This is a genomic window from Pseudomonas persica (assembly GCF_900291015.1).
GTDB lineage: Bacteria > Pseudomonadota > Gammaproteobacteria > Pseudomonadales > Pseudomonadaceae > Aquipseudomonas.
Map to the genome: position 1 here is coordinate 112510 of NZ_OLKL01000011.1, position 54452 is coordinate 166961.

The 54452-nt window shown below is 61.6% G+C and carries 57 protein-coding genes and 2 pseudogenes (1 of these 59 running past the window's edge); 25 read left to right on the top strand and 34 right to left on the bottom strand.

Annotation, left to right across the window (positions count from 1 at the left end):
- Both FQ664_RS06120 and grxD read left to right on the top strand, forming a co-directional pair.
- Positions 1–164, top strand: partial view of a molybdopterin-dependent oxidoreductase gene (locus FQ664_RS06120; protein ID WP_144170847.1) — the end only. It extends 1945 nt beyond the left edge of the window; the window shows 164 of its 2109 coding nt (coding positions 1946–2109); the start codon falls outside the window, past its left edge; its stop codon occupies positions 162–164.
- Between the two features lie 91 nt (positions 165–255).
- Positions 256–591 (top strand): Grx4 family monothiol glutaredoxin, encoded by a 336-nt coding sequence (grxD, locus tag FQ664_RS06125; protein ID WP_144170848.1) that lies wholly within the window; start codon positions 256–258, stop codon positions 589–591.
- Between the two features lie 57 nt (positions 592–648).
- Here grxD and bfr read toward each other — a convergent pair whose 3' ends face one another.
- Together bfr and FQ664_RS06135 are read right to left on the bottom strand one after the other, a co-directional pair.
- Positions 649–1122: a bacterioferritin gene (bfr, locus tag FQ664_RS06130; protein ID WP_003258014.1), complete on the bottom strand. Its 474-nt coding sequence runs from the start codon at positions 1120–1122 to the stop codon at positions 649–651.
- Positions 1123–1322: 200 nt separating this feature from the next.
- Positions 1323–1541 (bottom strand): bacterioferritin-associated ferredoxin, encoded by a 219-nt coding sequence (locus FQ664_RS06135; RefSeq protein ID WP_144170849.1) that lies wholly within the window; start codon positions 1539–1541, stop codon positions 1323–1325.
- Between the two features lie 224 nt (positions 1542–1765).
- On the opposite strand from FQ664_RS06135, the gene FQ664_RS06145 reads away from it, so the two are divergent.
- On the top strand, positions 1766–2368 hold the full coding sequence (locus FQ664_RS06145) for a peroxiredoxin (protein ID WP_003254945.1): 603 nt from the start codon (positions 1766–1768) through the stop codon (positions 2366–2368).
- 183 nt (positions 2369–2551) lie between these two features.
- Here the strand turns inward: FQ664_RS06145 and rnt are convergent, their stop codons facing one another.
- Together rnt and pyrC are read right to left on the bottom strand one after the other, a co-directional pair.
- Positions 2552–3163 carry a ribonuclease T gene (gene rnt, locus FQ664_RS06150; RefSeq protein WP_243434194.1) on the bottom strand — a complete coding sequence of 204 codons (612 nt, stop codon included), beginning with the start codon at positions 3161–3163 and terminating at the stop codon, positions 2552–2554.
- A 59-nt stretch (positions 3164–3222) separates the two neighbouring features.
- Positions 3223–4269: a dihydroorotase gene (gene pyrC / locus FQ664_RS06155; RefSeq protein WP_144170852.1), complete on the bottom strand. Its 1047-nt coding sequence runs from the start codon at positions 4267–4269 to the stop codon at positions 3223–3225.
- Between the two features lie 130 nt (positions 4270–4399).
- Here pyrC and FQ664_RS06160 point away from each other — a divergent pair, with 130 nt between their 5' ends.
- Both FQ664_RS06160 and FQ664_RS06165 read left to right on the top strand, forming a co-directional pair.
- Positions 4400–5356, top strand: a complete 957-nt coding sequence (locus tag FQ664_RS06160) for a flagellar protein MotY (RefSeq protein WP_144170853.1) — start codon at positions 4400–4402, stop codon at positions 5354–5356.
- 272 nt (positions 5357–5628) lie between these two features.
- On the top strand, positions 5629–6846 hold the full coding sequence (locus FQ664_RS06165; protein WP_013973956.1) for an argininosuccinate synthase: 1218 nt from the start codon (positions 5629–5631) through the stop codon (positions 6844–6846).
- A 72-nt stretch (positions 6847–6918) separates the two neighbouring features.
- Here the strand turns inward: FQ664_RS06165 and FQ664_RS06170 are convergent, their stop codons facing one another.
- Positions 6919–7401 carry a hypothetical protein gene (locus FQ664_RS06170; protein WP_144170854.1) on the bottom strand — a complete coding sequence of 161 codons (483 nt, stop codon included), beginning with the start codon at positions 7399–7401 and terminating at the stop codon, positions 6919–6921.
- Between the two features lie 367 nt (positions 7402–7768).
- Here FQ664_RS06170 and FQ664_RS06175 point away from each other — a divergent pair, with 367 nt between their 5' ends.
- Complete coding sequence (locus tag FQ664_RS06175) at positions 7769–8392, top strand: response regulator transcription factor (RefSeq protein WP_144170855.1); 624 nt, start codon at positions 7769–7771, stop codon at positions 8390–8392.
- Between the two features lie 54 nt (positions 8393–8446).
- Here FQ664_RS06175 and FQ664_RS27190 read toward each other — a convergent pair whose 3' ends face one another.
- The 7 genes from FQ664_RS27190 to metG all read right to left on the bottom strand — a co-directional run bounded on the left by FQ664_RS27190 (position 8447) and on the right by metG (position 14154).
- On the bottom strand, positions 8447–8623 hold the full coding sequence (locus FQ664_RS27190; RefSeq protein ID WP_178090952.1) for a PA3496 family putative envelope integrity protein: 177 nt from the start codon (positions 8621–8623) through the stop codon (positions 8447–8449).
- 104 nt (positions 8624–8727) lie between these two features.
- Positions 8728–9366 carry an endonuclease III gene (nth, locus tag FQ664_RS06180; RefSeq protein ID WP_025340388.1) on the bottom strand — a complete coding sequence of 213 codons (639 nt, stop codon included), beginning with the start codon at positions 9364–9366 and terminating at the stop codon, positions 8728–8730.
- Between the two features lie 4 nt (positions 9367–9370).
- Complete coding sequence (locus tag FQ664_RS06185) at positions 9371–9895, bottom strand: Rnf-Nqr domain containing protein (protein ID WP_144170856.1); 525 nt, start codon at positions 9893–9895, stop codon at positions 9371–9373.
- A complete protein-coding gene (locus FQ664_RS06190) occupies positions 9888–10490 on the bottom strand; it encodes an RnfABCDGE type electron transport complex subunit G (protein WP_144170857.1) in 603 nt (200 codons plus the stop codon). Before FQ664_RS06190 ends, FQ664_RS06185 begins: the two co-directional genes overlap by 8 nt.
- Positions 10487–11461 (bottom strand): RnfABCDGE type electron transport complex subunit D, encoded by a 975-nt coding sequence (locus FQ664_RS06195; RefSeq protein ID WP_144170858.1) that lies wholly within the window; start codon positions 11459–11461, stop codon positions 10487–10489. The genes FQ664_RS06190 and FQ664_RS06195 overlap by 4 nt, the downstream gene beginning before the upstream one ends.
- The gene (locus tag FQ664_RS06200; RefSeq protein WP_144170859.1) at positions 11458–12006 is read right to left on the bottom strand and encodes an Rnf-Nqr domain containing protein; all 549 of its coding nucleotides are present in this window, start codon (positions 12004–12006) and stop codon (positions 11458–11460) included. Before FQ664_RS06200 ends, FQ664_RS06195 begins: the two co-directional genes overlap by 4 nt.
- A 108-nt stretch (positions 12007–12114) precedes the next feature.
- A complete protein-coding gene (metG, locus tag FQ664_RS06205) occupies positions 12115–14154 on the bottom strand; it encodes a methionine--tRNA ligase (RefSeq protein ID WP_144170861.1) in 2040 nt (679 codons plus the stop codon).
- A 158-nt stretch (positions 14155–14312) separates the two neighbouring features.
- Between metG and apbC the strand changes: the two genes are divergently transcribed.
- Complete coding sequence (gene apbC / locus FQ664_RS06210) at positions 14313–15407, top strand: iron-sulfur cluster carrier protein ApbC (RefSeq protein ID WP_144170863.1); 1095 nt, start codon at positions 14313–14315, stop codon at positions 15405–15407.
- Between the two features lie 170 nt (positions 15408–15577).
- Here apbC and FQ664_RS06215 read toward each other — a convergent pair whose 3' ends face one another.
- Positions 15578–15787 (bottom strand): cold-shock protein, encoded by a 210-nt coding sequence (locus FQ664_RS06215; protein ID WP_056802159.1) that lies wholly within the window; start codon positions 15785–15787, stop codon positions 15578–15580.
- A gap of 328 nt (positions 15788–16115) precedes the next feature.
- On the opposite strand from FQ664_RS06215, the gene dcd reads away from it, so the two are divergent.
- Positions 16116–16682 (top strand): dCTP deaminase, encoded by a 567-nt coding sequence (dcd, locus tag FQ664_RS06220; protein ID WP_003254920.1) that lies wholly within the window; start codon positions 16116–16118, stop codon positions 16680–16682.
- A 95-nt stretch (positions 16683–16777) separates the two neighbouring features.
- Complete coding sequence (locus tag FQ664_RS06225; RefSeq protein ID WP_063913128.1) at positions 16778–17005, top strand: hypothetical protein; 228 nt, start codon at positions 16778–16780, stop codon at positions 17003–17005.
- 24 nt (positions 17006–17029) lie between these two features.
- Here FQ664_RS06225 and FQ664_RS06230 read toward each other — a convergent pair whose 3' ends face one another.
- The 4 genes from FQ664_RS06230 to FQ664_RS06245 form a co-directional block, all read right to left on the bottom strand.
- Complete coding sequence (locus FQ664_RS06230) at positions 17030–18145, bottom strand: succinylglutamate desuccinylase/aspartoacylase family protein (RefSeq protein WP_144170865.1); 1116 nt, start codon at positions 18143–18145, stop codon at positions 17030–17032.
- A gap of 246 nt (positions 18146–18391) precedes the next feature.
- The gene (locus tag FQ664_RS06235) at positions 18392–18730 is read right to left on the bottom strand and encodes a hypothetical protein (protein WP_144170867.1); all 339 of its coding nucleotides are present in this window, start codon (positions 18728–18730) and stop codon (positions 18392–18394) included.
- Between the two features lie 108 nt (positions 18731–18838).
- Complete coding sequence (locus tag FQ664_RS06240) at positions 18839–21280, bottom strand: penicillin acylase family protein (RefSeq protein WP_144170869.1); 2442 nt, start codon at positions 21278–21280, stop codon at positions 18839–18841.
- 103 nt (positions 21281–21383) lie between these two features.
- The gene (locus FQ664_RS06245) at positions 21384–22724 is read right to left on the bottom strand and encodes an aminotransferase-like domain-containing protein (protein WP_144170871.1); all 1341 of its coding nucleotides are present in this window, start codon (positions 22722–22724) and stop codon (positions 21384–21386) included.
- A 155-nt stretch (positions 22725–22879) separates the two neighbouring features.
- On the opposite strand from FQ664_RS06245, the gene FQ664_RS06250 reads away from it, so the two are divergent.
- Positions 22880–24076 carry an MFS transporter gene (locus FQ664_RS06250; RefSeq protein ID WP_144170873.1) on the top strand — a complete coding sequence of 399 codons (1197 nt, stop codon included), beginning with the start codon at positions 22880–22882 and terminating at the stop codon, positions 24074–24076.
- Positions 24077–24138: 62 nt separating this feature from the next.
- On the opposite strand, the gene FQ664_RS06255 is transcribed toward FQ664_RS06250, so the two are convergent.
- Both FQ664_RS06255 and FQ664_RS06260 read right to left on the bottom strand, forming a co-directional pair.
- Positions 24139–24342, bottom strand: coding sequence for an SEC-C metal-binding domain-containing protein (locus tag FQ664_RS06255; RefSeq protein WP_144170875.1), 204 nt, complete (start codon positions 24340–24342; stop codon positions 24139–24141).
- 7 nt (positions 24343–24349) lie between these two features.
- A complete protein-coding gene (locus FQ664_RS06260) occupies positions 24350–24835 on the bottom strand; it encodes an LEA/WHy family protein (RefSeq protein ID WP_144170877.1) in 486 nt (161 codons plus the stop codon).
- Between the two features lie 247 nt (positions 24836–25082).
- On the opposite strand from FQ664_RS06260, the gene FQ664_RS06265 reads away from it, so the two are divergent.
- On the top strand, positions 25083–26117 hold the full coding sequence (locus tag FQ664_RS06265) for a hypothetical protein (RefSeq protein ID WP_144170879.1): 1035 nt from the start codon (positions 25083–25085) through the stop codon (positions 26115–26117).
- Positions 26118–26298: 181 nt separating this feature from the next.
- Positions 26299–26493, top strand: a complete 195-nt coding sequence (locus FQ664_RS06270) for a hypothetical protein (RefSeq protein WP_144170881.1) — start codon at positions 26299–26301, stop codon at positions 26491–26493.
- Between the two features lie 278 nt (positions 26494–26771).
- On the opposite strand, the gene FQ664_RS06275 is transcribed toward FQ664_RS06270, so the two are convergent.
- Positions 26772–27776: a RelA/SpoT domain-containing protein gene (locus tag FQ664_RS06275; protein WP_144170951.1), complete on the bottom strand. Its 1005-nt coding sequence runs from the start codon at positions 27774–27776 to the stop codon at positions 26772–26774.
- A gap of 238 nt (positions 27777–28014) precedes the next feature.
- Between FQ664_RS06275 and FQ664_RS06280 the strand changes: the two are divergent.
- Positions 28015–28868 (top strand): annotated as a pseudogene (locus FQ664_RS06280) (IS3 family transposase); the annotation flags it as partial.
- Here the strand turns inward: FQ664_RS06280 and FQ664_RS06285 are convergent.
- Positions 28869–30245, bottom strand: a complete 1377-nt coding sequence (locus FQ664_RS06285; RefSeq protein ID WP_144170883.1) for an IS30 family transposase — start codon at positions 30243–30245, stop codon at positions 28869–28871.
- Positions 30246–30300: 55 nt separating this feature from the next.
- Between FQ664_RS06285 and FQ664_RS06290 the strand changes: the two are divergent.
- Positions 30301–30597 (top strand): annotated as a pseudogene (locus FQ664_RS06290) (IS3 family transposase); the annotation flags it as partial.
- Here FQ664_RS06290 and FQ664_RS06295 read toward each other — a convergent pair.
- The 3 genes from FQ664_RS06295 to FQ664_RS06305 are packed head-to-tail and all read right to left on the bottom strand — an operon-like array spanning position 30594 to position 32634.
- Entirely contained in the window at positions 30594–31640 is a 1047-nt protein-coding gene (locus FQ664_RS06295; protein ID WP_256675882.1) for a recombinase family protein, read from the bottom strand. The pseudogene FQ664_RS06290 and the gene FQ664_RS06295 sit on opposite strands and share 4 nt — an antisense overlap.
- 17 nt (positions 31641–31657) lie before the next feature.
- On the bottom strand, positions 31658–32137 hold the full coding sequence (locus tag FQ664_RS06300) for a YchJ family protein (protein ID WP_144170885.1): 480 nt from the start codon (positions 32135–32137) through the stop codon (positions 31658–31660).
- Between the two features lie 2 nt (positions 32138–32139).
- A complete protein-coding gene (locus tag FQ664_RS06305) occupies positions 32140–32634 on the bottom strand; it encodes a DUF6231 family protein (protein ID WP_144170887.1) in 495 nt (164 codons plus the stop codon).
- 159 nt (positions 32635–32793) lie between these two features.
- Here FQ664_RS06305 and FQ664_RS06310 point away from each other — a divergent pair, with 159 nt between their 5' ends.
- The 4 genes from FQ664_RS06310 to FQ664_RS06325 all read left to right on the top strand — a co-directional run bounded on the left by FQ664_RS06310 (position 32794) and on the right by FQ664_RS06325 (position 35420).
- On the top strand, positions 32794–33486 hold the full coding sequence (locus tag FQ664_RS06310) for a PA1041 family peptidoglycan-binding anchor lipoprotein (protein WP_144170889.1): 693 nt from the start codon (positions 32794–32796) through the stop codon (positions 33484–33486).
- Between the two features lie 89 nt (positions 33487–33575).
- Positions 33576–34295 carry a PA1041 family peptidoglycan-binding anchor lipoprotein gene (locus tag FQ664_RS06315; protein ID WP_144170891.1) on the top strand — a complete coding sequence of 240 codons (720 nt, stop codon included), beginning with the start codon at positions 33576–33578 and terminating at the stop codon, positions 34293–34295.
- Positions 34296–34393: 98 nt separating this feature from the next.
- Positions 34394–34669, top strand: coding sequence for a DUF1145 domain-containing protein (locus FQ664_RS06320; protein WP_144170893.1), 276 nt, complete (start codon positions 34394–34396; stop codon positions 34667–34669).
- On the top strand, positions 34662–35420 hold the full coding sequence (locus FQ664_RS06325) for a collagen-like protein (RefSeq protein ID WP_144170895.1): 759 nt from the start codon (positions 34662–34664) through the stop codon (positions 35418–35420). The genes FQ664_RS06320 and FQ664_RS06325 overlap by 8 nt, the downstream gene beginning before the upstream one ends.
- A 118-nt stretch (positions 35421–35538) precedes the next feature.
- On the opposite strand, the gene FQ664_RS06330 is transcribed toward FQ664_RS06325, so the two are convergent.
- Positions 35539–36003, bottom strand: a complete 465-nt coding sequence (locus FQ664_RS06330; RefSeq protein ID WP_144170897.1) for a CopD family protein — start codon at positions 36001–36003, stop codon at positions 35539–35541.
- Positions 36004–36101: 98 nt separating this feature from the next.
- Between FQ664_RS06330 and dinG the strand changes: the two genes are divergently transcribed.
- From dinG to pdxH, 5 genes are all read left to right on the top strand, one after another.
- Positions 36102–38246 (top strand): ATP-dependent DNA helicase DinG, encoded by a 2145-nt coding sequence (gene dinG / locus FQ664_RS06335; RefSeq protein ID WP_144170899.1) that lies wholly within the window; start codon positions 36102–36104, stop codon positions 38244–38246.
- Between the two features lie 79 nt (positions 38247–38325).
- The gene (locus FQ664_RS06340) at positions 38326–40560 is read left to right on the top strand and encodes a beta-galactosidase (RefSeq protein ID WP_144170901.1); all 2235 of its coding nucleotides are present in this window, start codon (positions 38326–38328) and stop codon (positions 40558–40560) included.
- 216 nt (positions 40561–40776) lie between these two features.
- The gene (locus FQ664_RS06345; protein ID WP_144170903.1) at positions 40777–41922 is read left to right on the top strand and encodes a serine hydrolase domain-containing protein; all 1146 of its coding nucleotides are present in this window, start codon (positions 40777–40779) and stop codon (positions 41920–41922) included.
- A gap of 99 nt (positions 41923–42021) precedes the next feature.
- On the top strand, positions 42022–42999 hold the full coding sequence (locus FQ664_RS06350) for an OmpA family protein (protein ID WP_144170905.1): 978 nt from the start codon (positions 42022–42024) through the stop codon (positions 42997–42999).
- A gap of 18 nt (positions 43000–43017) precedes the next feature.
- Complete coding sequence (pdxH, locus tag FQ664_RS06355) at positions 43018–43665, top strand: pyridoxamine 5'-phosphate oxidase (RefSeq protein ID WP_144170906.1); 648 nt, start codon at positions 43018–43020, stop codon at positions 43663–43665.
- Positions 43666–43704: 39 nt separating this feature from the next.
- On the opposite strand, the gene FQ664_RS06360 is transcribed toward pdxH, so the two are convergent.
- Positions 43705–43938 (bottom strand): hypothetical protein, encoded by a 234-nt coding sequence (locus FQ664_RS06360; RefSeq protein WP_144170908.1) that lies wholly within the window; start codon positions 43936–43938, stop codon positions 43705–43707.
- A 147-nt stretch (positions 43939–44085) separates the two neighbouring features.
- On the opposite strand from FQ664_RS06360, the gene FQ664_RS06365 reads away from it, so the two are divergent.
- Entirely contained in the window at positions 44086–44550 is a 465-nt protein-coding gene (locus FQ664_RS06365) for an outer membrane lipoprotein (RefSeq protein WP_144170910.1), read from the top strand.
- 69 nt (positions 44551–44619) lie between these two features.
- Here the strand turns inward: FQ664_RS06365 and nhaA are convergent, their stop codons facing one another.
- From nhaA to FQ664_RS06405, 8 genes are all read right to left on the bottom strand, one after another.
- Positions 44620–45795: a Na+/H+ antiporter NhaA gene (nhaA, locus tag FQ664_RS06370; RefSeq protein ID WP_144170912.1), complete on the bottom strand. Its 1176-nt coding sequence runs from the start codon at positions 45793–45795 to the stop codon at positions 44620–44622.
- Between the two features lie 315 nt (positions 45796–46110).
- Positions 46111–47718 carry an NAD(P)/FAD-dependent oxidoreductase gene (locus FQ664_RS06375; protein WP_046614721.1) on the bottom strand — a complete coding sequence of 536 codons (1608 nt, stop codon included), beginning with the start codon at positions 47716–47718 and terminating at the stop codon, positions 46111–46113.
- 103 nt (positions 47719–47821) lie between these two features.
- Positions 47822–48496: a COG3650 family protein gene (locus tag FQ664_RS06380; protein WP_144170914.1), complete on the bottom strand. Its 675-nt coding sequence runs from the start codon at positions 48494–48496 to the stop codon at positions 47822–47824.
- Positions 48497–48730: 234 nt separating this feature from the next.
- Complete coding sequence (locus FQ664_RS06385; protein ID WP_144170916.1) at positions 48731–49432, bottom strand: ABC transporter ATP-binding protein; 702 nt, start codon at positions 49430–49432, stop codon at positions 48731–48733.
- A complete protein-coding gene (livG, locus tag FQ664_RS06390) occupies positions 49433–50200 on the bottom strand; it encodes a high-affinity branched-chain amino acid ABC transporter ATP-binding protein LivG (RefSeq protein WP_008097486.1) in 768 nt (255 codons plus the stop codon).
- Positions 50197–51453, bottom strand: coding sequence for a high-affinity branched-chain amino acid ABC transporter permease LivM (locus FQ664_RS06395; protein ID WP_144170918.1), 1257 nt, complete (start codon positions 51451–51453; stop codon positions 50197–50199). The genes livG and FQ664_RS06395 overlap by 4 nt, the downstream gene beginning before the upstream one ends.
- A complete protein-coding gene (gene livH / locus FQ664_RS06400) occupies positions 51450–52373 on the bottom strand; it encodes a high-affinity branched-chain amino acid ABC transporter permease LivH (RefSeq protein ID WP_025340356.1) in 924 nt (307 codons plus the stop codon). The genes FQ664_RS06395 and livH overlap by 4 nt, the downstream gene beginning before the upstream one ends.
- 186 nt (positions 52374–52559) lie before the next feature.
- The gene (locus FQ664_RS06405; RefSeq protein ID WP_144170920.1) at positions 52560–53675 is read right to left on the bottom strand and encodes a branched-chain amino acid ABC transporter substrate-binding protein; all 1116 of its coding nucleotides are present in this window, start codon (positions 53673–53675) and stop codon (positions 52560–52562) included.
- Positions 53676–54033: 358 nt separating this feature from the next.
- On the opposite strand from FQ664_RS06405, the gene FQ664_RS06415 reads away from it, so the two are divergent.
- On the top strand, positions 54034–54345 hold the full coding sequence (locus FQ664_RS06415) for a DUF2288 domain-containing protein (protein ID WP_144170922.1): 312 nt from the start codon (positions 54034–54036) through the stop codon (positions 54343–54345).
- The last annotated feature ends 107 nt before the right edge of the window (positions 54346–54452 follow it).

Consider the following 54452-nt stretch of genomic DNA (forward strand, 5'->3'; position numbering starts at 1 on the left):
GCCTGCCCCATGGCTTCGGTCATTCTCGTCAGGGCGTGCGTATGCAGATCGCCCAGGCGCAACCAGGCGTGAGCGCCAACGACCTCACCGATGAGCGCCTGCTTGACCGGGTTTCCGGCAATGCCGCCCTCAATGGCGTACCCGTGCAGGTAGAGGCCGCGTAAGGAACGGTAAGGCCGAGCATGCTGCTCGGCTTTCCGTTACAATGCGTCACCGTGCCGACGACCGTGTCGGAAAGTTCAGCCGAGGTGCTACATGGATATCATCGAAACGATCAAAGAGCAGATTGCCAACAACACCATTCTGCTTTACATGAAAGGCTCGCCGAATGCCCCGCAGTGTGGCTTCTCTGCGCGTGCATCGCAGGCCGTGATGGGTTGTGGCGAGAAATTCGCCTACGTCGACATCCTGCAGAACCCGGAAATCCGCGCGAACCTGCCAAAATACGCCAACTGGCCGACCTTCCCGCAGCTGTGGGTAGCCGGTGAGCTGGTCGGTGGCAGCGACATCATGCTGGAAATGTTCGAGAAGGGCGAGTTGCAAACCCTGATCAAGGAAGCGGCTGCCAAGGCCAAGGCTGCCGAGGCCTGATTTTCCGGCAAGTATAAAAAAACCCGCTGATCGCGGGTTTTTTTACGGGGCAAATATCTATTCTTCGCCCATCTGCGACTGCAGGTAGTTCTCGATACCGATCTTGTCGATCAGCCCCAGCTGGGTTTCCAGCCAGTCGATGTGTTCTTCCTCGGACTCGAGGATATCTTCGAGCATGTCGCGCGAGCCGAAGTCGCCAGCGGTTTCGCAATGGGCGATGGCTGCTTTCAGGTCGACCAGGCCCTTCTGTTCGATCTTCAGGTCGCATTCGAGCATCTCTTTGGTGTGCTCGCCAATCAGCAGCTTGCCCAGGTCCTGGACGTTGGGGATGCCTTCGAGGAAGAGAATACGCTTGATCAGTTTGTCAGCGTGCTTCATCTCGTCGATGGATTCCTTGTACTCGTGCTTGCCGAGTTTGTTCAGGCCCCAATCTTCGTACATGCGTGCGTGCAGGAAGTACTGGTTGATTGCGACCAGCTCGTTTCCGAGGATCTTGTTGAGATGCTGGATGACGCTTACGTCGCCTTTCATGCCGGGTTCCTGCCCTGTAGAAGTGTGCCAATGCAGGGAAGTTTGAGCCCGATACTTAGGTGTGTCAAACCTAAGTTCTTGAATAATAAGTGAAAATTAATGGAAATAAGAATGTTTGTGAACCGCGTTGGAGCGCTAACTTATTGAATTGCGGGCATAAAAAAACCGGACGCAAGGTCCGGTTCTTCGAATTCTGGGTTTCAGGCTGCGGTAAATTCCACAGGGTAGGGCAGGGCTGCCTGGCTGACCTGAAGCTCGGTCAGGGTCTCGCGGACCACCTGCTTGGCCACGCAGGCACATTTGCCACACTGGCTGGCGACGTTGGTCGCGGCTCGCACTTCCTTGTAGCTGCAGCATCCTTCATAGATCGCATCGCGGATCTGTCCGTCGGTAATGCCGACACAAAGACACACATACATAAAGGCTGACCATCGTTGGTGGGCTCGATGGGTTGGAGCTTAATGGTAATGAGAATGCTTGTCAAAGGGGTTTCTGGAAGGGCCGTGCTTGAGCGACCGGCGGTTGCTTTGTCGTTGGAGTCGGCCTGTCATCAGAAGCCGTGTATGATGGTCGGCCTTTGTTGGTTGTCGGGCAAGCCCGTCTGGCCCGGCAAACGGTTTTTCACCCTCATCAGGAGATTACAATGAGCGTACTCGTTGGTAAGAAAGCCCCCGATTTCACCGTTCCGGCCGTGCTGGGCAATGGCGAGATCGTCGACAGCTTCAACCTGGCTTCGGCCATCAAGGGCAAGTACGGCCTGGTGTTCTTCTACCCGCTGGACTTCACCTTCGTCTGCCCGTCCGAGCTGATCGCCCTGGACAACCGCATTCCTGACTTCCAGGCGCGCAACGTGGAAGTGATCGGCGTGTCGATCGACTCGCACTTCACCCACAACGCCTGGCGTAACACCCCGGTCAACAACGGCGGTATCGGCCAGGTCAAGTACACCCTGGCTGCCGACATGACCCACGAAATCTGCAAGGCCTACGACGTCGAGTCCGAAGGCGGCGTGGCCTTCCGTGGCGCCTTCCTGATCGACACCAACGGTGTTGTCCGTTCGCAGATCGTCAACGACCTGCCACTGGGCCGCAACATGGACGAGCTGCTGCGCCTGGTCGACGCCCTGCAGTTCCACGAAGAGCACGGTGAAGTCTGCCCTGCCAACTGGAAAAAAGGCGACAAAGGCATGAACGCTTCGCCAGAAGGTGTTGCTGCCTACCTGAGCGAGAACGCCGGCAAGCTGTAATTGCTGCGTGCACAAAAAAACCGGCCCTGGTGGCCGGTTTTTTTGTGCCTGGCTTCTGGGAGCGCTTCGCGCTCCTTTCGCGACACAAGGCCGCTCCCACAGGTACAGCGCCGCCCGTGAATGGGGCGCTGTGGGAGCGGCCTTGTGTCGCGAAAGGGCCGCGAAGCGGCCCCAGACTTCAACTCAGTCGTTGAAATCGCGCCAGCCGCCCATCTCTTTCCAGCGGTTGACGATGCCGCAGAACAGCTCGGCCGTCTTCTCGGTGTCGTAACGCGCCGAGTGCGCCTCACGCCCGTCGAAGTCGATGTCGGCGCTCTGGCAGGCCCGCGCCAGCACGGTCTGGCCATAGGCCAGGCCCGCCAGGGTCGCGGTGTCGAAGCTGGAGAACGGGTGGAACGGGTTGCGCTTCAGGTCATTGCGCGTCACTGCCGCATTGAGGAAGCCCAGGTCGAAGCTGCTGTTGTGGCCGACCAGGATCGCCCGCTTGCAGCCATTGGCCTTGAGCGCCTTGCGTACGCCACGGAAGATGTCGGTCAGCGCGCTTTCCTCGCTTACCGCCATGCGCAGTGGGTGATCCAGCTTGATCCCGGTGAACTCCAGCGCGGCCGGCTCGATGTTGGCGCCTTCGAACGGCTCCACCCGGTGGAAGTACGTGTGCTCGGGGAACAGGAAGCCCTTTTCGTCCATGCCGATGGTGACCGCGGCAATTTCCAGCAGGGCATCGGTGGCGCTGTTGAAACCACCGGTCTCGACATCCACCACCACCGGCAGGTAGCCGCGGAAGCGCTCGGCCATCGGGTGGCGCGAGCTGCCGCTGCCCTGGGGGGCGAGGTCGTCTTCGTAGAGGTCTTCGCTCACGCGTTTTCCTCCAGCAGGCGCCAGCGCAGTTTTTCGCCGGCGCGCAGCGGGACCACGGTCTGCTCGCCAAACGGCAGGCTGTCCGGGGCGGTCCATTCTTCGCGGACCAGGGTAATGGTGTCGGTGTTCGCCGGCAGGCCATAGAAGGCCGGGCCGTGCAGGCTGGCGAAGCCTTCCAGCTTGTCCAGCGCGTTACGCTGTTCGAATGCTTCGGCGTACATCTCGATGGCCGCGTAGGCGGTGTAGCAACCGGCGCAACCGCAGGCAGCTTCCTTGGCGTGACGGGCGTGAGGGGCGGAGTCGGTACCCAGGAAGAACTTCGGGTTGCCGCTGGTGGCCGCGTCCAGCAGCGCCACCTGGTGGGTATTGCGCTTGAGGATCGGCAGGCAGTAGAAGTGCGGGCGAATGCCGCCAACCAGCATGTGGTTGCGGTTGTACAGCAGGTGCTGGGCAGTGATAGTCGCGCCAACGTTGAGCGGGGCCTCGCTGACGAACTGCGCGGCATCGCTGGTGGTGATGTGCTCGAACACCACTTTCAGCGTCGGGAAGCGCTCGACCACACGGCGCATGTGCTCGTCGATGAAGCGTTTCTCGCGGTCGAACACGTCGATCTCGCTGCGGGTGACTTCGCCATGCACCAGTAGCGGCATGCCAACTTCCGCCAGCGCTTCGATGGCCGGGAAGATGTTGTCGATGCTGGTCACGCCCGAGTCGGAGTTGGTAGTGGCACCGGCCGGGTACAGCTTGGCGGCGTACACGACGCCGCTGGCCTTGGCCGCGTGGATGTCCTCGGGGCTGGTGCGGTCGGTGAGGTAAAGCACCATCAGCGGCTCGAAGCGGCTGCCGACCGGGCGGGCTGCCAGGATGCGTTCACGGTAGGCGCCAGCCTCGTCGGCATTGCGCACCGGTGGAACCAGGTTGGGCATGATGATGGCACGGGCGAAAGTACGCGCCACGTCGCCAACGGTGTGGGGCAGGACGGCACCATCGCGCAGATGGATGTGCCAGTCGTCGGGACGCAGGAGGGTCAGGCGATCGGACATTGGGGATTCCAGGCGGGTCGAACTCAAGCCCCAATGCTACCGGAAAACCCTGGGTGGAGCACGGCTATCAAGTTTTCCGACAGGCGTCCGATAGCTTGCAGGTAAGCCGTCAGAATTTGTGGAGCCGCCCGTGCGCCAGCGTTACCTAGCCCTGTTGACCCTGTTCGCCAGCCTGCCGGTCGACGCACTGACTTTCCAGACGCGCATGGAGAACATCGCCTGGAAGGTCGAGGGGGATCAGTTCGAATGCCGGCTGATCCAGCCGGTCGACGGTTTCGGCAGTGGTGAGTTCGTACGCCGCGCCGGCGAGCAGCCGGTGTTCCAGCTGCGCTCGGACAGCAACGTACTGGGTGCGGGCACGGCTACCTTGCTGGCAGCCGCTGCGCCGTGGCAACCCGGGCGCAGCGACATCAACCTGGGCAGCGTGCGCATGGCCCGCACCGGGGTGTTGTTCAGTTCGTCCCAGGGCCAGGCCAGCCGCCTGATCAACGGCCTGCTCGACGGGCGCAGCACGGTGGTGCGCAATTACGCCGGCGAGGCGGGCAGGCCGATGGAAGTGCGTGTGCTGCCGGTCAGTTTCGCCAAGGCCTACAGCGACTACCAGGCCTGTGCTGGCAAGCTGCTGCCGATGAACTACGACCAGGTGCGCCAGACCCAGGTGGGCTTCCCCGGTGGGGGTATCGAGCTGGATGGCGCGGCCAAGGCACGGCTGGACGTGATCCTCGACTACATGAAGGCCGACCCGACGGTAAATCATGTCGAGCTCAACGGCCACTCCGACAACAGCGGCAACCGCCTGACCAATCGCGACATGTCGCGCCGCCGGGCACTGGCGGTGGCCGACTACTTCAAGGCTCATGGCGTGCCGGAAGAACAGATTACCGTGCGCTTCCATGGTGAGCGTTATCCGTTGGCGAAGAACAACAGTGCTGCCAACCGGGCGCGTAATCGCCGGGTGAATATCGAACTGGACCGGGTGGCGGTGGTTGATAAGGTGGAGAAGCCGGTTGAGCAGGCAGCGCCTGCTGCTCCGACGCCAGCGCCAGCCAGTCCGGCTGCTGCCGCGCCGGGGGCGAAGGCGCCCTGAGATCATCGGGGCGCCTGGTGCATGGCAAGGGATTGCATCAGGGCCTACAGGTGTCCGCCACAACATTTTCGGCGCATGTGAGACCGAGCGCCGCCCGATCTCATAGGCGCTGAACAGGTCAAGGCATGCACCTTGGGGCCCTGATACTATTCTCCCGTCGCCCTTCCGAAAGTTCTTGTCGCTTTGTCGTCAGAAGCTGTCGCCCCACTGTAAATTTTCCCGCAACGTCGTTAGAATCGAACCCTTTCCGTACAACCCCGTGGAGTGATGGCATGGCGGACGTAAAAAAGGTCGTACTGGCGTATTCCGGCGGCCTTGATACTTCGGTGATTCTCAAGTGGCTGCAGGATACCTACAACTGCGAAGTGGTGACGTTCACCGCTGACCTGGGTCAGGGCGAAGAGGTCGAGCCGGCCCGCGCCAAGGCCCAGGCAATGGGCGTTAAAGAGATCTACATCGACGACCTGCGCGAAGAATTCGTACGTGATTTCGTGTTCCCGATGTTCCGCGCCAACACCGTCTACGAGGGCGAGTACCTGCTGGGTACTTCCATCGCCCGTCCGCTGATCGCCAAGCGCCTGATCGAAATCGCCAATGAAACCGGCGCTGACGCCATTTCCCATGGCGCCACCGGCAAAGGTAACGACCAGGTGCGTTTCGAACTGGGGGCCTACGCCCTTAAACCAGGCGTCAAGGTCATCGCCCCATGGCGTGAGTGGGACCTGCTGTCCCGCGAGAAGCTGATGGACTACGCCGAGAAGCACGGCATCCCGATCGAGCGCCACGGCAAGAAGAAGTCGCCGTACTCGATGGATGCCAACCTGCTGCACATCTCCTACGAAGGCGGTGTCCTGGAAGATACCTGGACCGAGCACGAAGAAGACATGTGGCGCTGGAGCGTCTCGCCCGAGAACGCCCCGGACCAGGCCACCTACATCGAACTGACCTACCGCAACGGTGACATCGTTGCCATCGACGGCGTCGAGAAGACCCCGGCCACCGTCCTGGCCGACCTGAACCGTATCGGTGGCGCCAACGGCATCGGCCGTCTGGACATCGTCGAGAACCGTTACGTCGGCATGAAGTCGCGTGGCTGCTACGAGACCCCTGGTGGCACCATCATGCTCAAGGCCCACCGTGCCATCGAGTCGATCACCCTGGACCGCGAAGTCGCTCACCTGAAGGATGAGCTGATGCCGAAGTACGCCAGCCTGATCTACACCGGCTACTGGTGGAGCCCGGAGCGTCTGATGTTGCAGCAGATGATCGACGCTTCGCAGGTCAACGTGAACGGCGTGGTACGCCTGAAGCTGTACAAGGGCAACGTCACCGTGGTCGGCCGCAAGTCGGACGACTCTCTGTTCGACGCCAACATCGCTACCTTCGAGGAAGATGGCGGCGCTTACAATCAGGCGGACGCTGCCGGCTTCATCAAGCTCAACGCTCTGCGTATGCGCATTGCTGCCAACAAGGGCCGCTCGCTGCTCTGATCGCTGGCATGTGCACTAAAAACCCCGGCCCAGGCCGGGGTTTTTTTTTATGCCTGTGGAAAGCCTGCTGCATCAATGGTCGTCGTTCGCCATCTGCCCCTCAAACAGGCTGATCGACAGTTGTGCGCATTGGCGTTTATCCAGGTTGCAAAAGCGCCAGGTGCGCGCCGGTGAAGGCGGTTGGGCAAGGGCTAGCAGCAGTTGTTGCTCCATCATGCGATAGGCATCGGGGCCGGAAAACATGAACGTGACAGGCTCGCCCTGTAGCGCTGCGCCGGCATCACTGGGCATTGCAGGTTTGGCCAGACCGTTCAGTGCTGATGTGTTGTCGTTTGCTGTTCTGTTTGGCGACGGGTTGTAGAAGGACTTGTAATTGAAGTTGAGCGTGAGGAAGAACAGTGCCGTCAGGAAGAACGGGAAGCCCACCAGGAACCAGGTATAGAGATTTTGGCTGGACTCGCTGAGAAACGGCAGTGTGGCAAGGGCAGAGGCTTCGATAATCCCCGCGAAGATTGCAATGATCGTCAGCGGGGCGACAGGTTGTGCTTGGGGCATATGGGCCGTCTCCAGCGATTTTGCCCATCATTACCTTACAGTGATACTCAACTAAAGCCTGGATTGTTTCCCCGGTGAGGAATAATCGCCGGAAATCCCGGCAGCCTTGTTTGTTCAGCGTGTTTGAATTGGATAATTCCTCAGGTAATAGTCGTTTTTCAACTGGTGCACCTTTGCAGGCGGGTGATACCGTTCATTCCCGCAACAAGGAATTTGATTGTTACAACTACAGTAGTTGCGTGTAGGAAATTTCTGTAAGTGTTGTAGGTTTTATCTGCTCATGTATTTCGCCGGTAAATCACCGCGCCAGCAAGCGTTCTGTCGGTTATCTTGACGGGCCAAAGCAAAAACAATGAATGGATATCGCATGAATAAAGTGCTTATTGTGGATGATCATCCGGTCATACGCCTGGCCGTACGCATGCTGATGGAGCGGCATGGGTATGACGTCGTGGCCGAGACCGACAACGGGGTGGCTGCGCTGCAGCTGACACGGCAACACCTGCCGGATATCGTGGTGCTCGATATCGGTATCCCCAAACTGGATGGCCTGGAAGTGATCGCCCGCATGGCGGCCTTCAACCCGGGCAGCAAGGTGCTGGTGCTGACATCGCAGCCCCCTGGCAACTTCTCGATGCGTTGCATGCAGGCGGGGGCGGCGGGGTATGTATGCAAGCAACAGGAGCTCACCGAACTGCTGAGCGCCATCAAGGCCGTATTGTCGGGCTACAGCTACTTCCCCAACCAGGCCCTGCATCTGTCACGCAGCAGGGGCGGTGGGAGCGAGACGGATATGGTCAACCGCCTCTCGGCGCGCGAGATGACGGTGTTGCAACAGCTGGCGCGAGGGCGTTCGAACAAAGAAATTGCCGACAGCATGTTCCTCAGCAACAAGACGGTCAGTACCTACAAGTCGCGCCTGTTGCTCAAGCTCAACGCGCGGTCGCTGGTCGACCTGATCGAGCTGGCACAACGGCAAGGGTTGAACTGACCGCCAAGGCCGTAGAGCCTCCTGCCAGGAGGCTTTGCCAGTGCAGGTCGCGGGCTACAGATCGTAGTCGAAGTCGGCCAACTGCTTCTGCAGGCGCCTTTCTTCCAGCATATTGTCGATGGTGCGGCGTTTGCTCAGGTTGGTCTTTGCGGTTTCCACCTGGGGTTCCACTTCATCCTCTGCGGTAACAAAATCATCTTCGATCGACAGGTCGTCTTTATCGCTACTCATGAGTCGCTCCAAGCCAAGGGGCCATTGGCCGTCCTTATAACCAGAAAGCAGACGCTGGTAAAAAAGATTTTTTCAATCGTCGCAGGTGGTTTTTAGCTATCGACTCAATCGTCGGAGGTCTTGTGCTTGTACTCGCACAAATCTTCGATTCGGCAACTGCCGCACCGTGGCTTGCGTGCCTGGCACACATAGCGCCCGTGCAGGATCAGCCAGTGGTGGGCGTCGAGCAGGTAGTCTTTTGGTACGAACTTGATCAGCTTTTTCTCCACTTCCAGCACCGTCTTGCCTGGCGCAATGCCTGTGCGGTTGCTAACCCGGAAGATATGGGTATCCACCGCCATGGTCGGCTGGCGGAACGCCGTGTTGAGTACTACGTTGGCGGTCTTGCGGCCTACGCCGGGCAGCGCTTCCAGGGCTTCGCGGGTTTGCGGTACCTGGCTGCCATGGCGCTCGATCAGCAGCCGGCAGGCTTCGATGACATTCTTGGCCTTGCTGTTGTACAAGCCAATGGTCTTGATGTACTCGCTCAGTCCTTCGACGCCCAAGGCATAGATGGCCTCGGGGGTGTTGGCCACCGGGAACAGGCGGGCGGTGGCCTTGTTGACGCCGACATCGGTGGACTGCGCGGACAGTGTCACGGCGACCAGCAGTTCGAACGGGGTGGTGTAGGCCAGTTCGGTCTTCGGGTCGGGGTTGTCTTCGTGCAGCCTGCGAAAGATCTCCAGGCGTTTGGCGGCATTCATGAAATCAGAGCTTTCCTTGACGACGTGGTTGGGCGGGGCCCGGACGCAGCCGATTGTACAAGGCCAACAGTAGTCCGAGCAGTAGCAAGGCACCGGGGGCCAGGCTGGCCAGGTGCAGACCGGCACCGTGGGTCAGCCATTGGCGGCTGGCACTGAGCAGCAGGCAGGTGGCAAGCAGTGTGCAAAGGTGGCTGGCGAACAGGCGCCAGCGCCCTTGATCGGGCAGCAAGTGGTCAGTGACCAGGCATTGCAGGCACAGCAGTGCGGGATAGTGGCCGAGCGAGAGAGCCAGTGGCAGCAGCCAGGCTCGCAGGGCCAGTTGCAGGCTACTGGCCAGGGCCGCCAGCAGCAGCAGGCTGGCCAGCACATAGGTCCAGGCGGCGAGCCGCTGGCGCAGGGGGGCCAGCAACAGTTGGTGAACGCTGCTCATCAGCACCGCGCACACGCCGATGGTGGCGCCTTCGCTCAGTGTCCGGGTGGCGCCCAGCAGGGGCACAAGGCTAGCACTCAGCAGGTAGAACCTATTCATGCGTGGTGCCCTCCAGCAGCACGCTGCGCTGCTCATCGAAATAGCTCAGCGCCTCCTGCAGCGCACCGATCACTGCCCGTGAGGTTACGGTTGCGCCGGCCAACTGGTCAAAGTCGCCCTGGTCGCGCTTCAGCGCCCAGTGATCGCCCAACTGGCGGTTGGAAAATTGCCCCAACCAGTTCACCTGCGGATCACCCAGGCGCGCGCCCAGCCCGGGGCTTTCCTGTTGCTCGACCACCTGGCTGCCGATCAGCCGGCCGTCCGCGGCGATGGCCACGCTCAGTACGATCGGCCCGGCATAGCCCTGGGCCTGGGTGACCAGGAGAATAGCGGTCGGTTTACCCGCCAGCGTGGCCCGGTAAGCTGCCAGGACACGGCTGTTTGGCCGCTGTGCGGCGGGCCTGGGCAGTGGGTTGTCCAGTGGCTGGTTGTCGTAACTGCCTTCTGGCAGTACCGCCAGCCGTTGGCGGCTGTTCAGTTGTTTCTCGGCGTCGGCGATGGCCGTGCTGGTCCAGTGCCGCCAGACCAGGGTGGCCGACAGCGCTAGTGCTCCGGTCAGCAGCAGCAGGCCCACCTCACGCACCAGGCGCTTCATCGGGCAACCTGCTGGCGCTGCAAGGCCAGGCGTTCGAGGCTCGGCGCCATGAGGTTCATCAGCAGGATGGCGAACGCCGTACCGTCCGGGTAGCTGCCCCAGGTGCGGATCAGGTAGATCAGCAGGCCCGCGCCCAGGCCAAACCCCAGCTTCGCCCACTCCTGCCGGGGGCCGGACACCGGTTCGGTGGCAATGAAGAATGCCGCCATCATGGTCGAGCCGGAGAACAGGTGTAGCAGGGGGGAACCGTTGGAGTCCGAACCCGAGCCATTCCAGCCCAGCAGGCTGAACAGGAACAACCCTGCCAGCAAACCAACCGGCGCATGCCAGCTGATCACCTTGCGCTGCAGCAGGAACAGGCCGCCCAGCAGGAACGCCAGGTTGACCCATTCGCTGCCTCGCCCACCGATGCTGCCGAAGCCCGGGTGGCTGGCAAACAGTTCATCGAGGGTCTGGCTGCGGTTGTGGCGCAGGCCGTCGAGCAGTGTCGGCCGGGCCCAGGCATCGATCTGCTCGCTACCGGCGAACACCTGCTGCAGGCTGTCGAGCAGGCCAGGTGCCGGCCCTGGCCAATGGTTCATCTGCAGCGGGAAGCTCAGCAGCACGAAGGCGTAGCCGACCATGGCCGGGTTGAACAGGTTGCGCCCGACCCCGCCAAAGGCCTGCTTGCCGAGGCCGATGGCAACACTGGCAGCGACCACCGGCAACCACCACGGTGCCAGGGTGGGCAGGGCGGCGGTCAGTAACACGGCAGTCACCAGTGCGCTGCCGTCGTTCAGCGCCGTGCGCAGCGGTTGTGCGCGCCAGGTGAGCAACAACGCCTCGCACAGCAGCGCGGCACTGGCGCACAGCAACAGGTTCAGTAGCAAACTCCAGCCATGCAACCAGAACAGCGTCAGCAGGCCAGGCACGCAGGCCAGCAACACCAGGCCCATGCTGGTGCGTAGTCGTGGGTCGGGCTTGGCGGTCATTGGGCGAACAGCCCGTTGAAGCCGGAAAACGCCATGGCCATGACCCCGACACCGAGCAGTTCGATGGGCAGGCCACGCAGTGCCTCGGGTACCTCGCCATGAGCGCTGCGCTGGCGCAGGTCGGCGAACAGGGCCAGCGCCAGCCAGAAGCCACCACCGGCCAGCAGGGCTTGCAGCAGCGTAGCGAGCCATGTGCTGTCGTCGTTTGCCTGTTGCAGGGTCAGCCCCAATCCTGCCGCGTTGCTCAACAGCAGCGCGGGCAGCTCCGTCACCGGCCAGGTCGGGTGCCACCTTGTCAGCAGCCATGGCACGCCCCAGGCGAGCACGGCCAGCCAAGGCAACAACAAGAACAGCGCAAGGTCCTGGGCCTGGAATGGGGCAAGCACCACGTGCAACAGTAGCTGTGCGCCAATCATGCCCAAGGCAATGCACAGTGTGCAGGCAAGGCCGTGCACGTGCAGGTGCAGCCTGGGGAGTGGCTGTTGTTGCAGGCACAGGTGATTGACCAGCGCGGCGCTGATCAGGACCAGGATGTAGTCGCTCATGAGATGACGATAGCCGGGAATCGGGGTGATTGTCCGGGTTTGGCATCAAGGTGCGGGAGTCATTGTGGGAGCGGGCGTGCCCGCTCCCACAAGGTCCGGCAGGTTTTGTTACTTGATGCGCTGGCCTGGCTTGGCACCGCTGTCCGGGCTCAGCAGGTAAATCTCTTCACCGCCAGGGCCGGCCGCCATGACCATGCCTTCGGACACGCCAAAGCGCATCTTCCGTGGCTTGAGGTTGGCTACCATCATGGTCAGGCGGCCTTCCAGCAGGGACGGGTCGGGGTAGGCCGACTTGATGCCGGAGAACACGTTGCGGCGCTCGTCACCGATGTCCAGGGTCAGTTGCAGCAGCTTGTCGGCACCCGGTACGGCTTCGGCCTTGACGATCAGTGCCACGCGCAGGTCGACGGCAGCGAAGGTGTCGAACTCGATTTCCGCTGACAGCGGGTCCTTGGCCAGTTCGCCATTGCCGGCCGGGGCCTTGGCTTCGGCGGCCAGCAGGTCTTCCTTGCTGGCGGCGACCATGGCTTCGACCTTGGCCGGCTCGATGCGGCTCATCAGCGCCTTGAACGGGTTCAGCTGGTGGTTTTCCAGGCGCGACAGGTGGTCGTTCCAGGTCAACGGGGCCACGTTGAGGAAGGCTTCGGCGTCGGCAGCCAGCACTGGCAGCACCGGCTTGAGGAAGATCACCAGCTGGCGGAACAGGTTGATGCCCTGGGCGCAGATGGCCTGCACTTCATCCTGCTTGCCGTCCTGCTTTGCCAGCGACCACGGGGCCTTGTCGGCGATCCAGGCGTTGGCGCGGTCGGCCAGCGCCATGATTTCGCGCATGGCACGGCCGAAGTCGCGGCCTTCATAGGCGTCGGCGATCGACGGGGCGGCCGCCAGGAAGGCTTCGGTCAGCTCCGGTGCGGCATCGCCAGCCACCATCACGCCTTCGTTGCCCTTGTGGATGAAACCGGCACAGCGGCTGGCGATGTTGACCACCTTGCCGACCAGATCGGAGTTGACCTTCTGCACGAAGTCTTCCAGGTTCAGGTCCAGGTCATCGACGCCACGACCCAGCTTGGCCGCGTAGTAGTAACGCAGGTATTCCGGCTGCAGGTGGTCGAGGTAGGTGCGGGCCTTGATGAAGGTGCCGCGCGACTTGGACATCTTGGCGCCGTTCACGGTCAGGTAGCCGTGCACGTTGACCGCGCTCGGCTTGCGGAAGCCGGCGCCTTCGAGCATGGCTGGCCAGAACAGGGCGTGGAAGTTGACGATGTCCTTGCCGATGAAGTGGTACAGCTCGGCCTTGGAGCCTTCGTTCCAGAATGCGTCGAAGTCCAGCTCCGGACGGCGTGCGCAGAGGTTCTTGAAGCTGGCCATGTAGCCGATCGGCGCATCCAGCCACACGTAGAAGTACTTGCCTGGCTCACCCGGGATCTCGAAGCCGAAGTACGGCGCGTCGCGGGAGATGTCCCATTCCTGCAGGCCCGAGTCCAGCCACTCGGCCAGCTTGTTGGCGACCGCGTCCTGCAGCGTGCCGCTACGGGTCCACTGTTGCAGCATGGCCTGGAAGTCGGGCAGCTTGAAGAAGAAGTGCTGGGAGTCACGCAGAACCGGGGTGGCACCGGAGATGGCCGACTTGGGGTTCTTCAGCTCGGTGGGCGCGTAGGTGGCGCCGCATTTTTCGCAGTTGTCGCCGTACTGGTCTTCGGCCGCGCACTTGGGGCAGGTACCCTTGATGAAGCGGTCGGCGAGGAACATGCCCTTTTCCGGGTCGAAGTACTGGGTCACCGAACGGGTGGCGATGTGCCCGGCTTCACGCAGGCGCGTGTAGATCAGGCCCGACAGCTCGCGGTTCTCTTCGCTGTGGGTGGAGTGGAAGTTGTCGAAATCCACCAGGAAGTCGGCGAAGTCGCTGCTGTGCTCGGCCTGGACATTGGCGATCAGCTGTTCCGGGGTGATGCCTTCCTTCTCGGCACGCAGCATGATGGCCGAACCGTGGGCGTCGTCGGCACAGACGTAGATGCACTGGTTGCCGCGCAGCTTCTGGAAGCGGACCCACATGTCTGTCTGGATGTACTCGAGCATATGGCCAAGGTGGATCGATCCATTGGCATAGGGCAAGGCGCTGGTGACGAGAATCTGACGTGGCTCGGACATGGTGGCTCGGCTACTTATCTGGCGACGGGGTAAAAATGAGGTTGATCGGCCACTATAAAGGGCTGGCGAAGATATTTCACCCCGCATGCGCATCTGCTGACGATTGACGGGTTAGGATAGGCGTCTGTTTTACATTCAGTTTGCCAATGGGAGTCTCCATGAGTGCCGTCACCCGTGCCGCCGTCGAAGGCGTGCTTCGCCAGTACACCGACCCCTACCTGAACCAGGACCCGGTCAGCGCCGGTTGCGTGCGCGCCATCGATATCCAGGGCGGGCAGGTCAGCGTGCAGTTGCAGCTGGGTTATGCCGCAGGGCTGTTCAAGAACGGCTGGGCCCAGGTGCTGCAGACCGCCATCGGCAACATCGAGGGCGTCAGCAGTGCCCAGGTATCGATCGACTGCGTGGTGGCCGCGCACAAGGCCCAGACCCAGGTGCCGGCCATGGCCAACGTCAAGAACATCATCGCCGTAGCCTCGGGCAAGGGTGGTGTGGGCAAGTCGACCACCGCGGCCAACCTGGCCCTGGCGCTGGCCCGCGAGGGTGCGCGGGTGGGTATTCTCGATGCCGACATCTATGGCCCCAGCCAGGGCGTGATGTTCGGTATCGCCGAAGGCACGCGCCCGCAGATCCGCGAGCAGAAGTGGTTCGTGCCGATCAAGGCGCATGGCGTGGAAGTCATGTCCATGGCGTTTCTCACCGACGACAACACGCCGATGGTCTGGCGTGGCCCGATGGTCTCCGGTGCGCTGCTGCAACTGGTGACCCAGACCGCCTGGGACGATCTGGATTACCTGGTGATCGACATGCCGCCGGGCACCGGTGACATCCAGCTGACCCTGGCACAGAAAGTACCGGTGGCCGGCTCGGTGATCGTCACCACCCCGCAGGACCTGGCCCTGCTGGATGCCAAGAAGGGCGTGGAGATGTTCCGCAAGGTCAACATCCCGGTGCTCGGCGTGGTGGAAAACATGGCCGTGCACATCTGCTCGAACTGCGGCCATGCCGAGCACCTGTTCGGCGAAGGCGGTGGCGAAAAGCTGGCGAGCCAGTATGGCGTCGACCTGCTGGCGTCGTTGCCGCTGTCGATGCTCATCCGCGAGCAGGCCGACAATGGCAAGCCGACCGCGATCGCCGAACCGGAAAGCCAGATCGCCATGATCTACCAGGAGCTGGCGCGCCAGGTGGGCGCGCGGATCGTGCTGCAGGAAGCGGCAGCACCGGCGATGCCGAGCATTACCATCAGCGAAGATTGATCTGTCAGACCGAGTCGCCCGCTCCCACAGGTATAGCGCAGCCTTCAAATACCGCGCGGCCCCTGTGGGAGCGGGTTTACCCGCGAAGAGGCTGGCTCGGTCTTTCAGCCAGGCATAAAAAAACCCGCCAGAAGGCGGGTTTTTTTGAAAGCTAGGAAGCTTCGATCGACTTAGGCGATCTGAACTTCTTCAGCCTGCATGCCTTTCTGGCCGCGGGTAGCGACGAAAGTAACAGCCTGGCCTTCTTTCAGGGTTTTGAAGCCGTCAGCTTGGATGGCTTTGAAGTGCACGAACAGGTCGTCGCCCGACTGAGGGGTGATGAAGCCGTAGCCTTTCTCATCGTTGAACCACTTAACAACGCCTTGTTGACGATTGGACATTTTTCTGTCTCCTTGGACAATTTGATAACGGTCAGGAAAAACCCTGGCCGGGACTGAGCGCAAAGAGAGCAGAAAATTCAGCGATGGGCCGATCAGGATCGTGCATCAAACTAGATATTCTCGGTGTCACGTGCAGCACAGTGGCAACACCTTACCCCACTTTCCGCAACCTGCCAATGGTCAGAAGCCGCTTTATGCAAATTCGGATCGACGGCGGCTGCAGCCCCCGCTCGGCGCGGGATGAGGCATGGAACTTTAACCTGGGCGCCGGGACCGGTAAGATGCGCGTCTCGAATTTTCACCTCGCAACTCTTCAGGACACCCCGCCATGAGCATCAAATCGGACAAGTGGATTCGCCGCATGGCGCAGGAACACGGCATGATCGAACCGTTCGTCGAGCGCCAGGTGCGCGGCGAGCAGGACAACCGGGTGATTTCCTTCGGCGTCTCCAGCTACGGTTACGACGTGCGCTGCGCCGACGAATTCAAGGTGTTCACCAACATCAACTCGGCCACCGTCGACCCGAAGAACTTCGATGCCGGTAGTTTCGTCGACATCAAGAGCGACGTGTGCATTATCCCGCCGAACTCCTTCGCCCTGGCGCGCACCGTCGAGTATTTTCGCATTCCGCGCGACGTGCTGACCATCTGCCTGGGCAAGAGCACCTACGCCCGCTGCGGCATCATCGTCAACGTCACCCCGCTCGAGCCAGAGTGGGAAGGCCACGTGACGCTGGAGTTCTCCAACACCACCACGCTGCCGGCGAAGATCTACGCCAACGAAGGTGTGGCACAGATGCTGTTCCTGCAGTCCGACGAAGAATGCGAAGTGTCGTACAAGGACCGTGGCGGCAAGTACCAAGGCCAGCGCGGCGTCACCCTGCCGCGCACCTGAACCGACGAGCGCGGGGAATTTCCCCGCGCCTTTGGCACTCCAAAGGGTAACGCCGGTGCGCATTGATGCGCAGCGGCTCTCGTCAGGAGCTGCCAATGAAACTCCACCCCGCAATCAGTGCCAAGCTTGCTGGCCTACAGCCCAATCACGTCGGTTTGCTGCCATGGTCACTGCTGGCGTACCCGCTGCCTATGCAGGCGGGGGGCGTACCTCACCAGCCAGATCCGGATGACCCGCAACCACCGGACCCCGGTGAGAAACCACCCATGGAGCCGGGCGAGCCGACCCTGCCTGACGAGCCGCCACCCGCGCCTGTGGCCTGAGCAACACTGCAACGGTTTGCCTGATCAGTTGCCCAGCAAGTAGCCGCTGCGGCAAATCTGTTCGCCAGCGACATGGGCGATGACCATGCCGGCAGTTGCCATGCGCCGCACGCTGCGGGCATACAGCAGGCCGGGCTGGCTGTTGTGCACGGCGGTCACCCGGTCGCTGAGCGGGTCGATGACTTCGGCAATCAACTGGCCGGCCTCAAGGTGCTGCCCCGGTTTCGCGTGGTACACCAGCAGCCCGCCCAAGGGCGCTATCACTGGTTCGACGGCGGCCAGCGGCGTGGCCGGGCAGCGCAAGGCGGGCAGGGCGGTTGTGGCACCTTCGATCACCCCCGCGTGGGTCAGGAAGTCGAGGATCGCCTGGCAGTCCTTGCTGGCCAGGTCGTGGCTGACATCTGCCTGGCCACGCAGCTCGACGGTGACCGAGCAGCAGCCCAGCGGGATCGGGAAACGTTTGCCGAAGCGTTGCTGCAACTGCCACCAGACCAGGCTGAAGCATTCATCGAATGACTGCCCACCCGAGTCGGTGGCCAGCAGGCTGGCCTGGGCCCCCAGGTAGCGGGCCAGCGGTTCGATCTGCGGCCAGGCGTCTGGGGTGGTGTACAGGTGCTCGACTGCCTCGAAGTCGCAGTGCAGGTCCAGCACCATGTCGGCATCGCAGGCCAGGCGTTGCAGGATCAGGCGCTGGGCCTGCAGCGGGGTGCGCGCGGGGTGTGCGTCCAGCCCTCGGCGCAGGTATTCGCGGATCAGCGCAAGGTTGTGTGCCGGATCCTCGGTCAGGTGCTGTTCGATCTGGTCGCCGATGTTGTCTGACAGATCGACGAAATTGCGGTTGAAATTCTCTCCGCTTTGCAGCTCGAAACGCCCCAGTGGCGCGTCCAGCAGCACCTGTTCCAGGCCGACCGGGTTGGCCACCGGGACCAGGATGATCTCGCGCTGCAGGCGGCCTTGCTGTTCCAGTTCGCCCAAGCGCCGCTTGAGGTGCCAGGCCACCAGCATGCCGGGCAGCTCGTCGGCATGCAGCGAGGCCTGGATATAGACCTTGCCACCACCGCGGGGGCCGAAGTGGAAACTGTGCAGTTGGCGCGTGACGCCCGGAACGGGGGAAAGCAGGTCGTGGGTCGAATGGTGCATTGGTGGTCCTGGCTGCGTGGCGAAAACGGTCTGCGACACGGGTCGGCACACAGATAGAAGCATAGATTTGCCGGGTCTGCCTCATTCCGGATGTGTTCGGGATCGTGTTCGGCCGGTACAGGCAACTTGGCTATTGCAGGCGTGCGATGCCTGTAAGGTCGTCAGGTCATCTGCTTCTTGCACCGGCTTGTACAGCGGCCATCGCAGCAAGGGGAGTGGCGATGGCCGCTACTAGTCAGTCACTGTTCAGCGCAAAGACATTTTCCAGCCGGATGCCAAGGCCTTGGCCACGCTGATCTTTTCTGCGTAGGCAATATTCTTGATCGACCCTCCTTGCACCAGCCTGGGGGATGTGTGGAAGTAGTCCCAGCTGGTGGCACCGTCTTCAATTTGCAGTTCCTGTACATTGACGGGCACTTCAAAGGTGACCGGCGAGGTAACTGCCGGTTTGCAAATTTCAACGTCGATCATGCTGTAGCTTGCATTTTCATTACCGGCCCACAGCTGTAATTCAATGGTGCTGCCATCTGGAATTGCTTGCGATTCTGGCCAGGAGACTTCGATCTTCAGGGTTTCAGTGGTCATGACGAACATCCTCTAAATGAATGGAAACCGCGTGTTTCGATACAGCACACGCGGTCCAGAGGGATGTTAAAAACCTGGATGGAGGATAAGGAGTTGGAACCTTAACCCTTAGCGAACCGGTACTAGCGTCAGCCGCTGGTTGCCATACGCCCGCCCGAAGTTCTGCTGCTGCAGCGGCAGGCTCATGAAGCGCCCGTTGAACCAGGCCTCCAGCCCGTCGCTGTAATGCGTGCTGGCCGGGTTGCCGGACTGCCCGCTGCTGGTCAGCACCTGCAACGGCTCGGCCTGGCCGAAGTCGACGATCATCCGTGCCGAGGCCGGCAGGCGGGTGTCGAAGTCGCTGCCCCAGGCGTATGGCGTCAGGGCCAGGGTGGTGAAGTCGCCACCGGCAGCCAGCGGCGAGCGGCTGCTGGCGTTGCCCAAGCCATGGTAGGCCGGTGCTGGCCAGCGGTACTGGTGCAGCTTGCCCCACTGCCAGGCGCGGCGGTCGGCACCCAGTTGCGCGGTGCCGGCATCCACCGCACCAGCCAGGCTGCGAGCGAGGATGGCCGGCTTGTCTTCTTTCTGCGGGGTGCTGCGGTCATCCCAGAAGGGGCTGTCGTCACGGCCCAGCAGGTGGTCGGCCTGCGCCGAGAACGACAACCGCGCATTGCTGACGAAGGCCTGCCAGGCCGGGCCGGATTCCGGGCCCAGGTCGTCGAGGAAGGTTTGCCGGGCCACTTCCTGGAGGAACAGTTCATACAGCGCGGCATCGCTCGACACCGGGCTCAGGCGGCTATCGAAGGCCTTGAGCCGGGCCAGTGCGTCGCGAGCCTTGTCGCGCTGTGCGGCGGGCAGGGCGTCGATCGCCTGCTTGAGCGGCTGGACCATGCCGGGGGCGTCGAACATCTGCTTGAGCTTGTCGGCCAGCAGGGTGGTCTGGTCGTTCTGCAGGGCCATCAGGCTGCGGCTGTCGTGGCGGCCATTGCCGGCCAGCTGGGCCAGGCGTTCGGCGCGTTCGGGGTAGTACCAGGTGCTCGACAGCTGCATGCCATAGCCTCGCGGCAGGCTGCGCTGGTTGGCGTGGCCGATCCAGCCGGCGGGCGGGTCCTGGTCGTAAGGGTGCAGCATCGGGTCGGCATAGCCGTCCCAGTCGTAGCGCCCGTCCCAGCCCGGCGAGGGCAGCAGGCCCTGGCCTTCGCGGCGGTTGGGGTAGCGGCCACTGACTTGCCAGCCGATGTGCTCGGGCTCGGCGAAGACGAAGTTGAGGGCGGCGGCGGTCACTTCACGGGTGCTGTCGAAGGCACGCTCCACGCTCTTGGCCCGGGTCAGGTCGAACAGCGCATCCAGGCTGCGATCACCTTTGAACTGTGGCAGGTTCAGCGCCAGGCCCAGGCTGGCATTGCCTGGCTGGGCCAGCAGGGTGCCGTGGCGGGTGTCGTACATCACCTCGCGCAGCGGGCGCTGGCCGCGGACGAAGAAGGTTTCGCTACGGGCACGGGCCGGCAGCCATTTGCCGTCGGCCAGGTAGCTCAGCTGGCTGCCCTGGTGGCGCAGTTGCTCCAGGTACAGGTCCTGGTTGTCGGCCATGACCGCGCTGCTGCTCCAGGCCAGCTTGCCGTTGTAGCCGGCCAGCACGATCGGCAGGCCGGGTAACGACAGGCCGGCGACCTGGTACTTGCCGGTGTGGATCTGCACCGGGCTCAGGGCCCAGGCGGCTCGGCTGTCGCTGGCCAGCAGGCTCTTGCCGCTGCGGCTGCGCTGCGGCGCCAGGGCCAGGTTGGCGGAGCCCGGGCTGCCCAGAAGGTCAAGATCGGCCAGCTTCTGGCTGGCAGCTGCCAGGGCCGCGAGCCCCGGCAACTGGCTGGTCAGGTTCAGGCCCTTGAGCTTGTCCACTTCGGCTTCGGCCAACGGCTCGTCCGGGGCTCCGGGCAGTAGCCAGGCCAGCTTGTCGCTGCCGGCTTTCTGCGCCAGGGCCAGGGCGCTCAGTTCTTCCTGCAGGTTCACCGACTGGCTGAAGGCGTACAGGCTGAAGATCAGCGCCGAGTCTTCGGGCTTCCAGTATTCGGGGCGATAGCCACTGCTGGCCAGGCCGGCGGGCAGCTTGTCGCGGTAGCGGAACAGGTAGGCGTTGACCCCGCGTGCGTACACTTCGAAGAAGCGCTTGAGCCGTGGCGAGGCGTCGGCGTACTGCTGGGCGGCGCTCTGCTTGAGGTTGGCCGCGCGCATCAGGCGGTCGATGTCCAGCGCGTCGCTGCCGGCCAGTTCGGCCAGGCGGCCCTGGGCCAGCAGGCGCATGGCGACCATCTGCTCGATGCGGTCGCCGGCGTGCACGTAGCCCAGGCTGAACAGGGCGTCATGGAAGCTGCTGCTTTCGATCAGTGGCGCGCCCATGGCATTGCGCCGTACCGAGACGTTCTGCGCCAGGCCCTTGAGCGGCTGCACGCCGCTGGTCGGTGGCACGCTGTCCTGGTAGCCGCCCGTCTGGCAGCCGGCCAGCCCGAGCATGCCGAGCAGCGTGGCAGCGGTTGCGAACCGCGGGCGGAAGGGAGGAAAGGCGGGGGCGGCCATGACAAGGGCTCCTGCAAGGCGTGGCGGGTTTGGAAAGGCGCTAAGGTAGTTAGCGCGCAGGCGCCGTGCAAGGTCCCTGGGCGCTTTATTTGCCAGCGCCGACTCAAACCTTGAAATGCTCGGCCACGGCGTCGGAAAAGTGCGTGCAATTGATGCGCGCATGGCATTGATAGTCACGGCTGACGGCGAAGGCCGAACCGGGCATCAGTAGCACCTTGTGCTGTTCCAGGCGATGCATGAAGGGCTGCAGGTCGGCCAGTTCGGGGTGCTGGACCCACAGGAACATGCCGCCTTGCGGTGTTATATCGAACTGCCAGCCACGCGCCCGCAATAACCGCTGGGTCTGCGCCTGCTGGCGGATCAGGCGCTGCTGCAGGTCTTGCATGTGCCGGGCATAGGTGCCGTCGGACAGGATGGTGTTGACGAAGCGTTCGCAAAACGCCGGCACCGCCACGCAGGTCAGCAGTTTCAGGCGTATCAGCGACTCTATCAGGTCGATCGAGCAGGCGATGTAGCCCACGCGCAATGAAGCGGAGAGGCATTTCGAAAAGCTGCCGATGTAGATGACCCGCTCAAGGTTGTCCAGTTCGGCAAAGGTCTGGCGCACGCCCGGACTGAAGTCACCGTAAACATCGTCCTCGACCACGAAGAAGTCATGTTCCAGCGCCAGGCGCAGGACGCTGAAGGCATTGTGCGGGCTGATGTTACCGCCGGTCGGGTTGTGGAAGGTGCTGTTGCAGAAGAACGCCTTGACCTTGTGCCTGGCCAGGTGGTCCTTCATGTCTTCCACGTTCGGTCCGTCCTGGGTTCGCCGCACCCCGACCACATGGCCACCGGCCAACTGGATCAGCTTGATCAGGTTGCCATTGCCGGGCTCGTCGACGAACACGTGATCGCCTGGCCTGATCAACAACCGCGCCACCAGGTCCAATGCTTGTGTGGCGCCCAATGTGGTCAGCAACTGGCCTGGCTGGGCATCGACACGGGTCAGGCGTTTCAGGTGCACGCACAACTGTTTGCGCATGGGCAGGTAGCCCTGGATGTCGCCATATTCCGCCAGCGAACTTTGCTCCAGCCGCGCCGTGCGCCGAATCGCCTTGGCCAGCAGCTCGGTGTCACGCCAGGCGGGCGGCAGCCAGCCGCTGCCCAGTTTGGTGTAGTGCTGGCCCCCCTGCAGCAGTTTGAACAATGGGTCGCCGGCCATGCCTGCGGGCGCATCCACCGTGCCGGTTTGCCGTGTATGGCTGGCGACGAAGTAGCCGCGGCCAGGAATGGCAGTCAACACACCTTCGCTGACCAGCCGGGCATAGCTGGAGACGACATCGTGGTAACTGCAGTTGCCTGCCGCTGTCAGCTTGCGGATGGACGGCATGCGCTGGCCGGGCAGCCATTCGCCGGCTTCGAGGCGCTGTTTCAACTGGTCATGAAGGCTGTGCGGGCGCATGGCAGGTCCAGCAGCTGTTAGAAAAAACAGCCTAACAGTTAACCGGAAAGCGCGTCGACTGTTCGCATCCATGGGCGCGGCAGATGCCAACATGCACCTGTCGGCACTTTTCCCAATGCCGAAATCGCCCCGTCCACCTACCGTGAGCACACGCTATGTCGAGCACACTTCCGCGGCGCACGTATCTGTATTTCACCGCGCAATCGATCAACCTGACCACTGCGGTCATGTCCGTGACCATGGCGGCCATCGTCGGAGCGGCGTTGGCGCCGGCCGCCACGTGGTCCACTGTGCCCTATGGTTTTCAGTTTCTCTGCCTGATGCTGGCCACCTATCCAGTCTCCAGGCTGATGAGCCGTATTGGCCGCAAGCGCGCCTTCATGTTGGGCTCGATCCCTTTGGCGGTGTCTGGCATCAGTGGTTACCTGGCTGTGCAATACCAGCACTTCCCGACCTTGGTGATCAGCCATTCGGCATTGGGCATCTACATTGCGTTTGCCAACTTCAATCGCTTCGCCGCCACCGACAATCTGGCCCAGCACCTGAAGCCCAAAGCGCTTTCCCTGGTCGTGGCCGGTGGGGTAATCGCTGCCGTGGTCGGGCCGGCGCTCACCGAGTGGCTAAGGGACATTGGCGGGTATCCGCTGTTTTCGCTGTGTTACGCCGCGTTTGTCGGCCTGGCTGTGCTGTCCGTGCTGATAGCGGCCTGCCTGCCCGGCGATACCGGTATCGTCAGTAACGACCGTGCAGCGAAACCGGCTGGCACAGCCGCTGAGCCGCTGAGCCCGGTGGTTGCCGTGGCCATGGCAGTGGCCGCGCTGGGCTACGGGATCATGAATTTGCTGATGATTCAGGCGTCGATACACATGAAACACATGCATGAGGACTTTTCCGACGTTCGCCTGGCAATTCAATGGCATGTGATTGCCATGTTTGCCCCGTCGTTCTTCACCGGCGCCATCATCCACCGGCTCGGGATCAGGGCCACCATCTGTCTTGGCCTGGGCCTGTTGATCGCTTGCACGGCCATGAACATGTGGTCGCACAGCTACGCAATGATGACCTTGTCGCTGATCGCCCTCGGTCTGGGTTGGAACCTGACCTACGTGGGCGGTGGAGCGCTGTTGGCACAAACGCTGCAAAACAGCCCGGCAGCGATGCAGATGCAGGGGAAGAACGATCTGGCCATTGCGGTGTTCGCGACCGTTGGCGCATTCAGCCCGTCGCTGTTGCTGGGCACGATCGGCTGGGACGGCACCAATGCCATTTGCATGGCCCTGTGCATCGTGTTGCTCATGGCCACCGCCGGGATGTTGCAGCGCAAGGTAGCAGGGCCTGCAAGGGCCAGCTAGGCAAGAAGGCCCCGACTACCCACGGCGCGGCCCGCAGCAAGGGCGCGCAAGTGCGGTTCAGGTCAGGCGCCGTGGCACTTCTTGAACTTTTTCTGGCTACCGCACGGGCACGGGTCGTTACGGCCAACGTCCTTCAGGGCGTTGCGTACCGGCTCCTGGTGGCCGTGGTTGCAGTGTGGGCCGTGTACATGGCCATGATCGTGGTGGTGATCATGATCATGATCGTGGTTGCAGTCAGGGTCATGAACGTGGGGTTGTTGGGACATTGCAGGGTTACTCCGGGTTGTAATCGCCGGGGATTATCTCACCACTGCGCGACAAGTGCAGGTCCCGATGGATGAGCAACCCGGTCGCCAGCTCGCCCTGCAGGCGGTAATGCAGCGGTTGCCCGCTTTTCAGCAGCTTGGCCAGTGGTTTCAGGTGCTGCCACAGGTTGGTCCGCGCGGTGATCTTGAAGGTACGCCGGGCATGTCCGCCGACACTGCGCCACACGCTGGTTTCATCCTGCACCAGCAACAGGTCGTTGAGGCGTATGGCATACGACAGATTGCGGATGAACAGGCGGCTGTCATTGGGGTTGTCGACCCGCAGGTGCAGCACGAACTCCTGCTCCAGCAACCTGGCCTTGACCGTCTCCACCTTGACCAGGTGCACCTCGGGTTCGCGCCATTCGTTACCGCCCCAGCTGGCGCAGCCCGCCAGCAGTGCCAGGCATGCCATCAGGGTGGCGAGCAGCAGCGGGCGGGCACGGGCGATCATGTTCAGCTACCCACGTAACTGGCGCAGCACTTCTTGAAGTTTTGCAACAAAACACTACTAGGTTGGTACGTCATTTTTCGCTTCATCCTGTGCAAGCACTCTGCCATGGTCGCTTTGCCGGAGTGTAGCCTAATCGGTCTGGGAGCCCCTGAAGAGGTGTCTGCCCCTGAAAGAAGTTACCAAACCTTCGACTATAGTTTCACTGGTACGACTTTGATTTTAATAACGTGAATCTATGGGGTGAGTCGTGGCGCATTTAGGGAAGAGTTGGGCGGGTAGGGCATTCGGTACTAATACAGGAAACCTTGCAATCTCTTTCACTAAAGATGAGGAGGAGCTTGAAGGTGTTGTTCGGTTTCAAGATGAACAGTACGGAATCGTCGTATACAATGTGGCTGGGACGTTTAAAGACGGAATTCATCTAACAGGGACAACCAAAACTGTTATTGAGGATGTGGTTTTTGGTGATTTGACTGTTGATGCTACCCTTACTACAGAGGGAAGCTTAAAAGGTGAATGGTCAACCACTCTTGGTTCAGGTGGACCATTTATCGCACATCCACACGGTGGGACCAAAACCTTGAACACCCCTACCTCTGATGTGGAAATTGAGCAGTTTTACACGCGAACACACGTTCTTGGTGCTTTGAACTTAGATAGAGCTGCTGTGCAATCGCTTATCGAAATGGTGAAGCGAGATTTCAATGCAGGTGGGCGCCTTATAATAACGTACCGCAATGGAGGTGCAGAGGTTACAAAGTTTGGGTCTGACTTTGAAGCTGCAATTGATGGATTGGGAGAGTTGAGTTATCTGAAACTTTTCATACAAGAGCCAGATGAGTTTGGCGTTAATAAGATGGTGATGGTTGAGCTGGTTGAGCATGGCTTAAACAAGATTGTCGTTCAAGGTGTGCGAGAGGTATGGGTTGAAGGTAAGGCAAGGGTGTTGCTGGACGAGCTTGATAAGAGAAAACGGAATCTAGTTACTAACTTTAAGAAGCATGGTGTAACCATAACTCAGTTAGCGTTCTTCGCCATGTTGGTTGTGATTGTTGATATTCAATCATTCTGGAGTAGAGCTGGTTTTATTATGGTGTTTCTTATCACTGTCAAGGTTATTGATTGGCTTCACTTGTCATATATACCTAATGCCACAATCAGGATGAGTCAGGGAGAGCAGTCTCTCATTTCAAAGTATGGTGTGTCAGTTGTCTCGTGGTTTGCAACTGTTCTCGGGGCTTTAATAAACAGTTACCTTGCATACCTGCTGATTCCTTCTTGATTAACAGGAGAACGTTTCCATCCGAAATTCCAGTCCCCGCGCCGCGAGCACCCTACACCTTGGTGCATGTCCGTGATTTCTGGCTGGAATATAATGGAAAGGCGAGCGACCTTCGGTAAAGTGGGTTGGTGCTCAGGTTGCACAGTCAACCGCCCACTACCTAGCTGAAAAAGGATGTCAGATGCCTACCATCTTCAATGAAGTCATTCGTCATAAAGCCCGGAAGCTGGCTAAGGCTCACATTAAGCGGGCTTTGGACGACTTGAAGGGCGGCGGGCAGTTCAATTTCGAGGACTACCAACGAGAAATCCGTAACAATTACTGGCAGCGGAAAAGCGTCAATTCGGTGTTCGATAGGGCATATGATGGCCTTTGATCGGTGTTGGGTGGTCAGGATGCCATCAAGGGATGCAGGAGGTTTGACGTTCCGGTGTACCTACAAGGCTGGAGAAGCCAGATATTGGCTCTGGCTTACAATGGGTGGGTGAACCCGCGAGTTCGTGGCTTGCAGCCGGACTTGATACCCTCGCCTTGTTATTAAAGCTAGTGCGCTGCAGGGGTGTCGGTAGTTTCTCATAGAGTGCGAAGGAAATATAAATTTTCGATATACTAAAATGTATGGAAATTTGCATGCGCCTCTAGCTCTTATGCCTGTCAATCAAGTTTTTGCTGCCCTTCAGTTAGGAGCTTGATGAAGTCCTTCGCATCGGAGAAGTAGTTTTTGAACGCCATTCGAATTTCTTCGTTCGTGTCCGCCTTAACTAGAACAACATCGAGTGATGGATGCTCTCTCTCCAATCTAAATAGTTCCCTCAAAGCGTCAGGTGCCTCCTTGAAGTTCTTTACTTCGAGACTGCCATCTTCTTTGAAGATCAAAATAGTGTTTCGGCTATCCGTATATACCGTCTCTGAAGAGTTCAGACCGGTAAGGGTTCTGACAATGTGAATGTCCCGATCAATCTGATCAAAACGCTCTAGAACCTCGGCATTGGTCAATTCAGGAAATGGGCCAGTCTTCCCCTCGTGGGCTCGACTGAGAATTTCACTAGCAAGGGCCATGCCTTCTTCATAACGTTTGTCGCCCTGCTGGAACTTTGGCTGGCTTTCAGTGATGAAGCCAATAACTTCCACTGCTGTCGCCCATGCATGTTGAACTAGTGTTCGGTATTGGATTTCGAGAAGCAACCCACGATACTGATCACCGTTTTTTGATCGCACATCATATGAGTAGACATCGTGGATGCCTCTGTAGCCTGTTTGCTTCGGTCGTTTGATGTAGTCGTATTTATCGGTTTCATTTTTTCGCTTGTGATTGAAGCGCGCTTTATGAAAGCTCTCACGAAATTCATATAGCTCTTCAATCGTGCGAAATATGAGGCGACATCCCGCCACATCATCCATGCGGGACAATTCCATTTTTGGAAGTCGCATCAATTTATTGAAGATCGTGTTTTTGCGTTTGTGCCGTTGAGCAACAACGATTTTCTTGCCCCGCGTGCGACTTCTCAAGCTGGCTTGAAAGGTGTTGAGCACAATACGGTGGGCGGCTCTCCACTCGTCAATGACTTGTATGTCTTCAGCGCTTGCACGCTGGTCACGGATGCTATAACCAGCAGCGTTGACACGTGACTTTGAGCCACCCGGAAAACCCTTGATCATGTCGTTCACTAGATTTCGTCCCTGCTGGCAAGCACTACGATGGATTCCGTAGGAGGGTATGAGAGAGAGAACGAAAAAGCTAGCCCTTTGCCACCCGGAGCTTGAGTCCTTTTTCTAGCAATTTCCTATCCCGCCGGAAATTTACGGATGCACTTCGAGAATGAATTGGGGTTTCTGAATCGCCCTTGGTTTCGTAGACACCTCCAAGCCTCATAATGAGGTCCAAATAGGAGGTGCCATGAGTCGTCAGCGTTACCCCGAAGAATTCAAGATCGAAGCGGTCAAGCAAGTGACCGAGAAAGGCAAGCCTGTCGCCGATGTCGCCCAGCGCCTGGGCATGTCCGTGCACAGCCTCTACGCCTGGATCAAGGTCTACAGCAAGCCCCAAGAGCAGCGTCAGCCAGATGACGATCAGCAGGCCGAACTGCGCAAGCTACGCGCCGAACTCAAGCGCGTGACTGAAGAGCGAGACATCTTAAAGAAGGCCGCCGCGTACTTTGCCAAGGAGTCCGGCTGAAGTACGCCTTCATCAAGAAGCACTCGACTGATTACCTGGTGCGTCGCCTTTGCCAAACCCTCAACGTGCACCCCAGCGGCTACTACGCTTGGTTGGCCAAGCCTCAATCTGCCCGAGCAAAAGAAGATCAACGTCTGCTTGGCTTGATCAAGCAGGCCTGGTTAGAAAGCGGAGGGGTGTATGGCTATCGCAAGATTCACGATGACCTGAGAGAGCTGGGAGAGATCTGTGGGCGAAATCGAGTCGGACGCTTGATGCAGGCAGAGGGGCTGCGTTCGCAAACGGGTTATCGACGTCGCCCAGGATTTTATGGCGGAAAGCCAACCGTCGCCTCGCCTAACCACCTTGCGCGGCAGTTCAAGGTCAGTGAGCCGAACAAGGTCTGGGTGACAGACATCACTTACATCCGCACCTATGAAGGATGGCTGTACCTGGCGGTAGTGCTGGATCTGTTTTCCCGCCAAGTGATTGGCTGGTCAATGAAGCCCAGGATGTGCAGCGACCTGGCGATCGACGCGATGTTGATGGCCGTGTGGCGCCGCAAGCCACAGCAGCAAGTGATGATTCAGGCGGACTCAACCGGTCGTCGCAACACTGGATTGTTGTACAGACTTTAGATACTCATTCAGTGCTTCGGCAGGTGTTTTCCAGCCGAGTGTTTTTCGAGGTCTAGTGTTAAGTACGTGAGCTACCGCCTGTATTTCTTGGGCACTCCAACGAGAGAGGTCAGTGCCTTTCGGGAAATATTGCCGTAGAAGGCCGTTCGTATTTTCGTTTGTGCCGCGCTGCCATGGACTATGTGGATCAGCAAAGAAAACCTTTACTCCGGACTCGATGGTAAATCGAGCGTGATCCGACAGCTCCTTTCCACGATCCCAGGTCAAAGACCGCCACAGCTCGATGGGAAGATCTGTCACCGTCTTCTTCAATGCGTTGGCCATACTAACAGCCCCATACCCAGCCAGCGCCGGGCCGTTCTTCGTGCGGGGAATTAGCCCATAACCTTTCTCGCGAGGCAGATGGACGAGTATGGTAAATCGAGTTGAGCGCTCGACCAGAGTTCCAATCGCAGACCGGTTCAGACCGATGATCAGGTCGCCCTCCCAATGCCCGGGTACAGCCCGATCTTCTACCTCAGCAGGGCGACTGGAGATCATGACGTCCTCGCTGACGTGTGCCCACACTTTGGCCTGCGCTCTGGCTCTCGGCACGCGCAATGCTCGTCCTGAGCGCAGGCAGCTCACCAGTTCGCGCTTGAGAGCTCCTCGACCCTGAATATAGAGCGCCTGATATATGGCTTCATGAGAGATGCGCATGGATTCATCATCCGGAAAATCGATCTGGAGCCTGTTGGCAATCTGTTCAGGCGACCAGCCATTGACCCATTTACGGTCACTGCGATGCGGTTTATTTCGGCCTTTGAAGGGCGCTTGCCGAGGCCCAGAAATCTCACGACCATCGGCGTCTTGAACCTTGCCCTCAAGGCGGTCGCGTACGTACTGGTGCAGTCGCGGGTTAGTAACCAGTTTCGCTGGTTTCGGCCTCTTGGCCACCAGTTCTGCCTTCCATTGCGCTACTGACGCTCGATATTCAAGCCGACCGCAACGGGTAGCAGCATTTCGTGTCAGTTCCCGTGAAATTGTGGATGGGCTTCGTCCAAGGCGACGGGCGATCTCACGAACGCCAACACTTTGCGCTCGAAGCAGCCCAATCTCTTCTCGCTCTGCAAACGATAAGTATCGCCCTGATATGTGATTCGACATGAATAATGGCATCCCGCCTCGATGACGGAACCAGCGTGTACCTACCGCTGTTGATACGCCAACGGCATGTGCTGCCTTTTCGCTTGTGATGCCTGTTGCAATCTGCACCCAAAATAGCCGCTCGATCTCATTACGAAGTGAGGGTGCACCTGGAGAACGCATCGCTCCCCGGCCCGTCAATTTTTGCATCCATCCTGCGGGTCGTCCCATAAACACCTCGATCAAGGTGTTGCGACGACCGGTTGAATCCGCCCAATTCAGTAGCTCAGATTGGCAAAGTTTCTTGAAGGCCAACAACGTGATTAGCAGTATGAGTCGGCGAGGAAACTGCCATGACAACGCCGTAGCCGAGAGCTTTTTCCAGCTTTTGAAGCGGGAGCGAATCCGACGAAAGATCTACGGAACGCGTGACGAAGCCCGAAGTGATATTTTCGATTACATCGAGATGTTCTATAACCCTAAACGCCGACACAGCAGTGCTATGCAGCTGTCACCAGTAGAGTATGAGAAACGCTATTTTCTGAGCTTGGAGAGTGTCTAGGAAACCAAGGGCGATTCACACAGTCCTCTGGTTGTCTTGGAGCATTTGTAATACTTACGGCCACGCTGTCCTTGGAGGTGCATGGCTGACTCGCACTTGTAACAATTGAGGATGCCCGCCAGCACATTGAAATTGGTGGTGGCCTTCGTGACGCTGTGTGTCTTGCGAGACGTTCGGGCAGCTTGGGCTAGGTAGAATTCATCCTCCGTCACTACGGAGGGGAAGTAGCCCTTGATCGGGTCGCCATCAGGCGTTCGCTTGCCATCAATGAATATGTGAGGCTGATACTCCCCGAGGGTCGTCCGGCTGTCGAGGATGTGACGCACTGTTGAGAAACCCCACAAACCAGAGAAGTTCTTTCTTCCTGCACTGAATGCAGGTATGCCTTCTTGATTCAATGTGGCTGCGATGATGCGGGAACCGTGACCCTTGGTGGAAAGGTCGAAGATGCGGCGAACAACGGCAGCTTTGTCAGGGTTGAGCACATAGCCATTTGGTGTCACATCTAGCCAGAGAGGACGGAGCTTGCCCAAGGGCTTGCCAATGGTGCGAGCTTCCTTCTGTTTCGCACGCCATGCAGAGGATACCCGGCCACCCTTGGTTGCCGACTCCTCATGGGCACGTGACATTGAGATGATTGAAATGATCAGGTCGAGTTCGTTGTAGTCCTTCGTGTACAGGCGTTTGTCCACACTGGTGTAGACGTTGATGCCCTTGGCCAGCAGGTCGAGAAACCTAGGAAGGGCGTCACGCACTCGTTCACGGGAAAGACGATCCAGTGATTCCACAACCAGATAACTACCGGGTGGAATCGTGCCGTCCTCAACGTAACTCAGGAATCGAGCAAGCTCGCCAGTATCGTCAAGGTGCTTGCCCTTGAACGCTGAGCGGCCTGCATCGAAGAACAGGTATTCCCTCGGATCGGCCATTTCTAGGCCGTTCTCATCACAGAATGCCTTGGCGGCTTTGACCTGCCTCGCGTAGCTGTCGCCTGCTGACTGCTTTGCACTACTGAATCTGATATAGCTGAAAACCTTGCTCATGGTGCGGCTTGCCTACCTCAACTCGTTGGTAGGTAATTGTTACAGCACTTCTTGAACTTCTGGCCGCTGGCGCAAGGGCAGGGGTCGTTGCGCCCGGCCTTGAGCCCGACCGTAGGGTCGATGAAGTACCAGCGCCCGGCATGCTGGACGAATGCCGAGCGCTCGCGGTGCTGATGGTCGCCCTCCTGATCGTGCCAGCGTGCGGTGAAGGTGACAAAACCATGCTCCGGCTGGCCGCCCAGCACTTCTGCGCTTTCCACCTCCAGGCCCAGCCAGGTGCTCTGGGCACTCCAGGCGGCCATGGCGGCGCGGTCCAGGCCGGCTTGCTGAGCCGGCAGGGTGGTGGCCACCAGGTAGTCGATCAGGCCCAGCACGTAGGCACTGTAGCGTGAGCGCATCAGTGCCTGGGCATCCGGTGCCGGGGTGCCGGCATGGTAATGCCCGCAGCAGGCGTCGAGCAGGTTGCCACTGCCACAAGGGCAGACCGAGACACTCATCATCACCACCAGTACTTGCCGAAGTTTTCAGGGTTGGCCCAGAACTTGGCGTTGAGCCAGTCCGGTACCTGTTTGTAGTCATGTAGATCATAGGTGAACAGGCTCAATACCTGCTGGTCACGGCGGAATTTCTCGCTGGCCGCCAGGGCCAGGGCAAAGAAATCGGTGTCTTGCCAGCCGCAGGCGGCCAGGTCGGCCAGCACCGCGACACGGCTGGCATTGAGGTTGCGAATGCCACCGAGCAATTCCAGGCCGGTGCGTTTGGGCAGGTGCTCCAGGCAGTCCACCAGTACTGCCAGGTCAAAGCGCTGGGCTGCCAGTTCGGCCGGTAGCGGGCCTGGGGCGGCAGTGGCGATGGTTACCTGTGGGTGCGCCTGGGCGAAAGCGTCCAGTGCCGGGAAGCGCGTGCCGACCAGCAGCAGGCGTTGCGGGGTGAAGCGCTCCAGCAGGGCCGCCAGGGCCTGCTGCGGGGTGCGCTGGGAAAAACCGTCGGTCATTGGCAATCCTCGTTGAAGTCGTCCAAGACTAGCGGGCCGCAGCGTGCGGGCAAAGAGGCATGTGACTGTGTCGTGGCTTATTGGTGGCAGGGATCAAATGCTCGGTCTTTACTCCCAGAGATCGGCCTTATGCCGATTCCCCCTAGGAGAAGCAATGAAATGAGCATAGTACGCACAGCGATACCCCTGGTCCTGCTCACCAGTGTGTTGACTGGTTGTGCAGGTTTGCAAAAGACCGACTGGCCGAAATGTGCCGCCGTCGGGGGTGTAGGTGGCGCTGCCTTGGGCGCCATCGAGAGTTCCAGCTGGGCTGGCTGGGGCGCGTTGCTGGGCGGTGGCCTGGCGGCGGGCTATTGCTGGGCCCATGGCGATGGCGACGAGGATGGCGACGGCGTGCCGGACAGCCGTGACAAGTGCCCAGGCACCCCGCGCGGTGTGCAGGTCGATGCCAACGGTTGCCCGCCGGAGCCGGCTGCGGTGGTCGAGGAAGTGGTAGTGCAGAAGGAAGAAGTCATCGTCATCCGCGATGTGCACTTCGAGTTCGACTCTGCGCGCCTGACCGCCAGCGACAAGGAGCGCCTCAACACTATTGCCACGCGCCTGAAACAGGAAGCACCATCCGCCCGCCTGAGTGTCAGCGGCCATACCGACAGCGTCGGCTCCGACAGCTACAACCAGAAACTGTCCGAGCGCCGTGCCCACTCGGTGACCGATTACCTGGTCCAGAGCGGTGTGCCGCGCAGCAGCTTCGTGTCGGTGGTCGGTGCCGGTGAAACTCAGCCGGTGGCAGACAACGCCACGGCCGACGGGCGTGCCATGAACCGCCGTACCGAGATCAAGATCCAGCGCTAGAACGGCGTACGCCCGTGCCCTGAGCAGTGGCACGGGCGTGTCGGCACGGCGGTCAGCCGTTCGTGGCCAATGACACAGGAGCATTCAGCATGAGTGTGACGTCGAAGGCGGCGTTGCCGCTGTTAGTGGCTGCCAGCCTGCTCGCCGGCTGCGCCACCCACAGCGATGGCAGCGCGCCCCTCAACCAAAGGACCTGGCCCATCTGCAGCCTGCTCGGTGGCCTGGTCGGTGGCGGCCTGGGCGCCATCGAAAGTTCGAGCTGGGCGGCTGGCGGCGGTGCCCTTGGTGCCATTGCCGGGGGCCTGATCTGTTACGCCCAGGATGGTGACGAAGATGGCGACGGCATTTTCGACCGCCGCGATCGTTGCCCCGATACCCCCGCCAACACTGCGGTCGACCACATGGGTTGCCCGTTGAAGCTGTACCCTGCATCGCCGCCTGCCACTGAACCTGAACCCTCGCCAGAGGTAATCATCCTGGATGACAACGGCGCAGTGATGTTCGCCTTCGATTCCGCCGAGCTGACCCCGGCGGCTCAACAGCGCCTGCTAGGCCTGGTGGCGAAACTCGATTCACCGACGGTGGCCAGGGTCAGCGTGATCGGGCATACCGACAACGTCGGCTCCGACAGCTATAACCAGACACTTTCCGAACGCCGTGCCGGCAGCGTGGCCAAGTACTTGATCGGCCAAGGGCTGGCGCCGGGCAAGGTCACCAGCCAGGGGCGCGGCGAGAGTGAACCGCTCACCGACAACGAAAGCGAGGAGGGCCGCGCCCGCAACCGACGGGTGGAACTGCACCTCAACTGAGCGGTGCTGGCGCCTGCCTTGGCATTGCAGTTAATGTTGGTCGCATGGCCCGCTCGAACGGGCTGTCTCGACATAACAACAATCTATGGGGGCGGGGTATGAAGTTCATCCTGGGCCTGGGCAAGGCCCTGACAGTCGCTTTCTGGGGAGTGGTGTTGTTCAATCAGTTGATGCCACAACCCTTGCCCTTCAATTTGCTGATCAACGCCGCGGGCATCGCCTTGCTGGGCCTGCACCTGCTCGAAATGCTGTTCTTCAATGGCAGCCTGCGCGGGCGCAGCCACCGCTGGTTCGATCGTTTGCAAATCCTGTTGACGGGTATCTTCCATGTCATGTCCATTCCCCGAGCGCAGGAGGCGCCGCGAAATGCGTAATCTGATGTTGCTGGCCATGTTGGCCGCTCCCCTGGCCCAGGCCGAAAGCCTGGAGGTCGCTGCCAATTCCATGCTGCGCCTGCCCGACAAGTCGGCCAGCGTGCACCTTGCCTACCTGCGTGTTGCCGACGCCGCAACCCTGCTGCTGCCTGCCTCGCTCGCGGAATTGAAGGTCGACCAGCTGGAGCTGGAGCGCGATGCGCGTATCGCCATTGCACCGTCCGATAACCCGTTGCTGATCGAGGCGCGCAGCGCGCGGCTGGGTGAGGGCAGCGAATTCAGTGCACCGGGGGCGGCGGGCACTTACCAGCGGGGAGCCCGGTCGGGCCGCAGCCTGGACCTGAAGCTGGCTGAAGTGGATGCCGAGCGGCTGGCGATCGATGCCCGTGGCGGTGCCGGCGCGCCGGGTTACGTCGGGCTCGATGGCGCCAACGGCCAGGCCGGTGGCTGCACCTGGGGCCAGGCCAGCCGCGGTGCCAATGGCGATGACGGCGGCGACGGGCATGATGGCGCGCCGGGTGGGCGCATCCGCCTGAGCGTGCCGCAGGGCTTCCCGCAGGAGCGCATCGTGGTGCGCCTGGACGGTGGTGCACCGGGCAAGGCCGGGGCTGCAGGCAAGGCCGGTAAAGGCGGGGCGAGCAAGGGTTGCCTGGTGTACCGCACCGATGCCGGTGCCAATGGCCGCCCGGGGCAGCCGGGCCAGCCCGGGTTGGCGGGAGCTGCGGGCGAACTGATCCTGCAGCGCCTGTGAAAACCCGTGCTGGCCCTATCGCCGGCAAGCCAGCTCCCACCCCGACCGCATCGGCCGCAAGCCATGTGCAGTGCCTGTGGGAGCTGGCTTGCCGGCGATAGGGCCGGTGCAGGCAGCATCAGCTCATCAGGCGCGAACTGGCCACCGCGACCACGGCCAGGCCCAGCAGCAGGTTGATCCCCACCATCCGCCGAATCCGCCCCAGCACTGCCGCACCCGCCGGCCAGTCCTCGGCCTGTACCGCTGCCTTCAGTTCCGGCAGCAGCAACGCCTGGATGCGCATGAACAGGGCAAACATGGCGATGCCTCCACCGATCATCACCTGCACATACTTCGGTGCAGTCTCGAAGCCGCTGAAGCGCATGTGCAACATGCCGATACCACTTATCGCCAAAATCGCCACGGCCAGCCAGACCCAGCCGAAGAAGCGTCGGAAAACTTCCACCCACAGGCGCAGCCGGGCAGGCCCCTCAAGGGCTGCAACCGTTGCCGGGCGCAGCACCAGCCAGGCGAAGAACATGCCGCCGACCCACACCAGGGCGGCCAGGACATGCAGTGTGTAGGGCAGGGCAAAGGCAAGCATCCGGATCTCCATGCGGCATAAAGGGCAATAGCGGGGTATGATAGCCGCCCCATGCGCAACACTGAAAATATATCCAGCCCTCCGGGCGCCTGCAGACCATGATCAGCAACGAACTCAAAGCCACCATCCAGGGCGCCTATACGCGTTTTCTCGAAGCCAAGAGCCTCAAGCCGCGCTATGGCCAGCGCCTGATGATCGCCGAAGTGGCCAAGGTGCTCGGCGACATCGCCTGTGACGAAGAGGGCCGCCGTGCCGGCGAGCCTGCCGTGGTGGCCGTGGAGGCGGGCACCGGTACCGGCAAGACGGTAGCCTACAGCCTGGCTGCCATTCCGGCCGCCAAGGCTGCCGGCAAGCGGCTGGTGATCGCTACCGCCACCGTGGCGCTGCAGGAGCAGATCGTCTTCAAGGACCTGCCCGACCTGATGCGCAGCAGCGGGCTGAATTTCAGCTTCGCCCTGGCCAAGGGCCGTGGCCGCTACCTGTGCCTGTCCAAGCTCGACATCCTGCTGCAGGAGGGCCACGCCCAGTCGGCCACCGCGCAGCTGTTCGAGGAAGAAGGCTTCCGCATCGAAGTCGACGAGCGCAGCCAGAAGCTGTTCAACAGCATGATCGAGAAGCTTGCCGGCAACCGCTGGGACGGTGACCGCGACAGCTGGCCCGAAGCCCTGGAAGACCAGGACTGGGCGCGCCTGACCACCGACCATAGCCAGTGCACTGGCCGTCACTGCCCGAACTTCCAGCAGTGCGTGTTCTACAAGGCCCGCGAAGGCATGGGCAAGGTCGACGTGATCGTCACCAACCACGACATGGTGCTGGCCGACCTGGCCCTGGGTGGCGGCGCGGTATTGCCCGACCCGCGCGACACCATGTACGTGTTCGACGAAGGCCACCACCTGCCAGACAAGGCCATCGGCCATTTCGCCCACTATTCGCGCCTGCGCTCTACTGCCGACTGGCTGGAGCAGACTGCCAAGAACCTGACCAAGCTGCTGGCCCAGCACCCGCTGCCCGGTGACCTGGGCAAGTACATCGAGCAGGTGCCGGAGCTCGCGCGGGAAGTGCGCACCCAGCAGCAGTTCATGTTCACCCTGTGCGAGCAGGTTGCCGACTTCCGCCCCAGCGAGGACAACGAAGGCCGTGAGCGCCCGCGCTACCGCTTCGAAGGCGGCGTGGTGCCGGAGCAGATCCGCGAAGTGGGCATCGAGCTGAAAAAGGGCTTTGCCCGCCTCAACGACCTGTTCACCCGCCTGGCCGACCTGCTCAAGGAAGGCATGGACGGCGAGGTCAACATCGGCATCGCCAGCCATCAGGCCGAGGAGTGGTACCCGCTGTTCGGTAGCCTGGTCACCCGTGCCCAGGGCAACTGGGAGCTGTGGACAGCCTTTACCGCCGAAGACCCGGAAGACAGCCCGCCCATGGCCCGCTGGCTGACCCTGGCCGAGAGCGGTGCGCTGTTCGACATCGAAGTCAACGCCAGCCCGATCCTGGCCGCCGAAATGCTTCGCCGCAGCCTGTGGAGTGTGGCCCATGGCGCGCTGGTGACGTCGGCGACGCTGACCGCGCTGGGCAAGTTCGACCGCTTCCGCATGCGCTCGGGGTTGCCGCGTGACGCGGTCACCTGTGTGGTGCCCAGCCCGTTCGTGCATGGCGATGCCGGCCTGCTGCGGGTCCCCGACCTCAAGGCCGACCCGCGCGATGCGGCGGCGCATACCGCGGCGATCATCCGCGAGCTGCCGAACATTGTCGAGGGCGCCCGCGGTGCGCTGGTGCTGTTCTCCTCGCGCAAGCAGATGCAGGACGTGTTCGATGGGCTGGACCGTGACTGGCGCAAGCTGGTGCTGATCCAGGGCAACCTGTCCAAGCAGGAAACCCTTAACAAGCACAAGGCGCGGGTCGACGATGGCCAGCACAGCGTGCTGTTCGGCCTGGCCAGCTTTGCCGAGGGTGTCGACCTGCCGGGCGCCTACTGCGAGCACGTGGTGATCGCCAAGATTCCCTTTGCCGTGCCGGACGACCCGGTCGAAGCGGCGCTGGCGGAGTGGATCGAGGCCCGTGGCGGCAACCCCTTCATGGAAATTGCCGTGCCCGACGCCTCGCTGCGGCTGATCCAGGCTTGCGGCCGCCTGCTGCGAACCGAACAGGATCGTGGTGTCATCACTTTGCTTGACCGGCGCCTGGTCACCCAGCGCTACGGCAAGGCTATTCTCAATGCGCTGCCGCCGTTCCGGCGGGAAATTTCCTGACCGCCGGAGCACTTGCTCCGGCGCGTTGTCCATTACTCAGTCGTGGGCCATGAGGGCCCTGAAGGAGAGCACCAGCCTTATGGTCCGCCGTACCCTGCCCGCCGTTTTCGCCCTGTTGTTCAGCTCGCCCTTGCTGGCTGGACAGCAGACGCTGTTCAGCTTCGTGCGCCCGGCCTCGGTGGTCAATGTGGCGACCGAGGATGCCGGCATGCCGCAGTACAACGCGGAGCAGACGGCGGAAGGCGAAGTATTGCGGCGCGTGGTGTTCAACCCGGCCCAGCGGCCGACCCTGCGCCTGAGCCCGCAAAGCGGTGTGTGGGACTGGTCTGGCGGGCAATTCCTGACCTTGCGCCTGCAAAGCGCGATGGATTGGGCGCTGACCGTGGATGTCATGGTGCAGGGCAGTGATGGCCGCACGTTGACCAGCCGCATCGACCTGCCGGCCGGTCCTGCACAAACCGTGATGGTACCGCTGACGGCCCGCTCGCCGCTGAGCCAGGGCATGCGCGCCGGCCCGCCCATGCCCTGGAACCATGGCGGCCAGCGCCTGCTGCTGACCAGTAGCACCGGTGCGGTCGACCTCAAGCAGGTGGCCGCGGTCAGCCTGAGTATCCCCAACCCCAAGGTGGCGCAGAACCTGCTGATCGAGCGGGTGGGCATCCAGGATGATGACCAGGCCTACAAGGCGGCCTACCACGAGCTGATCGATGCCTATGGCCAGTCCACTCGCGGCCATTGGCCAGAGAAGGTTGCCAATGACGAGCAGCTCAAGGCGGCCGATGTGCGCGAGCAGCAACAGCTCAAAGGCTGGCTGGCAGAGCGTGGCAAGCAGCAACTGGACGCGTACGGTGGCCTGCTGGCCGGGCCGGCGTTCGAGGCCAAAGGTTTCTTCCGCACGCAAAAGCGTGACGGCCGCTGGTACCTGGTAACGCCCGAGGGGCATCCGTTCTATTCCCTGGGGGTGAATGCCGTGGCCGCGGATGGCGGGCGTACCTACGTGGCCGGGCGTGAGGGGATGTTCAAGGCGTTGCCGGGCGAGGGCGATGCACTGGCCGCATTCTATGGCGACGGCAACAACGACGACGGCAACGCCTCGTCGCAAGGGCGCAACTTCAAACAGGGGCGCTGGTTCGATTTCTATGCCGCCAACCTGCAGCGCACCTATGGCAAACCCTGCCCGCCCGCGGTAGAGGGGCAGCCGGCCAACTGCCCGGCGCTGGCGCTGGATGCCGCCCGCTGGCAGGCGCATGCGCTCGATCGCCTGCAGGCCTGGGGTTTCAACACGGTCGGCAACTGGAGTGAGCCGGCCCTGGGCCAGGCCAGGCGCATGCCGTACACCTTGCCGCTGTCGATCGTGGGGGATTACGCCAGCATCAGTACCGGCATGGACTGGTGGGGCAGCATGCCCGACCCGTTCGACCCGCGTTTTGCCATGGCCACCGAGCGCGCCGTGGCCATTGCCGCTCGCGATCATCGTGACGACCCTTGGCTGATCGGCTATTTCGCTGACAACGAACTGGCCTGGGCCGCCCCCGGTAGCGACCCGAAGGCGCGTTACGGCCTGGCCTACGGAACCTTGCGCCTGACCACCGATGTGCCGGCCAAGCGCGCCTTCCTCAAGCAGTTGCGTGACAAGTACCGCAACCAGGAAGGGCTGTCCAAGGCCTGGGGTATCGAGCTGACCGCGTGGGAGCTGATGGAGGACCCGGGCTTCGAGGCACCGTTGCCCAACCCGGAGCACCCGGAAATCGAGCGTGACTACCAGCACTTCCAGCAGGTGTTCGCCGAAACCTACTTCAGGACCATTGCCGACTCGTTGAAGTGGCATGCGCCCAATCACCTGCTGCTGGGGGGGCGCTATGCCGTCAGCACGCCGGAGGCGGTCAAGGCCTGTGCCGAGTTCTGCGATGTGCTCAGCTTCAACTTCTATACCCTCAAGCCGCAGGATGGCTACGACTTCGCTCGCCTGGCCGAGCTGGACAAGCCGGTGTTGGTGTCCGAGTTCCAGTTCGGCTCGCGCGATCGCGGGCCGTTCTGGCCGGGGCCGCTGGAATTGGCGCGGGAAGAAGACCGCGGCCCGGCCTACGGCAACTTCCTCAAGGCGGCCCTGGCGCAGCCGATGATCGTTGGCGCGCACTGGTTCCAGTACCTTGACCAGCCGGCCAGTGGGCGCCTGCTCGATGGCGAGAACGGCCACCTCGGGCTGGTGGCGATCACCGATATGCCTTACCCGGGGTTTGTCGATGCTGTGCGCAAGAGCAACTTGCAGGCAATGAGCCGGCTGCGTACTCAATTGGAAAAACCGATTCCCTGACTAGTGCAAATAGATGTGGGGGCGGGCGTGCCCGCGAATCAGGCGACCCGGTGGATGGTACCGGCTATGCCGGTGTTCGCGGGCACGCCCGCTCCCGCAGTAAGTCCAGCTGGGTTACCGTTCATCGTAACCACCCGGCCCAAGCCAGTTTGCAAAACGCCAAACTACTGAAACAATGCACGCCATTTTCGGAAATGGTCGTACGGAGAACAGCGGGTGCAGATCCAGGGTCACTATGAGCTGAAGTTCGAAGCAGTGCGCGAAGCCTTTGTCGCGCTGTTCGATGATCCGCAGGAGCGTGGCGCCGCGCTGTGCATCCAGGTCGGTGGCGAAACCGTGGTCGACCTGTGGGCCGGCAGTGCCGACAAGGACGGCCAGCAGGCCTGGCACAGCGACACCATCGCCAACCTGTTCTCCTGCACCAAGACCTTCACTGCCGTGACCGCCCTGCAACTGGTCGGCGAGGGCAAGCTGGCCCTCGATGCGCCGGTGGCCAACTACTGGCCCGAGTTCGCCCAGGCCGGCAAACAGGCGATCACCCTGCGCCAGTTGCTCAGTCACCGTGCCGGCTTGCCGGCCATCCGTGAGCTGCTGCCGGCCGAGGCGCTGTATGACTGGCAGGCCATGGTCGATGCGCTGGCTGCCGAAACGCCCTGGTGGACACCCGGCACCGAGCACGGCTATGCCGCCATTACCTACGGCTGGCTGATCGGCGAGCTGATCCGCCGTGCCGATGGCCGTGGCCCCGGCGACTCGATCGTCGCCCGTACCGCGAGGCCGCTGGGGCTGGATTTTCATGTCGGCCTGGCGGACGATGAGTTCCATCGCGTGGCGCATATCGCCCGTGGCAAGGGCAACACCGGGGACGCTGCGGCGCAGCGCTTGCTGCAGGTGACCATGCGCGAACCCGAGGCCCTGTCGACCCGTGCCTTCACCAATCCGCCGGCGATCCTGACCAGCACCAACAAGCCGGAATGGCGGCGCATGCAGCAGCCCGCGGCCAATGGCCATGGCAATGCGCGCAGCCTGGCGGGTTTCTATGCCGGATTGCTGGACGGCAGCCTGCTCGAATCCGAACTGCTCGACGAACTGACCCGTGAGCATAGCCTCGGCCAGGACCGCACCTTGCTCACCCAGACCCGTTTTGGCCTGGGCTGCATGCTCGACCAGCCCGACGTAGCCAACGCCACCTTCGGCCTCGGTGCCCGCGCCTTTGGCCACCCCGGTGCCGGTGGTTCGGTAGGTTTCGCCGACCCGGAGTACGATGTGGCCTTCGGTTTCGTGGTCAATACCCTTGGCCCTTATGTGCTCATGGACCCGCGAGCCCAGAAGTTGGTACGTGCCCTTGCCAGCTGCCTTTGATCGGGTAATGCGGGTGTTGCCCCACCCCTTTGACTATCCTCAATGCCAGCGCCTGAAGGGCGTTGGCAAAATTTCTTTCTATTTCATGGTGTATCGCTGATGTCTTCACACAAAACCTTAGCACTCGCCCTGTGCCTGACCGCCGTTACCGGCTGCGCCAGTCACCCCCAGGACGGCTCGAAGGACAGCGCCTCGAGCTGGTGGCCCTTCGGTTCGGACAAGGTTGCCGAGCAGGAAGTGAAGCAAGCCGTCACTGAAAACGTGGCCAAGGCCGACGCCAAGTCCGAGAACGCCAGCCGTTGGTGGTGGCCGTTCGGCGGCGAAGAGAAGCAGGCCAAGGGGCCGGTGGTACCGAAGATCGACCAGAAGGCCACCCAGGCCTGGCTGGACGAGTACGAGCCCAAGCTGCGTGAGGCGATCAAGGGCAGCAAGCTGGAGCTGGAGCGCCGCGACAACGTGTTGGCCGTAACCATCCCGGTGGACAGCTCGTACAACCCTGACCGCCCGAACATGCTGCTGCCGATGACCCTGGGCCCGATCACTCGTGTGGCCAAGACTGTCGAAGGCGATGCCAAGACCGCCGTGCTGGTGCTTGGCCATGCCGACAGCAGCGGTGTCGCGGCTGCCAACCAGAAGCTCAGCCTGGAGCGCGCCGCTTCGGTGTCGGCCATTTTCCGCCTCAGCGGCCTGCAGCGTGACCGCCTGACCCTCAAGGGCATGGGCTCGGTAATGCCGCGCGCCGCCAATGACAGCGCCGAGGGCCGCGCCCTGAACCGCCGCGTGGAAATGCTGCTGACCCCGCAGAACACCATGGTTGCCCTGCTGGCCAAGTACCAACAAGCTGCCCCGGCACCGGCCCCGATGGTGGCGGTGCAGGATGCCAAGGCACCTGCCGCCAAGGCAGCTGACAGCAAGCCGGCCGCCAAGGCCGCAGCGAAGAAGCCTGTAACCAAAGCCAAGGCCAAGTCGCCCGCCAAGACCACGGCCAAGAAAAAGGCCGCGCCGGCCAAGCCCGTCGCCAAGAAAGCTACCGCTGACAAGAAAGTAGCTGCCAACAGCCCTGCGAAGACCAACTGATCGTCAAGGAACGCAGCAATGACCCAATCTCTGGCCGATATGCGCCGCGACTACACCCGTGATGGCCTGGCTGAAGCCCAGGCCCCGGGGGAGCCGTTCGCCCTGTTCCACCAGTGGTTCGCCGATGCGGTGAAAACCGAGCAGGTACCGGTGGAAGCCAACGCCATGACCCTGGCCACTGTCGATGGTGAAGGTCGCCCTCACTGCCGCATCTTGCTGCTGAAGGGGCTCGATGAGCGTGGTTTCACCTTCTTCACCAACTACGACAGTGCCAAGGGCCAGCAACTGCTGGTTAACCCCTTCGCCGCCATGACTTTCTTCTGGCCAGCGCTGGAGCGTCAGGTACGCATCGAAGGGCGGGTGGAAAAGGTCACGGCCCAGGAGTCGGACGCCTACTACCAGGTGCGCCCGCTGGGCAGCCGCCTGGGGGCCTGGGCTTCGCCGCAGAGCCAGGTGATTGCCGGTCGTGAGGAGTTGGAGGGGCTGGTCAAGGCCACCGAGGCGCGGTTCTCCGACACTCAGCCGCATTGCCCGGAGCATTGGGGTGGGTATCGTTTGCTGCCCGAGCGCATCGAGTTCTGGCAGGGGCGGGCTAGCCGCCTGCATGACCGACTGAACTACCGGCTGGTGGATGGGCAATGGCTGCGGGAGCGGTTGGCGCCCTGAGGTTCTGGGGCCGCAAAGCGGCCCCTGCAATCTCCAGGTTTACCCCGGATACCCCGCCGCCTCCCGCTCCAACCACCCCGCCAACTGCTTGCGCCCCACCTTCTCCACCCGTGCCTGCTGCAGCCTTTGCAGCATGTACGCACGTTTTCCAGCGTCCGACCCAGCCAGCGACAACGCCAGGTCACGGTCCATCCAGCGGCGCATGCGCACATACAGCCACCAGTGAAAATACAGCCCCGCGACGGTGGTGACCACGACGATGAAGTAATCCATGGCTATCCTTGGTCTCACTTGAAAATGCCTCGATACAGCTACGCAGGCTGTACCTCGGCTGAATGAAAACAATTTTATTACGTTTGTGCCGTGACAGCCGTCAACGTGCAGCGTCTAATGAACACCTGACTTATGGAGACCTTACCCATGCGTAAATCCGCTTTGCTGGTGGCCACCTTTACCACCATGTCGCTGTTGCTGGGTGGCTGTGCCTCAAGCCTGACCGGTGACAGCTACTCCCGTGATGAGGCCCGCCGTGTGCAAACCGTGCGTATGGGCACCATCGAATCCCTGCGCCCGGTCAAGATCGAGGGGACCAAGACCCCGATCGGTGGTGGTGCTGGCGCCATCGTCGGTGGCGTGGCCGGCAGCGCCGTGGGGGGGGGCCGTGGCAGCATCGTCGCCGCCGTGATCGGTGCCGTTGCCGGTGGCCTGGCCGGTTCCGCCGCCGAAGAAGGCCTGACCCGTACCCAGGGTGTCGAAATCACCGTGCGTGAGGACGATGGCAGCATGCGTGCCTATGTGCAGGCTGTGCAGGAGAACGAGATCTTCCGCGTTGGCGACCGCGTGCGCATCATGACTGTCGACGGTACCAGCCGCGTCACGCACTGACCGTAGCGCAATAAAACAAAACCCCGACATGGCGCTCGCCAGTCGGGGTTTTTTCATGCGGTAGCCAAGTCAGCCCACGCTGGGCTTGCGGCTGGCCATGGCGGTTATCGCATAGCCGATCACGGCGGCGAAGAACGAACCGGTGAGAATACCCATGCGATCCATCCCGGCGTAATCACTGCTGCCAGGCACAAAGGCGAGTGAGCCAACGAACAGACTCATGGTGAAGCCGATACCGCAGAGTATCGCCACACCGAGCAATTGACCCCAATTGGCGCCGACAGGCAGTGTGGCCAGGCGCAGTTTTACCGCGACCCAGGTCAGGCCGAAGACACCCACGGTCTTGCCCAGCAGCAGCCCGACGGCGATGCCCAGTGGCACCGGGTGGGTGAAGCTTTCTATGGTCATGCCTGCCAGCGATACACCGGCATTGGCGAAAGCGAACAGCGGCAGGATGGCGTAGGCGACCCACGGATGCAGGGCGTGTTCCAGGGCGAGCGATGGCGAGCGTTCGGCATAGCGCGTGCGCAGCGGGATGCACAGGGCCAGGGCAACGCCGGCCAGGGTGGCATGCACGCCGCTCTTGAGCACGCAGACCCACAGGATCAGACCAACGACCATGTACGGCCCAAGCTTGACCACACCAAGCCGGTTCATGGCCACCAGCACGACCAGGCAGGTGGCGGCCAGCAGCAGTGACACGCTCGACAGGGTGCCCGAGTAGAACAGGGCAATGACGATGATCGCACCCAGGTCGTCGATGATCGCCAGGGTCATCAGGAACAGCTTCAGCGACACCGGCACGCGCTTGCCCAGCAGGGCCAGTACACCGAGGGCGAAGGCGATGTCGGTGGCGGTGGGGATCGCCCAGCCGGCCACGGCCGCCGGGTTGTCACGGTTGATGAACCAGTAGATCAGTGCCGGTATCACCATGCCGCCCACTGCGGCGGTGGCAGGCAGGATCACCTGTGAGGGCTTGGACAGGTGGCCGTTGACCACCTCGCGCTTGACCTCCAGGCCGATGAGCAGGAAGAACAGGGCCATCAGGCCGTCGTTGATCCACAGCAGCAACGGCTTGGCGATGTGCAGTGCGCCGACCTGGACGGCGACGGGGACGTCGAGCAGGCCGCTGTACAGGTAGGACAGCGGTGAATTGTTGATGACCAGGGCCAGGATGGCCGCAGCAATCAGTAGCAGGCCGCTGGCGGCTTCGAGTTGGATGAAACGGGTTAACAGGCTACGCACGGGCTATGGGCTCTCCATGAGCAGTTTACGATTGGAGCGGGTTTACACCCTAGCCTGTGGTGATATGCATTAAAACAAAAACCATATTCGTTTTTGTTATATGTTGTTGCTGGCTGGGCTGAGGGAAGCCTAGATAAAGAGGCGGAAGGGTGGGGGAGGGGAAGTCTGATGTTGGTTATGGATTTTTCTGATGCCTGCCAGGGCCCTTTCGCGGGTAAACCCGCTCCCACAAGGTACTGCACAGTTTTCAAATCCTGTGCAGTACCTTGTGGGAGCGGGTTTACCCGCGAAGAGGCCCTGGCAGGCGACAAGGAATCAGAGGCCGAGCATATCCCGCGCCACTGCCTCGGCAATGCGAATCCCATCGACACCGGCCGAGAGGATCCCGCCCGCATAGCCGGCCCCTTCACCCGCTGGGAACAGCCCCTTCAGGTTCAGGCTCTGGAAGTCCTCACCGCGGGTAATGCGCAGCGGCGATGAGGTGCGTGTCTCGATCCCGGTCAACACCGCATCATGCAGGTTGTAGCCCTTGATCTGCCGGTCGAACGCCGGCAGCGCTTCGCGGATGGCCTCGATGGCGAAGTCCGGCAGGCTCGGCGCCAGGTCGCCCAGGGTAACGCCCGGTTTGTAGGATGGCTCGACACTGCCCAGTGCAGTCGACGGCCGGCCGGCGACGAAGTCACCGACCAGTTGCGCCGGGGCCTGGTAGTTGCTGCCGCCCATCACGTAGGCGTGGGCTTCCAGGCGTTCCTGCAGTTCGATGCCGGCCAGCGGGCCGCCCGGGTAATCGCGCTCGGGGTCGATGCCGACGACGATGCCGGAGTTGGCGTTGCGCTCGTTACGCGAGTACTGGCTCATGCCGTTGGTAACCACCCGGCCCGGCTCGCTGGTGGCGGCGACCACGGTGCCGCCCGGGCACATGCAGAAGCTGTACACCGAACGGCCGTTCTTGGCGTGGTACACCAGCTTGTAGTCGGCGGCACCTAGTTTCGGGTGGCCGGCATACTTGCCCAGGCGCGCCTTGTCGATCAGTGTTTGTGGGTGCTCGATACGGAAGCCCACCGAGAACGGCTTGGCTTCCATGTATACGCCCTTGGCGTGCAGCATGCGGAAGGTGTCGCGGGCGCTGTGGCCCAGGGCCAGCACCACATGGCGCGAGTGCAGCTGTTCGCCGCTCTCCAGCACCACGCCGGTCAGCTGGCCATCTTCGATCAGCAGGTCGGTGACCTTCTGCTGGAAGCGCACTTCGGCACCGAGGGCGATCATGTCCTGACGCATCTGCTCGACCATGCCGGTGAGGCGGAAGGTACCGATGTGCGGCTTGTTGATGTACAGGATCTCGTCCGGCGCACCGGCCTTGACGAACTCTTCCAGCACTTTGCGGCCGTGGTGCTGCGGGTCCTTGATCTGGCTGTACAGCTTGCCGTCGGAGAAGGTGCCGGCGCCGCCTTCGCCGAACTGCACGTTGGACTCGGGGTTGAGCACGCTCTTGCGCCACAGGCCCCAGGTATCCTTGGTGCGCTGGCGTACTTCCTTGCCGCGCTCGAGGATGATCGGCTTGAAGCCCATCTGCGCCAGCAACAGGCCGGCGAAGATGCCGCACGGGCCGAAGCCGACCACGATCGGGCGCTCCTGCAGATCGGCCGGGGCCTGGCCGACGAACTTGTAGGTTACGTCTGGCGCCGGGCCGATGTTGCGATCGTCGGCGAACTTGCTGAGCAGCTCGGCTTCGTTGCTGGCTTCCAGGTCGATGGTGTAGATGAACAGCAGTTCGCTGTTCTTCTTGCGCGCATCGTAGCTGCGCTTGAACAGGTTGAAGCTGAGCAGTTGCTCGTCGCGGATGCCCAGGCGCTGGACGATGGCTTCACGCAGGGCTTCGTCGGGATGGTCCAGGGGCAGCTTCAGTTCGGTGATTCGTAGCATGGCAGGGTCCAGTATCCCGGCCATGGGCGGCCGGCGGCTTTACACAAACCGCCAAGTATAAGCTGTTCGCCGCCCCGACTGGCAGGATAAAAGCGCCCGGCGATCAGTTGTCGCGCGCGCCGCCGTAGTAACCGCAGCCCTGCAGGGTCTTGCCGTCGATGCGCAGTTCGGCGCGCAGGTGGTGGATGGCACCGGTGGCGGCGTCTACGCAGCGTTGTGGCGCGACCCACAGCTCCACGTGCTGGCCGTTGGCTTCGCTGGTCAGGGTCAGGCCGCCGCCGGGCACTTCTTCTTCCAGGAAGGGCAGGGGCAGGGGGGGCTGGCCGACGCGGTTGAGCACCATGCCCTTGCCGCTGGCCTTGATGTCCCAGTCCGGCTCGTGGCCGTTGGCGCGCAGGGTCAGCTGCTTGAAGTTGGGGTCTTCGCAAGCGCGGGTGGAAGGTTCCAGGCGGTACAGGCGGCGTACTTCCAGCTGGCCGTCGCTGTTGGCCTGCCTGCTGCCGGTGAGGCGGCCGCGGACGTCGGCGAACAGCTTGTCGTTGGCGTCCTTGGCGAGGTTGGCGGCTTCCTGCAGGATGCCGGTGGCGGCGACGTCGTTGATCACGAAAGTGCGGTTTTCGCTACACGGCTTGAACAGCAGCTGGCCACCGGCGGCACGCAGCTCGCCCTGCATGCGCGTGGTGCCGATGTTCGGGTCGTTGGGGGCGTCAGCCATGAGCTGGCAGCCGGCGAACAGGGGCAGCAGAGCAGTGAACAGCAGGGTGGGAGTGAGGCGCATGGGGCGGGATCCGGGATCTTCCAAAGAGCTGGCCACGTTACTCAGGCTGGCGGCGGATCACAAGTTAATGGTTGCCTGTACCGGCCTCTTCGCGGGTGAACCCGCTCCCACAGGTGCGGCGCCGCACTTACGTCTGGTGCTATCCCTGTGGGAGCGGGTTCACCCGCGAAGAGGCCGGCACAGGCAATACATTCTTTGCAGACAGAAAAAAGGGCCCGAAGGCCCTTTTCCCGATCAACCCCCCAGATACGCGTCGCGCACCTTCGGGTCGGTCAGCAGCGCTTCACCTGTCCCATGCATCACCACTCGGCCGTTCTCCAGCACATAGGCCCGGTCAGCGACCTTCAGGGCCTGGTTGGCGTTCTGCTCCACCAGGAACACCGTCACGCCATCACGACGCAGCTGTTCAATGATGTCGAAGATCTGCTGGATGATGATCGGCGCCAGCCCCAGCGAGGGCTCGTCGAGCAGCAGCAGCTTGGGTTTGCTCATCAGCGCCCGGCCAATGGCGAGCATCTGCTGCTCGCCACCGGACATGGTGCCACCACGCTGGATATAACGCTCCTTCAGGCGCGGGAACAGCTGCAGCACCTTGTCCAGCTGCTCCTGGTAATCGCCCTTGTCGGTGAAAAAGCCACCCATCGCCAGGTTTTCCTCGACGGTCAGGCGGGAGAACACGCGGCGGCCTTCCGGTACCACCGCGATGCTCTTGCGCATGATGTGCGAAGACGGCTGGCCGACCAGTTCTTCACCCAGGTACTTGATGCTACCGCTGTGCGCCTGCGGTGAGCCGCACAGGGTCATCAGCAAGGTCGACTTGCCGGCACCGTTGGCGCCGATCAGGGTAACGATCTCGCCCTGGTTGATCTCCACGTTGACGCTGTGCAGCGCCTGGATCTTGCCGTAGAAGGTGGAAACGTTCTCGAACTTCAGCATTTACGCTTCCCCCAGGTAGGCTTTGATCACGTCAGGGTTGTCGCGGATCTCTTCCGGCGTGCCGTGGGCCAGGGGGGTGCCCTGGTTGATCACCACGATATGGTCGGAAATGCTCATCACCAGCTTCATGTCGTGCTCGATCAGCAGCACGGTGACGTTGTGCGACTCACGCAGGTAGGCGATCAGCGCCTTGAGGTCTTCGGTCTCCTTCGGGTTCAGGCCCGCTGCCGGTTCGTCGAGCATGATGATGCGCGGCTGGGTCATCATGCAGCGGGCGATTTCCAGGCGGCGCTGCTGGCCGTAGGCGAGGGTGCCGGCGGTACGGTTGGCGAACTCGGTCAGGTTGACCTTCTCCAGCCAGTACTGCGCGCGTTCCATGGCCTCCTTCTCGCTGCGGCGGAAGTTCGGGGTCTTGAACAGGCCGGCGAAGAAGTTGGTATTGAGGTGGCGGTGCTGGGCGATCAGCAGGTTTTCCAGCGCGGTCATTTCCTTGAACAGGCGCACGTTCTGGAAGGTCCGCACCACGCCCTTGCGGGCGATCTGGTGGCCGGCCAGGCCCTGGATCGGCTGGCCATCGAGCAGGATGGTGCCGCCGCTGGGCTTGTAGAAGCCGGTCAGGCAGTTGAACACGGTGGTCTTGCCGGCACCGTTCGGGCCGATCAGTGCCACCACCTGTTTTTCCTTGACGGTCAGGGCCACGCCGTTGACCGCCAACAAGCCGCCGAAGCGCATGCTCAGGCCGCTGACTTGCAGAATTTCGCGGCTCATCGACGCAGCTCCATGTGTGGACGTTGCATAGGCAGCAGGCCTTGCGGACGCCAGATCATCATCAACACCATCAGCGCACCGAACATCAGCATCCGGTATTCGCTGAACTCACGCATCAGCTCGGGCAGCAGGATCATCACGATGGCCGCGAGAATCACGCCCAGTTGTGAGCCCATGCCGCCAAGCACGACGATGGCGAGGATGATCGCCGACTCGATGAAGGTGAACGACTCCGGCGTCACCAGGCCTTGGCGCGCAGCGAAGAAGCTGCCGGCAAAACCGGCGAAGCAGGCACCCAGGGTGAACGCCGAGAGCTTGATCACGGTCGGGTTCAGGCCCAGTGCGCGGCAGGCGATCTCGTCTTCGCGCAGGGCTTCCCAGGCGCGGCCGATCGGCATGCGCAGCAGGCGGTTGATCACGAACAGCGCCAGCAGGGCCAGCAGCAGGGCCACCAGGTAGAGGAAGATGACCTTGTTGATCGAGTTGTATTCCAGCCCGAAGAACTCATGGAAGGTCTGCATGCCCTCGGCGGCACGGCGTTCGAAGGTCAGGCCGAACAGCTCCGGCTTGGGAATGTTGCTGATGCCGTTGGGGCCGCCGGTCCAGTCGGTGAGGTTACGCAGGAACAGGCGGATGATCTCGCCGAAGCCGAGGGTCACGATCGCCAGATAGTCACCGCGCAGGCGCAGCACCGGGAAGCCGAGCAGGAAGCCGAAGGTGGCGGCCATCAGGCCGGCGATCGGCAGGCATACCCAGAAGCTCCAGCCCAGGTAGTGCGAGAGCATGGCGTAGCTGTAGGCACCGACGGCGTAGAAGCCGACATAACCGAGGTCGAGCAGGCCCGCCAGGCCGACCACGATGTTCAGGCCCAGGCCCAGCAACACGTAGATCAGGATCAGCGTGGCAATGTCGACCGCACCGCGCGAGCCGAAGAACGGCCACACCAGTGCCGCGACGATCAGGCCCATGATCACGTAGCGCTGGGTCTTCGGCAGGGTCAGGTAGTTGCTGACGGCCGGCGGGATCAGCTTGCGATCCGAACGGCGGCCCATCACCGAGCTCCACTGCTTGTCGAACAGCACGCGCAGGAACATCAGCACCGAGCACAGGGCAATGATGCCGAGGTTGAACGAACCCTGGCTGTGCACAGCCAGGCTGATGCCGTCGATGCTCAGTTTCAGGCCCAGTACCGGGAAGGCCACGGCCCATACCAGCAAGGCGCTGAAGAACGCCTGTTTGAGATTTCTGTTCATACTTTTTCAACCTCCGGGCGGCCCAGGATGCCGGTCGGCCGGAATAGCAGGACAAGAACCAACAAGCCGAATGCCACCACGTCCTTGTACTGGTCGCCGAAGATATCGGCACCGAACGCTTCGGCCACGCCCAGCACCAGCCCGCCGAGCATGGCGCCCGGGATGCTGCCGATGCCACCCAGCACCGCCGCGGTGAAGGCCTTCAGGCCCACCAGGAAACCGGCGTTGGGGTTGATCACCCCGTACTGCATGCTCAGCAGCACGGCCGCCACCGCCGCCAAAGCGGCACCGATGACGAAGGTGAGGGCGATGATGTTGTTGGTGTTGATGCCCAGCAGGTTGGCCATCTTGATGTCCTCTGCGCAGGCGCGGCAGGCGCGGCCCAGGCGGGAACGGGAGATGAACAGGGTGAGGCAGGTCATGGCCACCAGGGTGACCACGAACACCAGGATCTGCATGTAGCTGATCAGTACTTCTTCAGCACCGCCCGGTCCGAAGGAGAAGCTCCCGGGGATCAGGTTGGGGATGGACTTGTCCTTGGAGTCTTGCGACAGCAAGACGGTGTTCTGCAGAAAGATCGACATGCCGATGGCGGAAATCAGCGGGATCAGACGGTTGCTGTTGCGCAGGGGGCGGTAGGCAACCCGTTCGATACTGTAGCCATAGGCACTGGTGACGAAGATCGTCGCGACGAAGGCGACGGTCATCAGGATCGGCAGCGAATGGATACCCATCATGGCCAGGCCCGCCAGGGCGATGAAGGCCACGTAGGAACCGATCATGTACACCTCGCCGTGGGCGAAGTTGATCATGCCTATGATGCCGTACACCATCGTGTAGCCGATGGCGATCAAGGCATAGGTGCTGCCGATGGTCAATCCATTAACCAGTTGTTGGAAGAAATGGTAGATCTCAGGCATTACAGCGCTCCTAAAAACCTGATTTGCATTTCGCTGGCGGGGGGTAAGGCCAGGAAACCGCGGGTGACGGTTTTAAGATTTTCAGGTGAGCCCGCCCCCGGATCGCGGGGATCAGGCCCATGAACCTCATAAAACAAAGCCCACTGCTCGCACAGTGGGCTCGTAGGTCAGCTATTAGTCACGCAGTTACTGAGGGGAGACTTCGGTCTTCGGCTTGCCGAAGTGCCATTCGTAGACCACGAACTTGAAGTCTTTCAGGTCGCCTTTGTCGTCGAACGACAGCTCGCCGGTCGGGGTCTTGAACTTGCCGGCATGGATGGCGGCAGCCACTTTCTCGGCGTCGTCGGAGCCCGCAACCTTGATACCTTGGGCGATCAGCTCGACAGCCGAGTAGGCCGGGAACACGAACGGGCCGCTTGGGTCCTTGCCGTCAGCCTTGATGGCGTCGACGATCTTCTTGTTCGCAGGGTCGGCGTCGAACGACTTCGGCAGGGTCACCAGCAGGCCTTCGGAGGCGTTCTGGGCGATCTGCGAGATGGAGTCGTTGCCCACGCCTTCCGGGCCCATGAACTTGGCTTTCAGGCCTTTTTCCTGAGCCTGGCGCAGGATCAGGCCCAGCTCTGGGTGGTAGCCGCCGTAGTAGACGAAGTCGACGTTGTTCTGCTTGAGTTTCTGGATGATCGAGGAGAAGTCCTTGTCACCGGCGTTCAGGCCTTCGAACACGGCAACCTTGGTGCCTTTGCCTTCCAGGGTCTGCTTGACCGCGGTGGCGATGCCTTCACCGTACTGCTGCTTGTCGTGCAGGACAGCGACCACCTTCGGCTTGACGTGGTCGGCGATGTAGTTGCCGGCGGCCGGGCCCTGGGCGCTGTCCAGGCCGATGGTGCGGAAGATCAGCTTGTAGCCACGGGCGGTGATTTCCGGCGAGGTGGCGGCCGGGGTGATCATGATCACACCTTCGTCTTCGTAGATGTCGGACGCAGGCTGGGTGGAGCTGGAGCACAGGTGGCCGATGACGAACTTGACGCCGTCGTTGACCACTTTGTTGGCGACTGCCACGGCCTGTTTAGGGTCGCAGGCGTCGTCGTATTCCTTGGCTTCGAGCATCTTGCCATCCACGCCGCCCGCGGCGTTGATATCCTTGATGGCTTGCTTGGCGCCGATGAACTGCATGTCACCGTACTGGGTCACTGGGCCGGTCTTGGGGCCTGCAATCCCGATCTTGATGGTATCGGCGGCAAACGAATGGCTGGCTACCCCGGCCAGAACCATTGCGGCGAACAGCTTGGAAATCTTGATCATAGTGCTCCACTCATTCTGTTGTAATTCTTATAGTCCTGGCGGCCAGGGCTACAGACCGGGCGGGATTTGCGGCGTGGCCATGCCAACGCGCAAGCCCACCTTCCCCCGGAACATGTCCCGGAACTGTACCGGTGCAGTGTAGAGCGCTGTTCGAGCGCTTGAAAAGCGGTCGAAAAGGGCCTGCTTCCTGGGTTGTCGCTTGATCGACACAAAGATACAGAAAGGCGCCATCAAACTGCCTGCATCTGCGACCCCGCCCCACAAGTTCGGGATCAATCGACCAAATTACATATTTGAAACCGGGTTTTTCTGCAAAAATGCCGGCCTTTTTATTGGCCGACGTTTGCGGATACCACCCATGACTGATCAAACAAGCACCCTCTATGCCAAATTGCTTGGCGAGACGGCAATCATCGAGTGGAAAGCGCTGGAGCGTTTCTGGGCCAAGGGTGACCTGATTTGGGTCGACCCAAGCCTCGACCTGATCGCCGTTGCCGAGGCGATGGCCGAGAATCGCAGCGAGATCTTCGCCAAGTGGCGTAGTGATAGCACTGTCGGACCGGTGACGGCCGAGCAGGCCCAGGACCTGCAAAGCCGCGATCCAGAGATCTGGGCGGTGGTGGTTTCGCCGTTCATCGTGATTCAGGTGAAGCGCCCGATAGAGGCGTGATCGTTTTTGGTGCGCGAAAATGCGCAGCAGGCCCGTTTTGGTGCTCGAAGGCGCTCAGGACGGGTAGAGGGAAGTAACAATTCGGCGTGGCGGTAACAGTTTACGGG

What these genes read in the sequence shown, in the direction of transcription:
- grxD (WP_144170848.1), top strand. Translation starts at nt 256, where the DNA reads ATGGATATCATCGAAACGATCAAAGAGCAGATTGCCAACAACACCATT.
- bfr (WP_003258014.1), bottom strand. Translation starts at nt 1,122, where the DNA reads ATGAAAGGCGACGTAAGCGTCATCCAGCATCTCAACAAGATCCTCGGA.
- FQ664_RS06135 (WP_144170849.1), bottom strand. Translation starts at nt 1,541, where the DNA reads ATGTATGTGTGTCTTTGTGTCGGCATTACCGACGGACAGATCCGCGAT.
- FQ664_RS06145 (WP_003254945.1), top strand. Translation starts at nt 1,766, where the DNA reads ATGAGCGTACTCGTTGGTAAGAAAGCCCCCGATTTCACCGTTCCGGCC.
- rnt (WP_243434194.1), bottom strand. Translation starts at nt 3,163, where the DNA reads ATGGCCGAGCGCTTCCGCGGCTACCTGCCGGTGGTGGTGGATGTCGAG.
- pyrC (WP_144170852.1), bottom strand. Translation starts at nt 4,269, where the DNA reads ATGTCCGATCGCCTGACCCTCCTGCGTCCCGACGACTGGCACATCCAT.
- FQ664_RS06165 (WP_013973956.1), top strand. Translation starts at nt 5,629, where the DNA reads ATGGCGGACGTAAAAAAGGTCGTACTGGCGTATTCCGGCGGCCTTGAT.
- FQ664_RS06170 (WP_144170854.1), bottom strand. Translation starts at nt 7,401, where the DNA reads ATGCCCCAAGCACAACCTGTCGCCCCGCTGACGATCATTGCAATCTTC.
- FQ664_RS06175 (WP_144170855.1), top strand. Translation starts at nt 7,769, where the DNA reads ATGAATAAAGTGCTTATTGTGGATGATCATCCGGTCATACGCCTGGCC.
- FQ664_RS27190 (WP_178090952.1), bottom strand. Translation starts at nt 8,623, where the DNA reads ATGAGTAGCGATAAAGACGACCTGTCGATCGAAGATGATTTTGTTACC.
- nth (WP_025340388.1), bottom strand. Translation starts at nt 9,366, where the DNA reads ATGAATGCCGCCAAACGCCTGGAGATCTTTCGCAGGCTGCACGAAGAC.
- FQ664_RS06185 (WP_144170856.1), bottom strand. Translation starts at nt 9,895, where the DNA reads ATGAATAGGTTCTACCTGCTGAGTGCTAGCCTTGTGCCCCTGCTGGGC.
- FQ664_RS06190 (WP_144170857.1), bottom strand. Translation starts at nt 10,490, where the DNA reads ATGAAGCGCCTGGTGCGTGAGGTGGGCCTGCTGCTGCTGACCGGAGCA.
- FQ664_RS06195 (WP_144170858.1), bottom strand. Translation starts at nt 11,461, where the DNA reads ATGACCGCCAAGCCCGACCCACGACTACGCACCAGCATGGGCCTGGTG.
- FQ664_RS06200 (WP_144170859.1), bottom strand. Translation starts at nt 12,006, where the DNA reads ATGAGCGACTACATCCTGGTCCTGATCAGCGCCGCGCTGGTCAATCAC.
- metG (WP_144170861.1), bottom strand. Translation starts at nt 14,154, where the DNA reads ATGTCCGAGCCACGTCAGATTCTCGTCACCAGCGCCTTGCCCTATGCC.
- apbC (WP_144170863.1), top strand. Translation starts at nt 14,313, where the DNA reads ATGAGTGCCGTCACCCGTGCCGCCGTCGAAGGCGTGCTTCGCCAGTAC.
- FQ664_RS06215 (WP_056802159.1), bottom strand. Translation starts at nt 15,787, where the DNA reads ATGTCCAATCGTCAACAAGGCGTTGTTAAGTGGTTCAACGATGAGAAA.
- dcd (WP_003254920.1), top strand. Translation starts at nt 16,116, where the DNA reads ATGAGCATCAAATCGGACAAGTGGATTCGCCGCATGGCGCAGGAACAC.
- FQ664_RS06225 (WP_063913128.1), top strand. Translation starts at nt 16,778, where the DNA reads ATGAAACTCCACCCCGCAATCAGTGCCAAGCTTGCTGGCCTACAGCCC.
- FQ664_RS06230 (WP_144170865.1), bottom strand. Translation starts at nt 18,145, where the DNA reads ATGCACCATTCGACCCACGACCTGCTTTCCCCCGTTCCGGGCGTCACG.
- FQ664_RS06235 (WP_144170867.1), bottom strand. Translation starts at nt 18,730, where the DNA reads ATGACCACTGAAACCCTGAAGATCGAAGTCTCCTGGCCAGAATCGCAA.
- FQ664_RS06240 (WP_144170869.1), bottom strand. Translation starts at nt 21,280, where the DNA reads ATGGCCGCCCCCGCCTTTCCTCCCTTCCGCCCGCGGTTCGCAACCGCT.
- FQ664_RS06245 (WP_144170871.1), bottom strand. Translation starts at nt 22,724, where the DNA reads ATGCGCCCGCACAGCCTTCATGACCAGTTGAAACAGCGCCTCGAAGCC.
- FQ664_RS06250 (WP_144170873.1), top strand. Translation starts at nt 22,880, where the DNA reads ATGTCGAGCACACTTCCGCGGCGCACGTATCTGTATTTCACCGCGCAA.
- FQ664_RS06255 (WP_144170875.1), bottom strand. Translation starts at nt 24,342, where the DNA reads ATGTCCCAACAACCCCACGTTCATGACCCTGACTGCAACCACGATCAT.
- FQ664_RS06260 (WP_144170877.1), bottom strand. Translation starts at nt 24,835, where the DNA reads ATGATCGCCCGTGCCCGCCCGCTGCTGCTCGCCACCCTGATGGCATGC.
- FQ664_RS06270 (WP_144170881.1), top strand. Translation starts at nt 26,299, where the DNA reads ATGCCTACCATCTTCAATGAAGTCATTCGTCATAAAGCCCGGAAGCTG.
- FQ664_RS06275 (WP_144170951.1), bottom strand. Translation starts at nt 27,776, where the DNA reads ATGATCAAGGGTTTTCCGGGTGGCTCAAAGTCACGTGTCAACGCTGCT.
- FQ664_RS06285 (WP_144170883.1), bottom strand. Translation starts at nt 30,245, where the DNA reads ATGCAAAAATTGACGGGCCGGGGAGCGATGCGTTCTCCAGGTGCACCC.
- FQ664_RS06295 (WP_256675882.1), bottom strand. Translation starts at nt 31,640, where the DNA reads ATGAGCAAGGTTTTCAGCTATATCAGATTCAGTAGTGCAAAGCAGTCA.
- FQ664_RS06300 (WP_144170885.1), bottom strand. Translation starts at nt 32,137, where the DNA reads ATGAGTGTCTCGGTCTGCCCTTGTGGCAGTGGCAACCTGCTCGACGCC.
- FQ664_RS06305 (WP_144170887.1), bottom strand. Translation starts at nt 32,634, where the DNA reads ATGACCGACGGTTTTTCCCAGCGCACCCCGCAGCAGGCCCTGGCGGCC.
- FQ664_RS06310 (WP_144170889.1), top strand. Translation starts at nt 32,794, where the DNA reads ATGAGCATAGTACGCACAGCGATACCCCTGGTCCTGCTCACCAGTGTG.
- FQ664_RS06315 (WP_144170891.1), top strand. Translation starts at nt 33,576, where the DNA reads ATGAGTGTGACGTCGAAGGCGGCGTTGCCGCTGTTAGTGGCTGCCAGC.
- FQ664_RS06320 (WP_144170893.1), top strand. Translation starts at nt 34,394, where the DNA reads ATGAAGTTCATCCTGGGCCTGGGCAAGGCCCTGACAGTCGCTTTCTGG.
- FQ664_RS06325 (WP_144170895.1), top strand. Translation starts at nt 34,662, where the DNA reads ATGCGTAATCTGATGTTGCTGGCCATGTTGGCCGCTCCCCTGGCCCAG.
- FQ664_RS06330 (WP_144170897.1), bottom strand. Translation starts at nt 36,003, where the DNA reads ATGCTTGCCTTTGCCCTGCCCTACACACTGCATGTCCTGGCCGCCCTG.
- dinG (WP_144170899.1), top strand. Translation starts at nt 36,102, where the DNA reads ATGATCAGCAACGAACTCAAAGCCACCATCCAGGGCGCCTATACGCGT.
- FQ664_RS06340 (WP_144170901.1), top strand. Translation starts at nt 38,326, where the DNA reads ATGGTCCGCCGTACCCTGCCCGCCGTTTTCGCCCTGTTGTTCAGCTCG.
- FQ664_RS06350 (WP_144170905.1), top strand. Translation starts at nt 42,022, where the DNA reads ATGTCTTCACACAAAACCTTAGCACTCGCCCTGTGCCTGACCGCCGTT.
- pdxH (WP_144170906.1), top strand. Translation starts at nt 43,018, where the DNA reads ATGACCCAATCTCTGGCCGATATGCGCCGCGACTACACCCGTGATGGC.
- FQ664_RS06360 (WP_144170908.1), bottom strand. Translation starts at nt 43,938, where the DNA reads ATGGATTACTTCATCGTCGTGGTCACCACCGTCGCGGGGCTGTATTTT.
- FQ664_RS06365 (WP_144170910.1), top strand. Translation starts at nt 44,086, where the DNA reads ATGCGTAAATCCGCTTTGCTGGTGGCCACCTTTACCACCATGTCGCTG.
- FQ664_RS06375 (WP_046614721.1), bottom strand. Translation starts at nt 47,718, where the DNA reads ATGCTACGAATCACCGAACTGAAGCTGCCCCTGGACCATCCCGACGAA.
- FQ664_RS06380 (WP_144170914.1), bottom strand. Translation starts at nt 48,496, where the DNA reads ATGCGCCTCACTCCCACCCTGCTGTTCACTGCTCTGCTGCCCCTGTTC.
- FQ664_RS06385 (WP_144170916.1), bottom strand. Translation starts at nt 49,432, where the DNA reads ATGCTGAAGTTCGAGAACGTTTCCACCTTCTACGGCAAGATCCAGGCG.
- livG (WP_008097486.1), bottom strand. Translation starts at nt 50,200, where the DNA reads ATGAGCCGCGAAATTCTGCAAGTCAGCGGCCTGAGCATGCGCTTCGGC.
- FQ664_RS06395 (WP_144170918.1), bottom strand. Translation starts at nt 51,453, where the DNA reads ATGAACAGAAATCTCAAACAGGCGTTCTTCAGCGCCTTGCTGGTATGG.
- livH (WP_025340356.1), bottom strand. Translation starts at nt 52,373, where the DNA reads ATGCCTGAGATCTACCATTTCTTCCAACAACTGGTTAATGGATTGACC.
- FQ664_RS06405 (WP_144170920.1), bottom strand. Translation starts at nt 53,675, where the DNA reads ATGATCAAGATTTCCAAGCTGTTCGCCGCAATGGTTCTGGCCGGGGTA.
- FQ664_RS06415 (WP_144170922.1), top strand. Translation starts at nt 54,034, where the DNA reads ATGACTGATCAAACAAGCACCCTCTATGCCAAATTGCTTGGCGAGACG.